This window comes from Escherichia sp. E4702 (assembly GCF_963883545.1).
Lineage (GTDB): Bacteria > Pseudomonadota > Gammaproteobacteria > Enterobacterales > Enterobacteriaceae > Escherichia.
Map to the genome: position 1 here is coordinate 229,218 of NZ_CAWORF010000017.1, position 57,128 is coordinate 286,345.

The following is a 57,128-nucleotide window of genomic DNA, read 5'->3' on the forward strand; positions in this document are numbered from 1 at the left end:
AGCGGTCCAGAACGTACTGGAGTGGAGTTGCGGCGTCTCAGATTATCTCGCGCAAATGCTGGCGTTGCTTCGTGAACGTTATCCTGACGGCAATATCGCCTGCACCCGAAAAGCTATCCCTGGAACCCGGTTGCTGGCAACACAAGCTGTCATTGCCGCTGGCGGGCTGATTCACCGTGCCGGATGTGCGGAAACCATATTATTGTTCGCCAACCACCGTCATTTTCTTGCTGACAATCAGGACTGGTCGGGCGCAATCGCTCAGTTACGTCGCCACGCCCCCGAGAAGAAAATTGTTGTTGAAGCCGACACGCCGAAAGAGGCTATCGCCGCGTTACACGCGCAACCAGACGTACTTCAGCTCGACAAATTTAGTCCGCAGCAGGCAACTGAAATTGCGCAAATAGCGCCGTCGCTGGCTCCCCACTGTACGCTGGCTCTGACCGGCGGAATTAATCTGACGACACTCAAAAATTACCTCGACTGCGGCATTCGCCTTTTTATTACTTCCGCGCCTTATTACGCGACACCGGCTGACATCAAAGTCAGTCTGCAACCCGCAGCCTCTATTTAATTCTTTGTTAAACGGAATTTATTCTATGAGACTCAAAAAACGTTATCTCTGCACAGCATTATCACTTGCCTTTACCCAGCAGGCCGTAGCCGCTCAGGAGAGCGACACGCTGACCGTATGGTCCAGCCCCGTATCATCGACGACGACCACCGTTCTCGATCAACCCACCATGAAGGCCCTGGATAAACAGAATGTCGCTAAGGCATTAAGCGTCGTCCCTGGCGTAGTGCTGCAAAAGTCAGGCAGCCGCAACGAAGAACAGGTCAAAGTTCGTGGTTTTGATAGCCGTCAGGTACCGGTCTATTTCGACGGTGTGCCGATTTATGTTCCCTATGACGGCAACCTCGATCTGGCACGGATTCTGACCAACAATCTGGGCGCGGTCGAAGTTTCCAAAGGGTATTCGTCGCTGCTTCAGGGGCCTAATCAGATGGGCGGAGCCATTAATATCACCACCCAGAAGCCAACGAAACCTCTGGAAGCAAATCTGGGATATCGCCAGGGATGGAGCCGTAGCCAGGACAATGCCTACGATATGCATGCTTCATTTGCCGCCAGCAGCGATCTGGGGTATTTGCAAGTCAGCGGTAGCCAGCTAAAGCAGGATTTTCTCGTCCTGCCGCATGGTGTGAATAACGATATTGCAGGCAAACACGGCAAGATGATTAACTCATCGGCTGATGATAAACGCGGCATTGTGAAGCTCGGTTTTACACCACGCGAAAACGATGAATACACACTGACTTACATTAAGCAGGATGGTGAAAAAGATAACCCGCCATACAGCGGAAACAGTGGTCAGAAATCACGCTACTGGCAGTGGCCAGAGTATGACAAAGAAAGTTTTTACTATCAGGGAACGACCCAGCTAAACGAGCGTTTTACTTTGAAAAGTCGGCTGTATCGCGACACCTTTGAAAATACGCTGATGATGTACAACTCGCTGGCTGATTTGAAAAATAAAAAAGGCAGCTACAGCCATTATTCCGATTACAGCGACGGTGCCGGGTTACAACTGGCAGCCGATGTGCGTGAAAACGATCTGCTGTCGTTTGCCGTTAACTGGAAAGATGACGTACACCGGGAAAAAGGTGCGCCGCACGCCGCTTACGATCGCTATGAAGATCGCACCTGGTCGCTCGCCAGTGAATATCAATGGGCTGCCGCCGATAATGTCGATGTCGTGGCGGGAATCAGCTATGACTGGCGCGATAGCGTAGAAGCGAAAAAACATGAGAACGATGGCAGCATCACCCATTATGACGACAACAATCAGTCAGCTTTTAACTGGCAGGTGATGGGGAAATACCACTTTGCCAATGAAGACACGCTGGCACTTTCGTACTATGACCGCACTCGCTTTCCGACGCTGAAAGAACGCTATACCACATCCAAACCAGCGTATAACCAGATAGCGATTGTTAACCCACAGCTCAAACCGGAACGCGCGCGCGGGGTAGATTTAACCTGGAATGGTGCCTTCACGCGCGACTGGGGATTTGAGGTCAGCGTTTACTATAACCGGGTGAGTGATGCCATCCTCTCGCACAATATCGATGCCGATACCATTCAAAACCAGAACAGCGGCACGGTGGATTACAGCGGTCTGGATGCCGGTATTAAGGGGAAAATCAGCAATATACTGGATGTAGGATTGAGCTACGCCCTGATCCACGCTGACGCTAAACGCAAAGACATCGGCAAGATAACCGATCTGCCAACGCAGACCATGACCGCATGGATGACTCTCAAACCGTGGGAGCCGTTAAGCGTAACACTGTCGGAAGAGGCGCGTTCCTCCAGCTACAGCAACAGTGACGGTTCACAAAAAGCCGCCGGTTTTGCGGTGACCCACATTCGAGCTGATTACGCCTTAGGTCATGGTTTCAGCGTCAATGCGTCGGTCAATAACCTGTTTGATACCCAATATGCCTACAGTGAAGGGTTTATTGAAGAAGGTCGCAATTTCTGGGCAGGTGTCGAGTATACGTTCTGATGTGAAAGCGGATAGCGGCATCTGTATCGCTATCCGCCTTATGAAAATCTTATTCTCTTCGCAGGAGGCGGAATACGCCCAGAACGAGAATAGCTCCCACCACCGCCACCAGGAAGCTGTGCAAATTAAAACCGCTGATGGAGCCGCCAATGCCAAACATGGTCGCCAGCCAGCCGCCGACAACCGCACCGACTATCCCGAGAATACAGGTCAGGAAAAATCCACCACCATCACGCCCCGGCATGATTAGCTTGGCGATAATGCCGGCTATCAGGCCAAAAATAATCCAGGCAATAATTCCCATGTGCAGGCCCTCGTTTCTATGAACAGGACGCAAGAAATGCTTACGTCAACGCTCTAAGTATAGGCAAGGGTAAGTTTGATGTCGGGCGTCTGGTGGTTGATTTGCAGTCAACATGTAAAAAAAATTCGCATTTGTATAAAGTTTTGTTAATCGCCACCGATAAACCAAAGACAGTTTGTCGGTCAGGAGTTTTTCCGCGTGAGTCACTACCATGAGCAGTTCCTGAAACAAAATCCTTTAGCAGTACTGGGCGTTTTACGCGATTTGCATAAAGCCGCAATTCCCTTGCGTATCAATTGGACTGACGGTCAACTGATCAGCAAAATACTGGCAATAAGCCCGGATAAACTGGTGCTGGATTACGGCAGTCAAGCAGAAGACAACAATGCAGTGCTTAAGGCGCAGCACATTACCATAACCGCCGAAACTCAGGGTGCGAAAGTCGAGTTTACTGTTGAACAATTACAGCAAAGTGAATACCTGCAGCTTCCGGCCTTTATTACCGCACCACCTCCCGCGCTATGGTTTGTGCAGCGACGCCGATATTTCCGCATCTCCGCCCCGCTCCATCCGCCTTATTTTTGCCAGACCAAACTGGCGGATAACAGCACGTTACGTTTTCGCCTGTATGATTTGTCGTTAGGCGGCATGGGCGCATTACTGGAAACGGCAAAGCCTGCCGGATTGCAAGAAGGCATGCGCTTCGCACAGATTGAAGTCAACATGGGACAATGGGGCATTTTTCACTTTGATGCCCAGTTACTGACGATCAGCGAGCGTAAATTGATTGATGGTAAAAATGAAACCGTCTCCACTCCCCGTCTGAGCTTTCGTTTTCTTAACGTCAGCCCGACGGTGGAGCGGCAATTACAGCGAATTATTTTCTCACTAGAGCGAGAAGCCCGTGAGAAAGCGGACAAAGTACGCGACTGAGTTACATTGCGTCCAGAGCCTGCTCGAGTTTGTAGATATAGCGTGGAGCCTGCGGCGCGGGGTGATTTCTCGCGACGTGATCGAGGAACTCGTCAGCGTCCAGATCGTTGATTTTGCTGATCGCCTTTTTCCGATCTGAGGAGAAAGTCCGTAACAGTGCGCCTGCCCCGTTAGCGTATGACACCACCAGCGCATATTGCAGTACTTTCGGATCTTCAATACCTGCCAGCGGGCCGGTTTCCAGAATATTCAGGTAAGCTGCCCCCATTGAGATATTACGCTCTGGATTTTTCAGCTCACTGGTCGTTGGTTCGCCGCTCCAGCCCATGCGACGGTAAACATCGCGTCCGGACGTGGAGGCTTTTAACTGCATCAGACCAATCGCATTCGACTTACTCACCGCGTTCGGGTTACCGCCCGACTCGATAGCGATAATCGCCGTGATCAATTGTGGATCGACACCCCAGGCAGCACCGGCTTTCTGACTTATTGGCATCCACTTCATTGCACGTTGTACCGGAACTTTCGCGTTCCACGGAGGGTTCGTATAGTCATGTTTTGATGAACAACCCGCTAATAACACAATCAAAAAGGCAAACCATCTCAATTTCACTTCATCTATCCTTATAGCCTGGAATCGCCGTTGAGGTGACAACGGCACACCTAAGCGGCATGATATACAATTCGTTTCTGTTGTCAGCAAGGAATTGCCATGTCTCAGTTTCACTTAATCGCCCCGTCGGGTTACTCCATTAATCAGCACGCCGCGCAGCGTAGTATTCAACGCCTGATGGATGCGGGTCATCAGGTCAATAACGTAGAGGTCATTGCCCGTCGCTGTGAGCGGTTTGCAGGTACGGAAACGGAGCGCCTGGCGGATATTAATTCTCTTGCAGGGCTGACATCACCCAACACTATCGTACTGGCGGTTCGCGGCGGTTACGGCGCCAGCCGCTTACTGGCGGATATTGACTGGCAGGCGCTGGTTGCTCGCCAACAACATGATCCGTTGCTGATCTGCGGGCATAGCGATTTCACAGCCATCCAGTGTGGGCTGCTGACCCAGGGTAATGTCATCACCTTTAGCGGCCCGATGCTGGTGGCGAATTTTGGCGCGGAAGAACTGAACGCCTTTACCGAGCACCATTTCTGGCTGGCATTACGCAATGAAACATTCACCATTGAATGGCAAGGGGAAGGCCCGACGTGTCGGACCGAAGGCACGTTGTGGGGAGGCAATCTCGCGATGCTGATTTCGCTGATTGGCACGCCGTGGATGCCGCAAATTGAGAACGGTATTCTGGTGCTGGAAGATATTAACGAGCACCCTTTCCGCGTCGAACGTATGCTGTTACAGCTCTATCATGCCGGAATTTTACCGCGTCAAAAGGCGATTATCCTCGGTAGCTTCAGTGGTAGCACGCCCAATGATTATGACGCGGGTTACAACCTGGAGTCGGTGTACGCGTTCTTGCGTTCCCGCCTGTCTATTCCACTCATAACTGGCCTCGATTTTGGTCATGAACAACGCACAGTTACGCTGCCGTTGGGCGCACATGCCACGCTTAATCACACCCAGGAAGGCACACAGTTGACGATTAGTGGTCATCCTGTTCTTAAAGTGTAAAAAAATCACGTTTCAGGGCTAAGTAAAACGCTGTTTCTGCCGCTAATATGGTAGGGTTTATATAAGAGACAGCGTAATCAGGAGTAACCGACCGTTGGATGCCACAACAATAATTAGCCTTTTCATCTTAGGATCCATCCTTGTCACCAGCAGTATTTTACTTAGTTCATTTTCTTCCCGTCTTGGCATTCCCATTCTGGTTATTTTTCTGGCGATCGGCATGCTGGCGGGGGTTGATGGCGTCGGCGGCATCCCGTTTGATAATTATCCTTTTGCTTACATGGTAAGTAACCTCGCGCTGGCGATTATTTTGCTCGACGGTGGGATGCGTACCCAGGCCAGTTCATTTCGCGTGGCGTTAGGTCCGGCGCTGTCACTGGCGACGGTGGGCGTGCTGATTACTTCTGGTTTAACCGGCATGATGGCGGCGTGGCTGTTTAATCTCAATTTGATTGAAGGCTTATTAATCGGCGCCATTGTCGGTTCCACGGATGCCGCTGCGGTATTTTCTCTGCTTGGCGGCAAGGGGCTTAACGAACGTGTTGGCTCTACGCTGGAAATAGAATCCGGCAGTAATGATCCGATGGCCGTGTTTCTGACCATTACCCTGATTGCGATGATCCAGCATCATGAGAGCAATATTAGCTGGATGTTCATTGTCGATATTCTGCAACAATTTGGTCTGGGCATTGTAATAGGTCTTGGCGGCGGTTATTTACTGCTGCAAATGATCAACCGCATCGCCCTGCCCGCCGGATTATATCCATTGCTGGCATTAAGTGGCGGTATTCTGATTTTCTCATTAACTACTGCACTGGAAGGTAGCGGTATTCTGGCGGTGTATCTGTGCGGTTTTCTGCTGGGTAATCGCCCTATTCGCAACCGCTACGGCATTCTGCAGAATTTCGACGGCCTCGCCTGGCTGGCGCAAATTGCCATGTTCCTGGTGCTTGGGCTGTTGGTTAACCCAAGCGACTTACTGCCTATTGCCATTCCGGCGCTCATTTTGTCCGCATGGATGATTTTCTTCGCTCGTCCCCTTTCGGTATTTGCCGGATTGCTGCCGTTCCGTGGCTTCAATTTGCGCGAGCGCGTATTTATCAGTTGGGTCGGGCTGCGCGGCGCGGTGCCGATTATCCTAGCGGTATTCCCGATGATGGCGGGCCTGGAGAATGCACGGCTGTTCTTTAATGTCGCCTTCTTCGTGGTTCTGGTTTCGCTGTTGTTACAGGGAACATCGCTCTCGTGGGCGGCGAAAAAAGCCAAAGTGGTGGTTCCGCCCGTCGGACGCCCGGTATCACGCGTTGGCCTTGATATTCATCCGGAAAACCCGTGGGAACAGTTTGTTTATCAGTTGAGTGCCGATAAATGGTGCGTGGGCGCGGCGCTGCGCGATCTGCATATGCCAAAAGAGACGCGTATTGCGGCACTGTTTCGTGATAACCAGTTGCTTCATCCCACTGGCAGCACCCGACTGCGTGAAGGCGACGTCTTGTGCGTGATTGGTCGGGAACGCGATCTCCCGGCGCTCGGTAAACTGTTCAGCCAGTCACCGCCAGTCGCGCTGGATCAACGTTTCTTTGGTGACTTCATTCTTGAAGCCAGTGCCAAATATGCCGATGTGGCGCTGATATATGGTCTGGAAGACGGTCGGGAGTATCGCGATAAACAGCAAACGCTGGGGGAAATTGTCCAGCAATTGTTAGGCGCGGCTCCGGTTGTCGGTGATCAGGTGGAGTTTGCCGGGATGATCTGGACGGTGGCCGAGAAAGAAGATAATGAAGTACTGAAGATTGGCGTTCGGGTCGCGGAGGAAGAAGCCGAATCTTAAGTTTGATCCGTCTTGTATCGCCGGATGAGACGCTGGTCTCATCCGGCTACAACAAGTTACACCGTCACAACAGGCACACGTAACGCCAGCGCGCACATCAATTCATAGCCAACAGTTCCGGCAGCGGCGGCGACATCATCAATTTTGATCTCTTTGCCCCACAGCTCAACCGGGGTACCAATACCCGCCTGCGGGCAAGGCGTTAAATCGACCGCCAGCATATCCATCGAGACAGTCCCTACCGTCATGGTGCGTACGCCGTCGACTAAAACAGGGGTACCGGTTGGCGCATGCCGCGGATAACCGTCGGCGTATCCGGCGGCGACAATGCCGATTCGCTGTTCATCACGCGCGGTATAGCGACCGCCATAGCCCACGCGCTCTCCCGCTTTCAGCGTCTGGACACCAATAATCTCGCTACTTAACGTCATTACTGGACGTAATCCGGTATTGGCGATATCGCGCCACTGACCGGACGGTGATGCACCATACAAAACAATTCCCGGACGCACCCAGTCAAAATGCGCTTCCGGATGCCACAGCGTCGCCGCCGAGTTAGACAACGAGCGTCGACACTCCAGCCCTTCCGCCGCCTGGTCAACACGCGCCATCGCCTCGGTAATCCCATCAGGATGTTCGGCCTCGGCAAAATGCGACATCAGGGTCATTTCGCCAACATTCGCCATCGCCCGCAGTTGCTGCCAGACGGTGGACACGCGATCGGGCAGGAAGCCCAGCCGATTCATTCCACTGTTCACTTTAAGATAAATATCCAGGGGTGCTTTTAGTCGCGCGTTTTGCAACGCTTTGAGCTGCCAGTTACTGTGAACGCAGGTAGTCAGGCGATACTGGTCATAAATCTCCAGATCCTGGGCGTGGAAAAAACCTTCCAACATGAGGATCGGCCCTTTCCAGCCGCGCTCACGTAGGGTAATGGCCTCTTCCAGATTAAGTAAGGCAAAGCCATCAGTCGCCCCGAGCGCACTCCAGATACGCTCAATACCGTGCCCATACGCGTTCGCTTTTACCACCGACCAGACGCGCGCGTGCGGTGCGGCCTGGCGGACGATGTTCAGATTCTGTTTTAATGCCTGTAGATCGAGGCTGGCCTGTATCGGTCTGGTCATCTCGATTCCTTAGCTGTGCGCGCCATGTAAATGGCCCGGGCGTGATGGCGTAAATCCACGGCTGTAGCGCGCTACGCTTAAATCCTCATACGGGATAGCGGGCGTGCGCCCCGAGAGCAGATCGCTTAACAACTGGCCGGAACCGCAAGCCATCGTCCAGCCGAGCGTACCGTGACCGGTATTCAGCCACAGATTTTTAAAGCGTGAACGACCAACAATCGGCGTGCCGTCTGGCGTCATCGGGCGCAGCCCCGTCCAGAAAGTCGCCTGCTCGACATGACCGCCGCGCGGATAGAGATCGCGAACGACCATTTCCAGCGTTTCACGACGCGGCTGTAACAGTTCAGTGTTAAAGCCAACAATTTCCGCCATCCCGCCAACGCGGATACGGTTATCGAAACGGGTAATGGCGATTTTGTAGGTTTCATCAAGAATGGTGGATACCGGCGCGCCATCTTCCTGCGCAATTGGAATGGTCAGGGAATACCCCTTCAGCGGATACACCGGAATATCAACAATGCCTTTGAGCATCGCCGTCGAGTAAGAACCAAACGCCATCACATACGCATCGGCCTTAATCACTTCATCACCACACTTCACGCCGTAGATTTGCTCGCCGTCGCAAAGTAGTTGGTCAACGGGTGTATTAAAGCGGAATTTAACCCCAGCCTGCTCCGCCATCCGCGCCAGATTCTGGGTAAAGAGCTGGCAGTCTCCGGTTTCATCATTGGGCAGTTGCAGACCGCCGGTCAGTTTATGCGCCACTTCTGCCAGCGCGGGCTCCACTTCCGCCAGGCGGCTGGATTCCAGTAATTTGTACGGCACACCAGCATCTTCCAGCACGGCGATATCGCGAGTGGCGTTTTCATATTGTTGTTCGGTACGGAACAGTTGCAGCGTCCCACCCTGCCGACCTTCATACTGGATATTTGTCTCTGCGCGTAATGCTTTCAGGCAATCACGGCTGTATTCCGCCAGGCGCACCATCCGCCCTTTATTTTCCATATAGTGGCTGGTGTCGCAGTTACGTAACATTTGCCACATCCATTTCAACTGGAACTGCGTACCGTCGAGACGAACGGCCAGCGGCGCATGGCGCTGAAACATCCATTTAATCGCTTTTAAAGGCACGCCTGGTGCTGCCCACGGCGCGGCATAGCCAGGGGAGATTTGCCCGGCATTCGCTGCGCTGGTTTCAAGAGCCGCCCCCGGTTCCCGATCAATGACGGTGACCTCATGTCCTGCCTGATTCAGATACCAGGCGCTGGCAACGCCTACCACACCACTTCCCAGTATGACAACTCGCATAGCCACTCCGATAACGGTAGATACAGTAAAAGAATAATAATCTAATTACATCTTGATAACTCAGTTGAAAATATTATTCAACATACAGCTTTTTTATGGTGAGCCAGCTCACATCTCCCTGACACAGCGGGAATATACTGTCTTTGGCATCTCCTGCTGAACGTGCTTTTTATCCAGCAGAAAATTCCGTTGAGAAGCTAATTATTGGCACTCCGATAATAAGAAATCGCAAAGAAAAAAATTCTCCGGCGACGCGGTTTTTAACAGGTGTTCTATGCTTGAAATGAGGTGCTCCACACAGAGAGCGCCGACAACAATGAGGTGCGCGTATGGCGACGATCGATTCTATGAATAAGGACACCACACGTTTGAGCGATGGACCCGACTGGACGTTCGACCTGCTGGATGTTTACCTTGCAGAGATAGACCGGGTGGCGAAACTCTATCGGCTGGATACCTACCCGCACCAGATTGAAGTGATAACCTCGGAACAGATGATGGATGCCTACTCCAGCGTCGGCATGCCGATTAACTATCCGCACTGGTCATTCGGTAAAAAGTTTATCGAAACCGAACGTCTGTATAAGCACGGTCAACAAGGGCTGGCCTATGAAATTGTCATTAACTCTAACCCGTGTATCGCTTACCTGATGGAAGAGAACACCATTACCATGCAGGCGCTGGTGATGGCACACGCCTGTTATGGTCACAACTCTTTCTTCAAAAACAATTACCTGTTTCGCAGCTGGACCGACGCCAGTTCGATTGTCGATTATCTGATTTTTGCCCGTAAATATATTACCGAGTGCGAAGAGCGTTATGGCGTTGATGAAGTAGAAAAGCTGCTGGACTCCTGTCATGCCCTAATGAACTACGGCGTGGACCGTTACAAACGTCCGCAAAAAATCTCGCTGCAAGAGGAGAAAGCCCGGCAGAAAAGTCGCGAAGAGTATCTGCAAAGCCAGGTCAATATGCTCTGGAGAACGCTGCCTAAACGCGAGGAAGAGAAAACCGTTGCCGAAGCGCGTCGCTATCCATCCGAACCACAAGAAAACCTGCTCTATTTTATGGAGAAAAATGCGCCGCTGCTGGAATCATGGCAGCGTGAAATTCTGCGTATTGTGCGTAAGGTGAGCCAGTATTTTTATCCGCAAAAACAGACTCAGGTGATGAACGAAGGCTGGGCGACCTTCTGGCACTACACCATCCTTAACCATCTGTACGATGAAGGAAAAGTGACCGAACGCTTTATGCTGGAGTTTTTGCACAGCCACACCAATGTGGTTTTCCAGCCGCCCTATAACAGCCCGTGGTACAGCGGAATAAATCCGTATGCGCTTGGTTTCGCCATGTTCCAGGATATTAAACGGATTTGTCAGTCGCCGACGGAAGAAGACAAATACTGGTTCCCGGATATCGCCGGTTCTGACTGGCTGGAAACATTGCATTTTGCGATGCGTGATTTCAAAGATGAGAGTTTTATCAGCCAGTTCCTGTCACCGAAAGTGATGCGTGATTTTCGCTTCTTCACCGTTCTGGACGACGATCGCCATAATTATCTGGAAATTTCTGCCATTCATAATGAGGAAGGTTATCGGGAGATCCGTAACCGATTATCGTCGCAATATAACTTAAGTAATCTGGAGCCGAATATTCAGATCTGGAACGTGGATTTACGCGGCGACCGTTCACTGACGCTGCGCTACATTCCGCATAACCGCGCTCCGCTGGACCGGGGGCGTAAAGAGGTGCTGAAGCATGTGCATCGCCTGTGGGGATTTGATGTGATGCTCGAACAGCAAAACGAAGACGGCAGCGTCGAGTTGCTGGAACGTTGCCCGCCGAGAATGGGAAATCTGTAAAAACAACAAAAAACCCCTCGTTTGAGGGGTTTGCTTTTTAAACGGAAGGGATTATCGCCCCTGAATGGCTAAATCACCCGGCAGATTTTTCTGCATCCGGTGCCATATCTCGCCACTCTCATGCCCATAGCGGCGCACTGTTTCGTAAACCTGATCATGCGCGCCTTCAGTGCACAATGCCGATAGCTTGTGATAGAAGCCCAGTGCCAGACTGCGCGCCTCCGGATTAGCGAAATAGTGACGACCAATTCGCGTATACAGCCCTTTCATCCCGTTGAGGATCAGACCGTAAATTGGGTTACCGGAAGCAAACGCCAGACCGCGGAAAATGTTGTAATCCAGGTCAGCAAAGGCGTCGGCGTGATCGGCCACTTCATTGGCGGTTGCCAGCACTTCTTGCGCTTTATCAGGATGCTGACGAAATGCGGTGCGAATAAAAATTGTCGAAATATTGGTACGCACTGACAGCAAATTATCAATAAGCTGCGGCACACTTTCGTGATCCAGTCGCGCCAGCGTCTCAAGAATATTCAACCCGGAGGTTTCCCAGAAATTATTCACCTTCGTCGGTTTGCCGTGTTGAATAGTCAGCCAGCCGTCTCGCGCCAGGCGCTGCAACACTTCGCGTAACGTAGTACGCGTTACGCCAATTAATTCTGAAAGTTCACGTTCTGCGGGCAAAATAGTCCCGGGAGGGAAGCGGTTATTCCAGATACTTTCAATAATGTACTCTTCCGCGAAACCCGCCGGGCTTTGCGCCTTAATGACCATAGTGAGATTTCCATAACACAGCAAAACAAAGTTGCACTCATCATACCAGAGGGCTAATCACGCTGATAGCAGACAAAAAGAAGAAAAAAGGGATCAAGGCTTCATTTTCTGCATCTCTTTCTCCTTGATCATCAATACTTGCCTCACTCCTGCACGACCGTTAAGCTTTGCGCTTAAACATAAAAACATCATTGATTATTACTAAGGTAAGGGAAACCATCATGGAAATCTCCTGGGGCCGCGCGTTATGGCGCAATTTTTTAGGCCAGTCACCCGACTGGTACAAACTTGCCCTCATCATTTTTTTAATTATTAATCCGCTAATTTTTCTCATCAGTCCTTTTGTTGCTGGCTGGCTGCTGGTAGCGGAATTTATTTTCACGCTGGCAATGGCCCTGAAATGCTACCCGCTGCTCCCCGGCGGTCTATTGGCTATCGAAGCCGTCTTCATCGGCATGACCAGCGCGAAACATGTCCGTGAAGAAGTGGCGGCAAACCTTGAAGTCTTGCTGTTACTGATGTTTATGGTGGCGGGCATCTATTTTATGAAACAGCTGTTGCTGTTCATTTTTACTCGCTTGCTGTTAAGCATTCGCTCCAAAATGCTGCTATCGCTCTCTTTTTGCATTGCGGCAGCGTTTCTCTCCGCGTTCCTCGATGCTTTAACCGTCGTGGCGGTGGTGATCAGTGTTGCAGTAGGCTTTTATGGCATTTATCACCGCGTAGCCTCTTCCCGTACCGAAGATACCGACCTGCAAGACGATAGTCATATCGACCAGCATTACAAAGTTGTTCTGGAGCAGTTCCGTGCTTTTCTACGTAGCCTGATGATGCACGCGGGCGTCGGTACCGCATTAGGTGGCGTAATGACCATGGTGGGTGAGCCGCAAAACCTGATTATCGCCAAAGCCGCTGGCTGGCATTTTGGCGATTTCTTCCTGCGCATGTCACCAGTGACCGTTCCGGTTCTGGTTTGCGGTCTGTTAACCTGCCTGTTGGTGGAGAAGCTGCGTTGGTTTGGCTACGGTGAAACGCTGCCGGAGAAAGTCCGCGAAGTGCTGCAACAGTTTGACGATCAAAGCCGCCACCAGCGTACCCGTCAGGATAAAATTCGTCTGATTGTCCAGGCGATTATCGGCGTCTGGCTGGTGACTGCGCTGGCGTTGCATCTGGCGGAAGTTGGCTTGATTGGTTTGTCGGTCATTATTCTGGCGACATCATTGACCGGTGTCACCGATGAACATGCCATCGGCAAAGCCTTCACCGAATCTCTGCCATTCACCGCACTGTTGACCGTCTTTTTCTCGGTAGTTGCAGTCATTATCGACCAGCAGCTGTTCTCCCCGATTATCCAGTTTGTGCTGCAGGCATCGGAACATGCACAGCTTTCGCTGTTCTATATTTTCAACGGTCTGCTGTCATCCATTTCGGATAACGTCTTCGTGGGGACGATTTATATCAACGAAGCGAAAGCGGCAATGGAGAGTGGCGCGATTACGTTGAAGCAATACGAACTTCTGGCAGTTGCCATTAATACCGGGACCAACCTGCCCTCCGTCGCCACGCCGAACGGCCAGGCTGCATTCTTGTTCCTGCTGACTTCCGCGCTCGCGCCATTGATTCGCCTCTCTTATGGCCGCATGGTGTGGATGGCCCTGCCTTATACCCTCGTACTGACTCTCGTCGGACTGCTCTGCGTCGAGTTTACGCTTGCCCCTGTAACCGAATGGTTTATGCAAATGGGCTGGATAGCAGCGCTTTGATAACAACTAACCGGGCATATTGATGCCCGGTTTGCCTTTTCGCCCGATAATTGTTCGATTACGATCGATTTTTGATTCCCCCTGGTGGCGCAGCGAATGAATTGGTTTAAACTGCGCATTCTATGCATATTGCAGGGATATTATTATGTTGCGATTTTTGAACCAATGTTCACAGGGTCGGGGGGCGTGGCTGTTGATGGCGTTTACCGCTCTGGCACTGGAACTGACGGCGCTGTGGTTCCAGCATGTGATGTTACTTAAACCTTGCGTGCTCTGTATTTATGAACGCTGTGCGTTATTCGGCGTTCTGGGTGCCGCGCTGATTGGCGCTATTGCTCCGAAAACTCCGCTGCGTTATGTGGCGATGATTATTTGGTTATACAGTGCGTTCCGCGGTGTGCAGTTAACTTACGAACACACTATGCTTCAACTCTATCCGTCACCGTTTGCGACCTGTGATTTTATGGTTCGCTTCCCGGACTGGCTGCCGCTGGATAAATGGGTGCCACAAGTGTTTGTCGCCTCTGGCGATTGTGCCGAGCGTCAGTGGGATTTTTTAGGTCTGGAAATGCCACAGTGGTTGCTCGGTATTTTTATCGCTTACCTGATTGTCGCGGTGCTGGTGGTGATTTCCCAGCCGTTTAAAGCGAAAAAACGTGATCTGTTTGGTCGCTAATCTATTCGGCGCTCCTGCGGGAGCGTCTTTTTCCTGCCGCTATGTTTATTTGACCCGCAGTAAATCAGAACTTCGTGTTGTATAACGTGGTGAAAGCATGGCTCGCTTCATCTGCCATTGTTGCTGGATCCCCTGCCCTGCAAAATAGAGTGTTCCCCTGCCATCCTTAGCATTCAGCATATCCATTACCGCCATCAATTGTTCACTACCGGGACGCGGTGCGTTGTTATCGAACAAATTGAGTTGTGCCACTCCCTGACTAAAGAAATCACCCAGCATCACGCCCGCTTTTTGGTAGCGATGGCCCGCTTGCCAGATGGCGTCCAGAGATCGCGTAGCCGCGTTAATAATGTCTCTGCTGTCCTGGGTAGGCGTCAACAGTTTTACCGACGCGCTATTGCCGTAATAGGATTCATTGAGCGCAAATGGCGACGTTTTAATAAACGTGGAGATAAACCGACAATATTGATGCTCACTGCGGAGTTTTTCTGCCGCCCGGGCAGCGTAACTACAAATGGCCTGCCGCATCGATTCATAATCCGTGATACGTTCGCCAAACGAGCGGGAACAGATAATTTCCTGCTTCGTCGGTGCAAACTCTTCCAGCTGCAAACAGGGTTCGCCGCGCAGTTCACGCACCGTTCTTTCGAGTACGACATTAAAGTGTTTACGAATAAACCGGATATCTGTATCCGCCAAATCCAGAACGGTTTTGATCCCCATCGCGTCCAGTTTTTTGCTGATCCGCCGTCCAATTCCCCAGACCTCATCTACGGGTAAAGCGGCCATTAATTTACGCTGGCGTTCCAGATTGGATAAATCCACCACCCCACCGGTCTGCCGCTGCCATTTTTTTGCCGCATGATTGGCAAGTTTTGCCAGCGTTTTGGTCTGAGCGATACCCACCCCCACGGTGAGATGCGTGCGTTGCAATACCGTTGCGCGAATTTCTCTGCCAAAGTCAGTGAGATCGCGGCAGTTACGTACCCCCGTCAAATCGCAGAACGCTTCATCAATACTGTAAATCTCCACGCGAGGAGATAGCTCTTCCAGCGTCGACATCACCCGATTGCTCATGTCTGCGTAAAGCTCATAATTGCTGCTAAAGCAGACAACGCCACAGCGACGAAACAGATCTTTTTGTTTGAACCAGGGATCGCCCATTTTAACGCCCAGCGCCTTTGCCTCAGCGTTTCGGGCAATAACGCAACCGTCATTATTCGATAGCACAACCACCGGTTTACCCCATAAGTCAGGGCGAAACACCGCTTCACAACTGGCATAAAACGAGTTCACATCGCAAAGGGCAAACATCAGCGCATCGCCTTTATTACATGGACAACTACGCCAAAGACATCCAGCGTATCCTCGCTGCCGAGGGTAATCGGCGAGTACGCGCTATTCATGGGAATAAGCTGTACCGTCGGGCGCAACTGCAATTTTTTCACCGTAAACTCGCCATCGACAGCAGCGATGACGATATCACCGTGGCTGGCGGTAATAGCGCTATCGACAATCAATAAATCACCGTCACTAATCCCACCGTCAATCATGGAGTCTCCGCTCGCTTTGACGAAGTAAGTCGCGCTGGGATGCTGAATAAGCAATTGATTCAGATCGATACGCTGTTCAACGTAATCCGCTGCCGGTGAAGGAAAGCCACACTGAACAAGATCGCTAAATAGCGGAAAAGTCACAATTTCGCGGAGATCCGCAGGCTTGATAAACAACATAATAATCTGCCTGAAGTTATACTGTTTTTATATACAGTAGTCTGTTCTTGCCAGCAGATCAATACTGATTCAGACTATCAATATCTGTCGCTGCGTAGGCTGATCCTTAAGGATTGCCGCCCCACTGTTAACCGTCTGAACGCGGTATGGATATGTCGGTAAGCATTACCTAAAAATACGGTTAATTTTATAGTTTAAACCTTTTTTAGTTATTAGTAAGATACCTGTGCTTCCAAAAAAGCTGGGAAATTCAACGACTCTTGGAAATTTTTGGACCTTGTCCCGCGGCTACAATCCGACAGCCGCGTTTCTTTTTACTATCTAACCCACCGTAAACCTACGGACCTTGCTCTACGGCTCATCCTGTACCCGTGTGATCCTGGCCACGTAATGAATGGATAGCAGTGACTTATCCGGTTACGACATCAACCAGTTCTTTGGTTTCATCACTTTGGACTCTGCCCACCACAATAAATCTGAGAAGATGGGCAACGAGAGCAATAACACAGACCATAAATAAGCCTCAAAAAAAAATAATAAAAGAAGCCATTTGTTTTATTAACAACGGGGATTTAATGATCAATAGAATTACAGGTGTTTTAGTTAATGGGATATCTTCGATATTAAAATGATATAAAGAGTAGTTATTGTTTTCCTGACACATTGTTCCCGGTGGCGGCCTTCAAGATGGTCATTGATAATGATCAAGTCAATAATACCTTCCGATATTTATATTTTTATCGTGAAGCGTTTTTAATATAGCGCTAAAGTTTATCGTTCAACTAAAGACACGTTACCGTGGATTAACAGTATGAACGGAGTTTTTTCAGCACGGCGTGATATTAATCACGCCAGAGTTGGATAATGAAAAGCAATATGACAGACAAAAAGTTAATGCAGGACTTTTCCATGAGTGGAGGGCGTTGCGTAACGTTGGATATTTATGCTCAGGAAGATGGGTGTGTTTATTATGTTGAAAATCATGGGGAAGATCAGGATCTTGCTGTGGTTTATCCTGCTCAGGCAGTAGCATTCTACGGCGAATCCATCGCCTGATGGCGCTTCTTTGTCCACTGTCATTTGCATGATTGTAGAGTAAACATAGACTGGAATTGAACAGTCTCACGTAATCAGAATCACCCATATAGCGGATGATTCTCAGTTTCAACCGCCAGTGCATAGCGCTAAATAAAACTAACAACATAAAAGGACTTTATGAATTTTTTTTTGCATATTCTACAAGCATATTCACGAGTATTTTTATATCAACTACCTGTAGATCGGATATATAACGACGTCGTTTGATGTCCGAATTTACCGCCTTTCGCTTTATACCCATCAGAACACCTGAGTAGAATAAGCATGCATGTTCAGGCGGTCTAATGAATGTGTCCATTGGTTACGGCATTTGAATTATTGTCATACCGTAGATTATCTTTTTTCGTGTGCTACGATTTACTTAGAAACAGCGATGACGCTCTCACTTTTTAGCTCGAAAATTTTTTGCAGGATTCAGGATTAATACTTCAGCCCATCAGTACAAAATATTTCATACTTCCAATATACCGCCAGCCCTAACTTCATCGCGGCACTCTGGCGACACGTCTGGAAAATCGGGGGCATTTCTTTCCGGGTAGCAAATCGCTAATACACTGTGCGCCAGACCTTGTTATTGATGACCAGAAAACCGCAAGGACCATTTTCGCTGCGGCTTGACTGATGCGGATTATTGCGCCCAGTCAGGTTTATTTAAGATATGGTCCTGCCAGTCAATCACTTCCGACTCTTTCACCGCGATATGGCGCACTGAAATGCGTTCGCCATGCATGGCTGCTTTTGAACCGGTAAGTAACGGATGCCACGCAGGTAAATCTTTACCCTCCGCCAACAAGCGATAAGCACAAGTCATCGGTAGCCATTCGAACGTGGGCAGATTTTCACGGGTTAATTTAATGCAGTCGGGTTCAAACTCGAAGCGGCGTTCGTAGTTCCGACATTGACAGGTTTTAATATTGAGCTGACGGCAGGCGACGTTAGTGAAGTAGATTTCGTCGGTGTCTTCATCCATCAGTTTATGCAGGCAGCACTGACCACAACCATCACACAACGACTCCCATTCTGCATCGCTCATTTCGTCCAGGGTTTTACTTTGCCAGAAAGGTATATCGCTCATCAGGTGTTCCACCATTACGTTAAAACGCACCTTATAACCAGTCTGGCACGGCGATGCAAGCTTTGCCGCCCCTTTCAGGCGGCAAAAGTATTACAAAACGCGAGTTGTCAAAGAATGACCGTCGAAAGTAACCGTCAATTCATCGCCACTGTGCAGCGGACCAACACCATCAGGCGTGCCTGTCAGCACAACGTCACCGGCCTTAAGGGTAAAAAACTTGCTCATATAAGCAATCAGTGGAACGATTTTGTGGATCATGTCCGCAGTCGTACCTTGTTGGCGTTGTTCGCCGTTTACACTTAGACCCAGCGACGTATTTTGTGGATCACCGCTGAACTCTGCTGCAGGAATAAACCCGGAAAGTGGGCACGAGTTATCAAACCCTTTGGCCTTTTCCCACGGCTGTCCGGCTTTCTTCATTTTTCCCTGAACATCACGTAATGTCAGATCGAGCGCCACACCGTAACCTGCAATAGCTTTGCGCACATGCTCTTCCGTGGCCTGACGTAGCGTCGCGCCAATCAACACCGCCAGTTCAACTTCATGATGAACCGAGCCGAAATTAGAGGGGATAGCCAGGGGCTGGCGCAGATCACACAGTGCCGTTTCAGGTTTAATAAACAACACGGGCTCTTCGGGCACTTCACTCCCCATCTCTTTAATATGTTTGGCATAGTTACTGCCAACACAGACGACCTTACTCACCGGATAATCCAGCAGCGCACCTTGCCAGTTGTGATGTTGATACATAACGTTCCTCTCACTTCATCGTGGTTCTTAAAACCCGCTCCAACGAATATGATGCCACCGCCGGATATCGGTTATTTGTCAGTACTGTCTGTATTTTTCGCCATCACAGAAAGATGTTGTTTAAGCAAATCTTCAGGTGGTGGTGGTAACTGGAGATAATAACCTTGCTCGGCTAATGCCTGTTTAACTTTCTCAATATCGGCATTTACCAGTTTTTTCCGCCCATCCAATGGCAGAATCATCGCGAGTTGAGGTTGGCCAAACCCTTTCATCAGCTCCTCTGGAACACGCGAAAAATCGTCTTTTTTTTCGACATATAAATAGGTCTGGTCACGTTTGCTACTTCGATAGATCACACAAAACATAATTTTACTCTGAATAAATGTGGGGGTGACTTGCCTCAATATAATCCAGACTATAACATGCCTGATAGTCTTCGTAATATCATCGCTCGCTGATGATGATAATTAGCTAATTGAGTAAGGCCAGGATGTCAAACACGCCAATCGAGCTTAAAGGTAGCAACTTCACCTTATCAGTGGTTCATCTGCATGAGGCAGAGCCTAAGATTATTCATCAAGCGCTGGAAGACAAAATCGCTCAGGCCCCCGCATTTTTAAAGCATGCCCCCGTCGTACTCAATGTCAGTGGCCTCGAAGAACGGGTCAACTGGTCAGCAATGCACAAAGCTATCTCAGCAACTGGCTTGCGGATAATTGGCGTCAGCGGTTGTAAAAATGCGAAACTGAAAGCTGAAATAGAAAAGATGGGGCTACCAATCCTGACTGAAGGAAAGGAAAAAGCGCCACGTTCAGCTCCCGTTCCCCAGGCACCAGCGCAAAATACGATCCCGGACACAAAAACACGTTTAATAGATACGCCTGTACGTTCCGGTCAGCGCATTTATGCTCCACAATGTGATTTGATTGTTACAAGTAATGTAAGTGCAGGAGCAGAATTGATCGCGGATGGTAACATTCATGTCTATGGCATGATGCGCGGTCGTGCGCTGGCCGGGGCAAGTGGTGACCGGGAAGCGCAAATATTTTGTACTAACCTGATGGCCGAACTAGTATCTATTGCTGGTGAATACTGGCTGAGTGATAAAATCCCAGTAGAATTTTATGGCAAAGCGGCTCGGCTGCAATTAGTCGAAAACGCTTTGACCGTTCAATCGTTAAATTGATCCCTTTTTAACAAGGAATTTTTATGGCACGCATTATTGTTGTTACTTCGGGAAAAGGGGGCGTTGGAAAGACCACCTCCAGCGCGGCCATCGCCACTGGTTTGGCCCAGAAGGGAAAGAAAACTGTCGTGATCGATTTTGATATCGGCTTGCGTAACCTCGACCTGATTATGGGTTGTGAGCGTCGGGTCGTGTACGATTTCGTCAACGTCATTCAGGGCGATGCAACGCTAAATCAGGCGCTAATTAAGGATAAGCGTACTGATAACCTCTACATTCTCCCGGCATCGCAAACTCGCGATAAAGATGCCCTCACCCGCGAAGGGGTGGCCAAAGTTCTTGATGACCTAAAAGCGATGGACTTTGAGTTTATCGTTTGTGACTCACCGGCGGGTATTGAAACCGGTGCATTAATGGCTCTTTATTTCGCTGATGAAGCCATTATTACCACGAACCCGGAAGTCTCATCAGTTCGTGACTCTGACCGTATTTTAGGTATTCTGGCGTCGAAATCACGTCGCGCAGAAAACGGCGAAGAACCCATTAAAGAGCACCTGTTGTTAACGCGCTATAACCCTGGTCGCGTGCACAGAGGAGACATGCTGAGTATGGAAGACGTGCTGGAAATCCTGCGCATCAAACTCGTCGGTGTGATCCCAGAGGATCAATCCGTATTGCGCGCCTCTAACCAGGGTGAACCGGTCATTCTCGACATCAATGCCGATGCGGGTAAAGCCTACGCAGATACCGTAGAACGCCTGTTGGGTGAAGAACGCCCTTTCCGCTTCATTGAAGAAGAGAAGAAAGGCTTCCTCAAACGCTTGTTCGGAGGATAAGTTATGGCATTACTCGATTTCTTTCTCTCACGGAAGAAAAACACGGCCAACATTGCAAAAGAACGGCTGCAGATTATTGTTGCTGAACGTCGTCGCAGCGATGCAGAACCACACTATCTGCCGCAGTTGCGTAAAGATATTCTTGATGTCATTTGTAAATACGTACAAATTGATCCCGAGATGGTAACCGTACAACTCGAGCAAAAGGATGGCGATATTTCCATTCTTGAGCTTAACGTGACCTTACCAGAAGCAGAAGAGCTGAAATAAGCTGTATTAGCTCAAACCTGATCTGACAGTTACCGGTTGTTTATACTGGTATCTGTCAGATTGCATTTGGTCTAAATTTTGTTCTCCCCTTCTATTGTCAGCTCAAATCGCCGCTAATTCACACTATTGCCACCAGAGCGAAATTACTTATCTTGCCTTTTTTGATAAATGTTTTTTACATTTAAATCACACAACAATATTGATATTTCAGATCGTCTAACCTTTACAATACCATGTTAACACCTGATGACATTTCTTGAAAAAAATATTTCAAATCAATGAGTTAATCCTTATTTAAGATTATTCCCATTCAAGCATAAAACACAATTACTATTATACCATTCGCGCTCATTTTGAATTATCTGAATAATAGCGAGCGTTCTTTAGTTAAGTGAACATTAATTAAAGACGAAATTATTGTGTGTGCAACTTACTTAATACCGGACATCTAAGTTGAAGAAAAAAATACTCGCCTTCGGGCTTATCTCAGCATTGTTCTGCTCCGCACCAGCAATGGCGGATATGAATCGCACCACGAAAGGTGCGCTGTTAGGTGCAGGCGTAGGTTTACTGACTGGCAATGGCGTTAATGGCGTGCTGAAAGGCGCTGCTGTGGGCGCTGGTGTTGGTGCAGTCACTGAAAAAGGTCGTGACGGCAAAAATGCCCGCAAAGGTGCGAAAGTGGGTGCTGCCGTTGGTGCAGTCACTGGCGTGTTGACCGGCAATGGTCTGGAAGGCGCGATTAAAGGTGCTGTAATTGGCGGCACAGGTGGTGCCATTCTGGGTAAAATGAAATAAGGAATGATGATGAAAAAATTTGCATTACTGGCTGGTCTGTTTGTTTTCGCACCAATGAGCTGGGCGCAGGACTACAATATTAAGAACGGTTTGCCGGCAGAAACCTATATTACTTGTGCTGAAGCTAACGAAATGGCAAAAACTGACAGCGCACAGGTTGCAGAAATTGTGGCTGTAATGGGTAACGCCAGCGTTACGAGCCGTGATTTAAAAATCGAGCAATCTCCGGAACTCAGTGCCAAAGTGGTAGAAAAACTGAACCAGGTTTGTGCTAAAGATCCGCAAATGCTGTTAATTACCGCCATTGATGACACCATGCGTGCCATTGGCAAAAAATAATCATTAATGCAGTACCGCGCCGATTGATTCGGCGCGTTTTTTTAGCAGGCGAAGGAATCAGAACTTATATTTAAATCCCACCATCACTGCGGTGTCATTGTAGCCATTATCACCGAGTTGAACGCCAACATTTCCCCAGACGCTGGCCGCTGAATTCAGATTGCCATTTACGCCAGGTTTAATTTCCCCCTGATTACGCGCACTGCCAGCAACTCATTTAGCCGTTTTCTGACAGTGATAACAGAAGGATTAAGGCTGATCCCTATGGCTAACGAGTTTTCCTCTTAACCGATTAACCACATTGATCGCCAACCAAACCAACGCATTTAGCAAATTTATAGTAACAAGCACTTCTCCCAACCAGGTGCTGGGTTTGGCAAAAAGGATAACCAGGAAAGTGATTAGCATAAATGCAATGGAGAAAATGATATATAAAGTAAAATAATCCAGATTATTACTCTTGTTCATGCTACTGATGGTAATCCTGTCAAAAATTTCAGACAATTATAGCAAACAAAATAATGAACAATAGTAACAAGACGAAACGAGCTAATTAGCTGTCTATAATTACGTCACCTCACGCTCAAGCGATCATTTTTCACTCAACCACCACTTTCACCTTCGGTTTTGAGAGAATAATTTTGACCAGCTCAATATATGTCACCGGTTTATAGAAATAGTATCCCTGTTGGAACGTGATGTTGTTTTGGTTCAGGTAATCGAGCTGCTCCTTCGTCTCAACACCTTCAGCGACAATACTGATAGAAAGTTTGCGCGCCAGATCCAGCACGCAGTCCAGGATCCGGGTGGAATCTGGATCTGCGTTGACCCGCCCGACGAAGCTGTGATCAATCTTGATATAATCAATATGTAGATCATGGAGATAAGAAAGCCCCGAGTATCCAGTACCAAAATCATCCAGTGCGATGACAAAACCATTTTCATGCAAAATGTTTAGTCGCTGGACCAGACTTTCATCAACATGCAAAGGCTCACGCTCAGTGACTTCAAGCACGAGATTCAAATCACGGCGCGTGAAGCTGCCCTTGTATTTCAGGCATTCTTCAACAAATGTCGGCGAAATAATATGCGAGGCGCTGAAATTTATCCCAACGTGAAAACCTTCTGGCAGTTTACTTTCGATCGCATTCATTTGTTTGGCGACCTGGCTCATCAAACTTTGGGTGAGCGGAACTATCAACCCTGATTTTTCAGCAAGAGGAATGAAAGCCGCAGGAGAGATATATCCTCCCCGAGGGTGTTTCCAGCGGGCAAGGACTTCCACACCGCGTAACGTCCCTTCCCGCCCATTTACCACTGGTTGATAAAAAGGCACAATTTCACCGTTATGTATTGCCCGCCGCAGGATCTCTTCCGGTGTCGCGCTTTTGTTGAAATATTTATCAAGCAGGAAGGCAACGGCGCAGGAAATTAACAAAATGAATATCAAAATCCCCAGACCTTTATCGATAAGTCTGCTAAAGCTAAATAGAGACGGCTGGTTATAAATAATACTGAAATGATATTTTGTGGAACTGACTCGCCCAGAAAAATGATTTTTACCATTGAGAGCTGTCACATCTCCCGACGGGCCAATAATGCTACCGCCAACGAGTAAAGTATATTTCGCCCCCTTCAACGGCACATTGAGCGCGCCACGAATATGTTGATCGCTAATAGTCACCAAAACTCGGGTATCAGCGAACTGAATCTGATAAAGCAAAATGGGCATTTTATTAACAGTATCGATTGCCGGAGCTAGCAGTAAATTGCTTTCAGGAATCACGGGTATACGTGATAGCAGTACGCGGTTCCCCGGCAGTGAAGTACACCAGACCGCATCTTGTTTGAGAATGATGATCGTACGCAGATGTGGCTTGAGCGCTGCCTCTGTACCTAGTTGATATTGTTCATCCAGATCACACCCTTTTCTGGCTATTTCCTGTGCCGTTTGAGTCGCCTGTGACGCTTCCTCAAGTATATAATTGATATTGTTTGCGGCATATCTCGCCCCTGCCAGGCTCTCCGCTTTTGCGGAATACCAGAGCTGGATGTTCAAAATAGAGACGCCGGTAATAAACAGGCAAACCGCAGCGAGGATAGGGATAAGTGTATTGCGCATCTGCGTGTCCCTGACAACAGGTTAATAGAGGGGGTTGACATTCATTCGCTCAATCTGGCGTCTACAGAGAGCATGGTCGAGAGAATCAGAAATATCCACGCATCAGATGAAATTTTGCCCAACATGCCGCAAGTCTTTCAATGACTGATGAAAAACTAATGTTCGCGCTGATCAATGGGTCTTTAAGCAGAGAAGAGGCATGGGGTAATAATTCGGGAACAAAAATACAGGTTGAGCACGTTTCTGTTTAGCTTTAACTTTCGCCTTTATGCATATGTTAATCAATAGGTTGAATGTATTTCTGTACCAGCAATTCCAGCTTTTTCAACGTTTGTATCGCCGTTGAGTCAAGTCCATAACATTTCAATTCTTCTGCCGAGTGAAATCTAACGTTGACCTGACCTCCGGGTAACTGGCGAAGGAGTACCCTGAAAGGTAAATCCAGAGCGAGGTCTGGATGTTCCAACATCAAAGGCGTTCCCTTTTCAGGATTACCAAATACCAGAACAGTCGTTGGCGGCATTACAAGCCCTGCATTACGGGCAGCTTTTGCGTGGTCAAACTCGCCAAATAAAACCAGACCATTATCTGATACCGCCTTAAGAAGACGTGTTCTGGTATGTTCGAAGTCAAATGCACTATTGAATTGAATCATAACGTTTTTACCATTAACACAATAATCAATGTGAACGATGAGACAACCGTAATATAAATACAAAATATTATAACCTGAGCTTGCTCATATTTTTGAACATCAGAGAAATAACATTTTCTGATGAGTCCCTTTAATCAACCAGAATTAAAACAATCGCAATATCCACTATGTTTATAAAATCACCCTATGCTAACAAGATAATGTAGACTCTGATTCCATAAAGCACGCCCTTCCGAAACTATGTAGTTACAAATTGTAAAGATTAATTTACTTTGTTTATATTTTGACTGTCTGGTTATATCTCAGTGGATATGTAAAATTAATAACAGCTGGTGATCATTCAGTAGTTGACTATAGAAAATTCGCCAGCCGGTCACAGACACGCATCTTTACAGGGCGTGTCTGCATTTTTTGTTATGATGTATTGTGATGTATATAGTAGTACTGGTGAATTATGAGCAATCTGAATCCATGCCTGGCGTGTGGTGCCTGTTGTGCATTTTTCCGCGTCTCTTTTTACTGGGCCGAAGCAGATGATGCAGGCGGCACTATCCCGGCTCATCTTACTGAGCAAATATCCCCTTACCACCGATGTATGAGCGGTACTAACCAGAAGGATCCACGTTGTGTCGCCCTGGCAGGAACGCCTGGAAAAAACGCATGTTGCACCATATATAAGAATCGCTCATCGACATGTCGAGAATTCGCCATGTCTGGCGAGGATGGGAAGATTAATGAGGCATGTAATCGCGCCCGCGCAAAATATGGGCTGCCTCCAATTTAAAAAGCACTTTTCATTTTTAATGGGCGCTATAAAACTGCGTATCCATGATTATATTCTGAAGTAACATGCCCATTGCCCGAGTATCAAGAATACAATGCCATATCTTCCTGGTACCGGGCAACATTTTGGTGAAAACTGCCATTTTAAAAATTCAGTTCTTGATGATCATTCTTGATATTTTACGTAACAATTAACAGGCATTACATTCTGATATTTCGACTGTAAACCATTACGTTTTTCGCGCAATTACCACCCATCGGATGATCCTTTGCCGTTAATCATGAGATAGTTACAATCAGTAATTTCGATTAGTCTTATTTTTTAGATGAGAGTCTTTTTTATATGTTTTTTAACATTCTTTAAGAATAAGAAATCTGCCATAAAGACAGATTTCTTTTATTTATAATTAGAGATTTGCAACGTTATGATATACTTTTTGAACATCGTCGTCATCTTCGAGGGCATCAATAAGTCCTTCAAAGATTTCTAAATCTTCTGGTGAAAGCTCAACTTCTGATTGAGCAATCATTTCTAATTCTGTTGTTGAGAACTCAGTAATTCCAGCTGCTTTTAGAGCTGCAATTCCTTTGTGAAGGTCTGTAGGCTCAGTATAAATAACGATGTTTCCTTCTTCTTCGGTCACATCACGGACATCCACTTCAGCTTCAAGCAAAATTTCAAAAATACGGTCAGGGTCAGTTCCTTTAAATACAATCACGCCAGTATTGTCAAACATATAGCTGACAGAACCTGCCGCGCCAATGTTACCGCCTTTTTTATTGAAAATTGTACGAACGTTAGCAATCGTACGGTTAACGTTTGAAGTCAACGTTTCAGCGATAATCATTGAACCATTGGGTCCAAAGCCTTCATAACGTCCTTGTACGAACGTTTCGTCTCCGCCACCTTTGGCTTTATCAATAGCTTTATCAATAACGTGTTTTGGAACTTGCGCCTGCTTCGCGCGTTCAATAACAAACTTTAAAGAAGTGTTTAATTCCGGATCTGGTTCCCCCTGTTTAGCCGCAGCATAGATTTCCACACCGAATTTTGCATATACTTTAGACGTTGCCCCGTCTTTAGCCGTTTTTTTAGCTACGATATTGGCCCATTTACGTCCCACTGGAATAATCTCCTCGAAATTTATTTACATCAATAACAGGTTGATAACCTGCGATTTTCGTCATATTATATCATAACATGGAAAATTTCGTCTATGAGAATTAGAAATAAGATAAATGTATAGCGGCACTTTAATTTTTCATTATTTTAAAATGTTACCAGATTATTTTTCGGATTTAGTTTTAGTTTTTTGTTCTTAATAATTGAAACGCTATAACAATACCTAAGGCAAAAATAATGTGTTGATATATAAATTATTTTTTCTTATGTTAATGTTAATTCATTCCAACCTGAGCTCAAGCACTCTTTCTTAACAACGAAAGGCCATAAAATGAATATCGAAGCATTTGCTTTTGGCACCACCAACTGGGGTGAAGTCGAAAAAACAGAACATCCCGGGGAAACAGGCATGGCCTACTGGCGCACACAATTTTTTGGTCACAAGCCGAACCAAATCCGTGTGCGAATGGTTGAATATACCCCAGGTTACCTGGCGGATCATTGGTGCAGTAAAGGTCATATCCTTTTATGCATGGAGGGAGAACTCGAAACACTGCTCGCAGATGGCCGTAAATTCACTTTAACTGCGGGGATGAGTTATCAGGTTGGTGATAACGCAGAGCCACATCAGTCCAGAACGGAGACAGGAGCAAAACTCTTTATTGTGGACTAAAGGATTCGTCGTTGTCGCGATTGCGACGTCCGATTCTGGCACAGAATTGGAACCAGGCAGTAGAACAACCATCTGACCATCCCCCAACAACCTGGGGGTTTTGATAACTTATTTTGATAACCGTTAGCATCCTGACAAAAATAACGGGAGCGTTACGCTCCCGTTAATGGATTTAATAAATTACCGAATTACATGTTCTTGATGATCGCGTCACCAAACTCTGAACATTTCAGCAGCTTAGCGCCTTCCATCAGACGTTCGAAGTCATAGGTTACGGTCTTCGCGTTGATTGCGCCTTCCATACCTTTAACAATCAGGTCTGCGGCTTCAGTCCAGCCCATATGGCGCAGCATCATCTCAGCGGAAAGGATGATAGAGCCTGGGTTAACTTTGTCCTGACCGGCATATTTCGGCGCAGTACCGTGGGTAGCTTCAAACAGGGCGCATTCGTCACCGATGTTTGCGCCAGGGGCGATACCGATACCGCCAACCTGAGCTGCCAGGGCGTCAGAAATGTAGTCACCGTTCAGGTTCATACAGGCGATTACGTCGTATTCAGCCGGACGCAGCAGGATCTGTTGCAGGAATGCGTCAGCAATCACGTCTTTAATGACGATCTCTTTGCCTGTATTCGGGTTTTTAACTTTCAGCCACGGGCCGCCGTCGATCAGTTCACCGCCAAACTCTTCACGCGCCAGCTGGTAGCCCCAGTCTTTAAACGCGCCTTCGGTGAACTTCATGATGTTGCCTTTGTGCACCAGGGTCACAGAGTCACGATCGTTAGCAATTGCGTATTCGATCGCTGCACGAACCAGACGTTTGGTGCCTTCTTCAGAACACGGCTTAATACCGATACCGCAATGTTCCGGGAAGCGAATTTTCTTCACGCCCATCTCTTCACGCAGGAATTTAATCACTTTCTCAGCGTCGGCAGAGTCTGCTTTCCATTCGATACCTGCATAAATGTCTTCCGAGTTTTCACGGAAGATAACCATATCGGTCAGTTCAGGGTGTTTAACCGGGCTTGGGGTGCCCTGATAGTAACGTACCGGACGCAGGCAGATGTAGAGATCCAGTTCCTGGCGCAGGGCAACGTTCAGAGAGCGAATACCGCCCCCAACCGGAGTGGTCAGCGGGCCTTTAATAGCAACGCGATATTCACGAATCAGATCAAGGGTTTCAGCAGGCAGCCAGACATCCTGACCATAAACCTGTGTGGATTTTTCACCGGTGTAAATTTCCATCCAGGAGATTTTACGCTCGCCTTTATAGGCTTTCTCGACTGCAGCGTCGACCACTTTCAGCATGGCTGGGGTTACATCTACACCGATTCCATCACCTTCAATGTAAGGGATAATCGGATTTTCAGGAACGTTGAGTTTGCCGTTTTGCAGGGTGATCTTCTTGCCTTGTGCCGGAACAACTACTTTACTTTCCATTCACCTCTCCTTCGAGCGCTACTGGTTTGCTCGTCTGCCACCACGTTGCATATGCGTTTGCGTCCTGCGATACGGATGCTTTAGAGCAATTTTTTGTTAATGATTTGTAATTGGCTTGTCAATACTACCCTATTGTTTGCCGTCATGAAAGATGCGCGTTATTAGGCTATAATGCGGCAATTCATAATCTCTGAAAATACCATGCAAAAAACTTCTTTTAGAAATCACCAGGTTAAGCGATTCAGCTCGCAACGCACTAACAAACGCAAGCCAGAAAACCAGCCCACGCGTGTGATCCTGTTCAATAAACCCTACGATGTTCTTCCGCAGTTCACCGATGAAGCCGGGCGCAAAACATTAAAAGAATTCATCCCGGTTCAGGGCGTTTATGCGGCAGGTCGTCTTGACCGCGATAGCGAAGGGTTACTGGTGCTGACCAATAACGGTGCACTACAGGCACGTTTAACTCAGCCGGGCAAACGCACCGGGAAAATCTATTATGTGCAGGTGGAAGGCATTCCCACACAAGACGCACTTGAAGCCTTGCGCAATGGCGTAACCTTAAATGATGGCCCTACCCTGCCCGCAGGCGCGGAGCTGGTTGAAGAACCAGAGTGGTTATGGCCACGTAATCCGCCAATTCGTGAACGTAAAAGTATTCCCACCAGCTGGCTGAAGATTACTTTATATGAAGGACGTAATCGCCAGGTGCGCCGCATGACCGCCCATGTCGGTTTCCCTACGCTGCGACTGATTCGTTATGCCATGGGCAATTACACACTGGATAATCTCGCTAACGGCGAATGGCGAGAAGCAACAGAATAAGGATGCACAATGTTTAAACCGCACGTTACCGTTGCTTGCGTGGTGCACGCAGAAGGCAAATTTTTAGTCGTTGAAGAGACGATTAATGGTAAAGCGTTATGGAACCAACCGGCGGGACATCTGGAAGCGGATGAGACGCTAGTGGAAGCGGCTGCGCGTGAGCTGTGGGAAGAAACCGGCATCAGCGCGCGACCGCAACACTTCATCCGCATGCATCAGTGGATTGCGCCAGATAAAACGCCGTTTTTGCGTTTCCTGTTTGCCATCGAGCTTGAGCAAATATGCCCGACCCAGCCTCATGACAGCGATATCGACTGCTGCCGTTGGGTCAGCGCCGAAGAAATTTTACAGGCGTCAAATCTTCGTTCGCCGCTGGTGGCGGAAAGTATTCGTTGTTATCAAAGCGGGCAATGCTATCCGCTGGAGATGATTGGCGATTTTAACTGGCCTTTTACAAAGGGTGTCATCTAAAAGGCTGCGTGATAGAATACGCCGCCTTGAAGTTCAATGTCGTGAGTAATCCAATGTCTGAAACCGCAAAAAAAGTGATCGTCGGCATGTCCGGCGGTGTCGATTCCTCCGTTTCTGCCTGGCTGTTGCAACAACAGGGATATCAGGTCGAAGGCCTGTTTATGAAGAACTGGGAAGAAGACGACGGTGAGGAATATTGCACAGCGGCAGCGGATCTGGCTGATGCCCAGGCGGTCTGCGATAAGCTCGGCATTGAACTGCACACCGTCAACTTTGCTGCCGAGTACTGGGACAACGTCTTCGAACTGTTCCTTGCTGAATATAAAGCCGGTCGCACGCCGAATCCGGATATTCTGTGCAACAAAGAGATCAAATTTAAAGCCTTCCTCGAATTTGCCGCCGAAGATTTAGGTGCCGATTATATCGCTACCGGTCATTACGTGCGTCGGGCAGATGTCGATGGCAAGAGCCGCCTGCTGCGTGGTCTGGACAGCAATAAAGACCAGAGCTACTTCCTTTATACGCTCGGCCATGAGCAGATTGCGCAAAGCCTGTTCCCGGTCGGCGAACTGGAAAAACCGCAGGTGCGTAAGATTGCTGAAGATCTTGGTCTGGTCACCGCGAAGAAAAAAGACTCTACCGGCATTTGCTTCATTGGCGAACGTAAATTCCGCGAGTTCCTGGGCCGTTATCTCCCGGCGCAACCGGGCAAAATCATTACCGTCGATGGCGATGAAATTGGTGAGCACCAGGGGCTGATGTATCACACCCTCGGTCAGCGTAAAGGTCTGGGTATCGGTGGCACCAAAGAAGGCACCGAAGAACCGTGGTATGTGGTCGATAAAGACGTCGAAAACAACATTCTGATTGTTGCGCAGGGCCATGAACACCCGCGTCTGATGTCTGTCGGTCTGATTGCCCAGCAGCTGCACTGGGTCGATCGCGAACCGTTCACCGGTACTATGCGTTGCACGGTGAAAACCCGCTATCGCCAGACCGACATTCCGTGCACCGTCAAGGCGCTGGACGATGATCGCATTGAAGTGATTTTCGATGAGCCCGTTGCCGCCGTGACGCCGGGCCAGTCTGCCGTCTTCTATAACGGTGAAGTGTGCCTCGGTGGCGGTATCATTGAGCAGCGTCTGCCGCTGCCGGTCTGATTATTGTCTTTAATTACAACAAGGAAGCAGTGAACGTGGCAAAGAATTACTATGACATCACCCTCGCCCTGGCCGGTATTTGTCAGTCGGCACGCCTGGTGCAACAACTCGCTCACCAGGGGCATTGTGATGCCGATGCGCTACACGTCTCACTCAACAGTATTATTGATATGAACCCCAGCTCGACGCTGGCGGTTTTTGGCGGTAGCGAAGCCAACCTGCGCGTCGGGCTGGAAACCCTGCTCGGCGTGCTCAATGCCAGCAGTCGTCAGGGCTTAAACGCTGAGCTAACCCGCTACACGCTAAGCCTGATGGTGCTTGAGCGCAAACTTTCCTCAGCGAAAGGTGCGCTCGACACTCTGGGCAACCGGATCAACGGCCTGCAACGCCAGCTCGAACACTTCGATTTACAGTCCGAAACGCTGATGAGCGCGATGGCCGCCATCTATGTTGATGTGATAAGCCCGCTTGGCCCGCGCATTCAGGTCACCGGCTCCCCTGCCGTACTGCAAAGCCCACAGGTGCAGGCGAAAGTTCGCGCAACCCTGCTGGCAGGCATTCGCGCCGCCGTGCTCTGGCACCAGGTCGGCGGTGGACGTCTGCAACTGATGTTTTCTCGTAATCGCCTGACCACTCAGGCAAAACAAATTCTTGCTCATTTAACCCCGGAGTTGTGATCTATGGAATTATCCTCACTGACCGCCGTTTCCCCTGTCGATGGACGCTACGGCGATAAAGTCAGCGCGCTGCGCGGGATTTTCAGCGAATACGGTTTGCTGAAATTCCGTGTACAAGTTGAAGTACGTTGGCTGCAAAAACTGGCCGCGCACGCAGCGATCAAGGAAGTTCCTGCTTTTGCTGCCGACGCAATCGGTTACCTTGATGCAATCGTCGCTAATTTCAGTGAAGAAGATGCATCGCGAATCAAAACCATCGAGCGTACCACTAACCACGACGTTAAAGCGGTTGAGTATTTCCTGAAAGAAAAAGTGGCGGAGATCTCGGAACTGCACGCGGTTTCTGAATTCATTCACTTTGCCTGTACTTCGGAAGATATCAATAACCTCTCCCACGCGTTGATGCTGAAAACTGCGCGTGATGAAGTGATCCTGCCATACTGGCGTCAACTGATTGACGGCATTAAAGATCTCGCCGTTCAGTATCGCGATATCCCGCTGCTGTCCCGTACCCACGGTCAGCCAGCCACGCCGTCAACCATCGGTAAAGAGATGGCTAACGTCGCCTACCGTATGGAGCGCCAGTACCGCCAGCTTAACCAGGTGGAGATCCTCGGCAAAATCAACGGCGCGGTCGGTAACTATAACGCCCACATCGCCGCTTACCCGGAAGTTGACTGGCATCAGTTCAGCGAAGAGTTCGTCACCTCGCTGGGTATTCAGTGGAACCCGTACACAACCCAGATCGAACCGCACGACTACATCGCCGAGCTGTTTGATTGCGTTGCGCGCTTTAACACCATTCTGATCGACTTCGACCGTGACATCTGGGGTTATATCGCCCTTAACCACTTCAAACAAAAAACCATTGCTGGTGAGATTGGTTCTTCCACCATGCCGCATAAAGTTAACCCGATCGACTTCGAAAACTCCGAAGGGAATCTGGGCCTTTCCAACGCGGTATTGCAGCATCTGGCAAGCAAACTGCCGGTTTCCCGCTGGCAGCGTGACCTGACCGACTCCACCGTGCTGCGTAACCTCGGCGTGGGTATCGGTTATGCGCTGATTGCGTATCAATCCACCCTGAAAGGCGTGAGCAAACTGGAAGTGAACCGTGATCATCTGCTGGATGAACTGGATCACAACTGGGAAGTGCTGGCTGAGCCAATCCAGACTGTTATGCGTCGCTATGGCATCGAAAAACCGTACGAGAAGCTGAAAGAGCTGACTCGCGGTAAGCGCGTTGACGCCGAAGGCATGAAGCAATTTATCGACGGTCTGGCGCTGCCAGAAGAAGAAAAAGCACGCCTGAAAGCGATGACGCCGGCTAACTATATTGGTCGTGCCATCACTATGGTTGATGAGCTGAAATAAGCCTCGTATCAGTGCCGGATGGTGATGCCGTCCGGCCTGTTTATTAAGATAATCCGCTTTTCTATTTACACCTCCCTTCCCCACTGGTTTATTTAATGTTTACCCCCACAACCACATAATCGCGTTACACTATTTTTATAATTAAGACAGGGAGAAATAAAAATGCGCGTACTGGTTGTCGAAGACAATGCGTTGTTACGTCACCATCTTAAAGTTCAGATTCAGGACGCTGGTCATCAGGTCGATGACGCAGAAGATGCCAAAGAAGCCGATTATTATCTCAACGAACATTTACCGGATATTGCGATTGTCGATCTCGGTTTGCCTGACGAAGATGGTTTGTCGCTGATCCGTCGCTGGCGTAGTAATGATGTTTCACTGCCAATTCTGGTTTTAACCGCCCGTGAAAGCTGGCAGGACAAAGTTGAAGTATTAAGCGCCGGTGCTGACGATTACGTGACTAAACCCTTTCATATTGAAGAAGTGATGGCACGAATGCAGGCATTAATGCGGCGTAATAGCGGCCTGGCTTCACAGGTTATTTCGCTGCCGCCGTTTCAGGTTGATCTCTCCCGTCGCGAATTATCTATTAGTGACGAAGTCATCAAACTGACCGCATTTGAATACACCATTATGGAAACCTTGATCCGTAACAACGGCAAAGTGGTCAGTAAAGATTCATTGATGCTACAACTCTACCCAGATGCCGAACTGCGGGAAAGTCATACCATTGATGTTCTGATGGGCAGGCTGCGCAAAAAAATTCAGGCGCAATACCCGCACGAGGTGATTACCACCGTTCGCGGCCAGGGTTATCTTTTCGAATTGCGCTGATGAAAAAATTACTGTGTGTTTTTTTCCCGCTCTCGCTGCGGGTACGTTTTCTGTTGGCGACGGCCGCGGTAGTACTGGTGCTTTCACTTTCCTACGGTATGGTTGCCCTGATCGGTTATAGCGTTAGTTTCGATAAAACGACGTTTCGTCTGTTACGCGGCGAGAGCAATTTATTCTATACACTGGCGAAATGGGAAAACAATAAGCTACATGTTGAACTGCCGGAAAATATCGACAAGCAAAGTCCCACGATGTCTCTGATTTATGACGAGAACGGCAAATTATTGTGGGCGCAGCGTGACGTTCCCTGGCTGATGAAAATGATCCAGCCTGACTGGCTGAAATCCAATGGTTTTCACGAAATAGAGGCTGACGTGAACGATACCAGCCTGCTACTGAGTAACGATCTCTCTATTCAGCAGCAGTTGCAGGAAGTTCGGGAAGACGACGACGATGCAGAAATGACCCACTCGGTAGCCGTTAATGTCTATCCGGCGACGGCGCGAATGCCAAAACTCACCATTGTGGTGGTCGATACCATTCCCGTAGAGCTTAAAAGTTCCTATACGGTATGGAGCTGGTTTCTCTATGTACTCCTGGCCAACCTGCTGTTAGTGATCCCGTTACTGTGGGTCGCCGCCTGGTGGAGCTTACGCCCTATTGAAGCCCTGGCGCGCGAAGTCCGCGAACTGGAAGAACACCACCGTGAACTGCTCAACCCTACAACAACGAGAGAACTGACCAGCCTGGTGGGTAACCTGAACCGACTTTTAAAAAGCGAGCGTGAGCGTTACGACAAATACCGCACTACGCTCACTGACCTGACTCACAGCCTGAAAACGCCTCTGGCGGTGCTACAAAGTACGCTACGTTCTTTGCGAAGTGAAAAGATGAACGTCAGTGAGGCGGAACCGGTGATGCTGGAACAAATTAGCCGTATCTCGCAACAAATTGGTTACTACCTACACCGAGCCAGTATGCGTGGCGGGACATTACTTAGCCGCGAACTACATCCAGTGGCCCCGTTGTTGGACAATCTCACATCGGCACTGAATAAAGTTTATCAGCGTAAAGGCGTCAATATTTCCCTCGATATCTCGCCAGAAATTAGCTTTGTCGGTGAGCAGAACGATTTTGTTGAAGTAATGGGCAATGTACTGGATAACGCCTGTAAGTATTGCCTCGAGTTTGTCGAAATCTCCGCAAGGCAAACTGACAAACATCTCTACATCGTGGTCGAAGATGATGGACCGGGGATCCCGCAAAGCAAGCGTGAGGTGATTTTCGACCGTGGTCAGCGTGTTGATACCTTACGCCCCGGGCAAGGCGTGGGGCTGGCGGTCGCTCGTGAAATTACTGAACAGTACGACGGAAGAATCATCGCCGGAGAGAGCATGCTCGGCGGTGCGCGAATGGAGGTGATTTTTGGTCGCCAGCATTCCTTGCCAAAAGATGAATAAATATGTCCTTTGTTCACGCATTACAGTATGCATCCGTTATAATCGGTTGCAGATACCCGCCTATGGACGCTTAACATGGAATACCAACTCACCCTTAATTGGCCCGATTTTCTTGAACGCCACTGGCAGAAACGTCCCGTGGTGTTAAAACGCGGCTTTAATAATTTTATTGATCCTATTTCTCCCGACGAGCTGGCGGGCCTGGCGATGGAAAGTGAAGTCGACAGTCGGCTGGTCAGTCATCAGGATGGCAAATGGCAGGTCAGTCACGGGCCATTCGAAAGCTACGACCATCTGGGCGAAACCAACTGGTCATTGCTGGTCCAGGCGGTTGATCACTGGCATGAACCGGCCGCCGCGCTGATGCGTCCGTTCCGTGAATTACCGGACTGGCGCATTGACGACCTGATGATCTCGTTTTCCGTGCCTGGCGGCGGCGTCGGTCCGCATCTCGATCAGTACGATGTGTTTATTATTCAGGGTACAGGTCGCCGTCGCTGGCGGGTAGGTGAAAAACTGCACATGAGGCAGCACTGCCCTCACCCGGATCTGTTACAGGTTGATCCGTTTGAAGCGATTATTGATGAAGAGCTGGAGCCAGGCGATATTCTTTATATTCCGCCAGGGTTCCCGCACGAAGGCTACGCACTGGAAAATGCGATGAACTATTCCGTTGGTTTTCGTGCGCCGAATACGCGGGAACTGATCAGCGGATTTGCCGATTACGTGCTGCAACGTGAGCTGGGCGGTAATTACTACAGCGACCCGGATGTCCCGCCTCGCGATCATCCGGCAGACGTTCTGCCGCAGGAGATGGATAAACTGCGTGAGATGATGCTTGAGTTGATCAACCAGCCAGAACACTTTAAACAGTGGTTTGGCGAGTTTATTTCGCAGTCACGTCATGAACTGGATATCGCTCCGCCAGAGCCACCGTATCAACCGGATGAAATCTATGACGCGCTGAAACAAGGTGATGTACTGGTGCGTCTGGGTGGTCTGCGCGTCTTGCGCATTGGCGACGATGTTTATGCCAATGGTGAGAAAATTGATTCCCCGCACCGTCCGGCGCTGGAGGCACTCGCCAGCAATATTGCACTGACCGCCGAGAATTTTGGCGACGCACTGGAAGATCCGTCATTCCTCGCGATGCTCGCGGCGCTGGTCAATAGCGGGTATTGGTTCTTCGAAGGGTAAATTTGAATTGAAGCCGGATGCGGCATCATATGCCGCATCCAATTTCGCTTACTTCCGTTTCGCCGTTAACTCGGCAATTCGCACAATCACTTGCACTGCTTTTTCCATTCCTTCCAGAGTGACAAACTCATGTTTGCCATGATAGTTATAACCGCCGGTAAACAGATTCGGGCACGGTAATCCCATAAACGACAACTGCGCACCGTCAGTACCACCACGGATCGGTTTCAGGTCTGGTTCAATATCGCAATCGCGCATCGCCTGCTGGGCAATATCAAGAATATGCGGATGCTCAACGACTTTCTCGCGCATGTTGTAGTAACTGTCTTCAATCACCAGTTCAATGTAGCAATCCGGGTGTAACCCTTTGCCCACTTTCTTGGCAATTTCCATCATTTTACGTTTACGCGCTTCAAACTGTTTACGGTCGAAATCACGGATGATGTAGTGCATATCGGCGCGTTCAACAGTGCCTTTCATGCTTGTCAGGTGATAGAAGCCTGCATAACCTTCCGTAGCTTCCGGGCTTTCATCTGCCGGTACTTCCGCATGAATGCGTGCCGCCAGCGACAGCGCATTCACCATCACACCTTTTGCCGTACCCGGGTGAACATTGTTGCCGACGATTTTGATATTCACCGAAGCAGCGTTGAAGTTTTCAAACTCCAGTTCACCTACGCCACCACCATCTACGGTGTAAGCCCAGCGGGCATCAAAGGCTTCAACATCAAAATGTTTCGCCCCTTTACCCACTTCTTCATCAGGCGTAAAGGCAACACGAATATCGCCATGCGGAATATTTTTCTGCTGCAATACCGCCAGCGCGGTCATGATTTCTGCAATACCCGCTTTGTCGTCAGCACCCAACAATGTTTTACCGTCAGTGGTGATCAGCGTCTGTCCCAGCAGTTGATGCAGTACCGGGAACATGACCGGTGACAGGACTTCGTCGCCGACGCCCAACGCAATGTCGCCGCCACGATAGTTTTCAACAATCTGCGGGTTCACATTTTTACCGCTGCAATCCGGTGAGGTATCCACATGAGAAATAAAGCCAATCGCCGGAATATCGCCAGGAACGTTAGCCGGTAGCGTCGCCATCAACGTTCCTTTCTCACTTAAGGTCACATTGATAAGACCCATTTCTTCCAGCTGATCTTTCAGCAGATGCAATAATTTCCACTGGCCTTCCGTGCTGGGAACTTGTCTCACCCCCGCTTTTGATTGGGTATCGAGAGACACGTAGTTCAAAAAACGCTCAAGTAGTTTATCCATGTAGTCACCCTCACTTTTCGTGACAACATTATTAAGAAGCAGGAAAAGACAAATATTGCGTCAGGTCACTTTTACCCCTGCAATCGGGAATATTTATCAACATTACCTTAATGAATATAAAGCTAAGCCAGTAATTCACAACAAGGATTGGCGATCCAAGTAGTTTGCCGTAGAATTACGGCCCTCTTTAAGAGTCACCAAGGTGGTTAACCACAAACCCCGCTTCGGTAAGCCATCCGTTGCGTTTACATGGGACAGAGTAAAAAATTGAATAAACAACCGAGTTCGCTTTCACCGCTGGTGCAATTGGCGGGAATTCGCAAATGCTTTGATGGTAAAGAGGTCATTCCCCAGCTGGATCTGACTATCAACAATGGCGAGTTCCTCACGCTGCTTGGCCCTTCTGGCTGCGGTAAAACAACCGTTCTTCGCCTGATTGCGGGTCTGGAAACTGTTGATTCTGGACGCATCATGCTGGATAACGAGGACATCACCCACGTTCCGGCGGAAAACCGCTATGTGAACACCGTTTTCCAAAGCTACGCGCTATTCCCCCACATGACCGTATTCGAAAATGTGGCCTTTGGTTTGCGTATGCAAAAAACCCCTGCTGCTGAAATTACGCCTCGCGTGATGGAAGCTTTGCGGATGGTGCAACTGGAAAGCTTCGCTCAACGCAAACCGCATCAACTCTCAGGCGGTCAACAGCAACGCGTCGCCATTGCCCGCGCGGTGGTTAACAAGCCTCGCCTGCTGCTGCTTGATGAGTCGCTCTCGGCGCTGGATTACAAACTGCGCAAGCAAATGCAGAACGAGCTGAAAGCGTTACAGCGTAAGCTTGGTATTACCTTCGTCTTTGTCACTCACGATCAGGAAGAAGCGCTCACCATGTCAGACAGGATTGTGGTGATGCGCGAGGGTCGTATTGAGCAGGATGGTACACCGCGCGAAATTTACGAAGAGCCGAAGAATTTATTTGTTGCCGGATTCATTGGCGAGATCAATATGTTCAACGCCACGGTGATCGAGCGACTCGACGAGCAGCGCGTACGGGCTAACGTTGAAGGTCGCGAGTGTAATATCTACGTTAACTTCGCCGTAGAACCGGGGCAAAAACTGCATGTTCTGCTGCGCCCGGAAGACTTACGTGTTGAAGAGATTAACGACGACAACCACGCTGAAGGGCTGATTGGTTACGTTCGCGAGCGTAACTACAAAGGCATGACGCTGGAGTCGGTTGTTGAACTGGAAAATGGCAAGATGGTGATGGTGAGCGAATTCTTCAATGAAGACGATCCTGACTTTGACCACTCTCTCGACCAAAAAATGGCCATTAATTGGGTAGAAAGCTGGGAGGTCGTACTGGCTGATGAAGAACACAAGTAAGTTCCAGAATGTAGTGATTGTCACTATTGTCGGTTGGCTTGTGTTGTTTGTCTTTCTGCCCAACCTGATGATCATTGGCACCAGCTTTTTGACCCGCGACGACGCCAGTTTTGTCAAAATGGTCTTTACGCTGGATAACTACACGCGTCTGCTCGATCCGCTCTATTTTGAAGTGCTATTGCACTCGCTGAATATGGCGCTGATCGCCACCCTCGCCTGCCTGGTGCTGGGCTACCCGTTTGCCTGGTTTCTGGCGAAGCTGCCACACAAGGTGCGTCCGCTGCTGCTGTTTCTGCTGATTGTTCCCTTCTGGACCAACTCACTGATTCGCATCTACGGGCTGAAAATTTTCCTCAGCACCAAAGGCTATCTCAACGAGTTTTTGCTCTGGCTGGGCGTTATCGACACACCAATTCGTATCATGTTCACGCCCAGTGCGGTGATTATCGGTCTGGTTTACATTCTGCTGCCGTTTATGGTGATGCCGCTGTACTCCAGTATCGAAAAACTGGATAAGCCGTTGCTGGAGGCGGCGCGCGATCTCGGTGCCAGCAAGTTGCAGACTTTTATCCGCATCATTATTCCACTGACGATGCCGGGGATTATTGCCGGATGTCTGCTGGTGATGCTGCCAGCGATGGGCCTGTTCTATGTGTCCGACCTGATGGGCGGTGCGAAAAACCTGCTGATCGGTAACGTCATCAAGGTCCAGTTCCTTAATATTCGTGACTGGCCGTTTGGTGCAGCCACCAGCATTACGCTGACTATCGTAATGGGCCTGATGTTGCTGGTTTACTGGCGCGCTTCTCGTTTGCTGAATAAGAAGGTGGAACTCGAATGATCGGTCGACTGCTTCGCGGCGGTTTTATGACCGCTATCTACGCGTACCTGTATATCCCAATCATTATTTTGATTGTGAACTCCTTCAACAGCTCGCGCTTTGGCATCAACTGGCAGGGTTTTACCACCAAATGGTATAGCCTGCTGATGAACAACGACAGCCTGTTACAGGCAGCGCAGCATTCACTGACGATGGCGGTGTTTTCGGCGACGTTTGCCACGCTTATCGGTTCACTGACGGCTGTTGCGCTGTACCGCTATCGCTTTCGTGGTAAGCCGTTCGTTAGCGGAATGCTGTTTGTGGTGATGATGTCGCCAGATATCGTGATGGCGATTTCTCTGCTGGTGCTGTTTATGCTGCTGGGTATTCAGCTTGGCTTCTGGTCGCTGCTGTTCTCGCATATCACCTTCTGCCTGCCGTTTGTGGTGGTGACGGTGTATTCGCGCCTGAAAGGTTTTGACGTGCGAATGCTGGAAGCGGCGAAAGATCTCGGTGCCAGTGAATTTACCATTCTGCGAAAAATCATCCTGCCACTGGCAATGCCAGCGGTGGCGGCGGGCTGGGTGTTAAGCTTTACCCTGTCGATGGACGATGTGGTGGTTTCTTCGTTCGTCACCGGGCCGAGTTATGAAATTCTGCCGTTAAAAATTTATTCGATGGTCAAAGTCGGCGTATCGCCGGAAGTTAACGCGCTGGCAACCATATTACTGGTGCTGTCGCTGGTGATGGTTATTGCCAGCCAGCTTATTGCTCGTGATAAAACGAAAGGTAACACAGGGGACGTTAAATGAAAAAATGGTCACGCCACCTGCTCGCGGCGGGTGCTCTGGCACTGGGCATGAGTGCCGCTCACGCTGATGACAACAACACACTGTATTTCTACAACTGGACCGAGTACGTGCCGCCTGGACTGCTCGAACAGTTCACCAAAGAAACCGGTATTAAGGTTATCTATTCGACTTACGAGTCGAACGAAACCATGTACGCCAAGCTGAAAACGTACAAAGACGGTGCCTATGACCTGGTGGTTCCTTCAACCTATTACGTTGATAAAATGCGTAAAGAAGGGATGATCCAGAAGATCGACAAGTCGAAGTTAACAAACTTCAGCAATCTCGATCCAGAAATGCTCAACAAGCCGTTTGATCCGAATAACGACTACTCCATTCCGTATATCTGGGGTGCGACGGCGATTGGCGTTAACGGTGATGCGGTGGATCCGAAATCTGTCACCAGCTGGGCCGATCTGTGGAAGCCTGAGTACAAAGGCAGCCTGCTGCTGACCGACGATGCCCGTGAAGTATTCCAGATGGCGCTGCGTAAGCTGGGCTACTCCGGTAATACCACCGATCCGAAAGAGATTGAAGCTGCGTATAACGAGCTGAAAAAACTGATGCCAAACGTCGCGGCGTTTAACTCCGATAACCCGGCAAACCCGTACATGGAAGGCGAAGTTAACCTCGGCATGATCTGGAACGGCTCTGCTTTCGTTGCTCGCCAGGCGGGTACGCCAATTGACGTGGTATGGCCGAAAGAAGGCGGCATTTTCTGGATGGACAGCCTGGCGATCCCGGCAAATGCCAAAAACAAAGAAGGCGCGCTGAAATTGATCAACTTCCTGCTGCGCCCGGATGTGGCAAAACAGGTTGCCGAAACTATCGGTTATCCAACACCAAACCTCGCCGCGCGCAAACTGTTAAGCCCGGAAATAGCGAACGACAAGACGCTCTACCCGGATGCTGAAACCATTAAAAATGGCGAATGGCAGAGTGACGTTGGCCCAGCCAGCAGCATTTATGAAGAGTATTATCAGAAGCTGAAAGCAGGACGTTAATTCAGCAAACGGGCGGTGGTATTACCGCCCGTTTTTTATTTAGCAAGGATGTGACTAATGAGTCAGGACAGTAAATTGTTATCCCGCGCTTTTCTCGGTATCGGTCTGATATTGCTCGTTATTTCTGCAATCATCTTTTATTACCATTTTACTTTTACCAAAAGCGCGGTTCATACAGAAGGAATCATTGTTGATGCCGTTTGGTACAACAATCACTCAAACGACGTCGGTGATAATGGTTCCTGGTATCCAGTGGTTGCCTTTCGCCCTACGCCAGATTACACGCTAATTTTCAATTCGAGTATCGGTAGTGATTTTTATGAAGATAGCGAAGGTGACAGAGTCAATGTCTATTATCCGCCAGGGCATCCAGAAGAAGCCGAAATAAACAATCCCTGGGTTAATTTTTTTGAATGGGGCTTTGTTGGCATAGCAGGCATTATTTTCGGTGGTATCGGTCTGCTAATCATGGCTCCCTCCGCCAAAAAGTTACGCAGGAAACGGAAGTCCCGCCCATGAAAAAAATCATAATACTGCTCAGTTTACTGATACTTCTGCCTCTGACGGTAACCAGTAAACCCTTAATTCCAATAATGAAGACACTTTTTACGGATGTTACAGGTACTGTACCGGATGCTGAAGAGATCGCGCGGAAAGCGGAGCTTTTTCGTCAACAAACCGGGATTGCGCCGTTTATCGTCGTGGTAGATGGTATAAATGAAGCCAGTCTCAGACAAAATGGTAAAGCGATGCTGGCGCATGCATCATCTTCATTGAGTGATGTAAAAGGAAGTGTTCTGTTGCTTTTTACTACCCGGGAGCCACGGTTAATTGTGATAACCAACGGCCAGGTTGAAAGCCGTCTGGACGATAAACATCTCGGCCTCCTGGTAGAAAATCACACGCTGGCTTATTTACATGCGGACCTCTGGTATCAGGGAATCAATAATGCCCTGGATATTTTGCAAGCACAGATATTAAAACAACCGACGCCGTCATTGACATATTATCCGCATCCCAGACAACAGCAGGAGAATGATCCTCCCGGCAGTACCACGACATTAGGCCTTTTTGCCTGGGCGGTTGCATTCATCGTCTTTACTGCATTTTTTAACTACACGACTCGTTTTATTTATGCATTAAAGTTTGCAGTGGCGATGACTATTGCCAATATGGGTTATCAGGCTTTATGCCTGTATATCGATAATAGCTTTGCGATTGCCAGAATATCGCCGCTCTGGGCGGGACTGATTGGAGTCTGTACGTTTATTGCCGCGTTGTTATTGACGAGTAAACGGTAAAAGAGGCAGTAAAGTGTGCGTGTATTATGCCGGATGCGGCGCGAACGCCTTATCCGGCCCACAAAACCCGCAAATTCAATTAATTGCGCCCCCTTGTAGGCCTGATAAGCGTAGCGCATCAGGCAATGCTTCCTGCTTTATAAGCCCTTCAGCAACTTTTCAACAAATTCTGGTACCACCTGGCTTGCCGGGCCGTAATATTTCTCGGCAAATTCATTACCGACCTGACTCGGTTCGAGATTGAGTTCAACCGTATGCGCGCCATGCAGCTTCGCTTCGTGAACAAACCCAGCCGCCGGATAAACATGCCCGGAAGTACCAATGGCAATGAAAATGTCGGCCATCGACAACGCCATATAAATTTCATCCATGCCGAGTGGCATTTCGCCAAACCAAACTACGTGCGGTCGCAAGGGTGCCGGGAACTGGCAACAATGACATTTGTCTTCTGGCGTGACGTCTCCAGTCCAGTCGAGAACCTGCCCGCTTTGCGAACAACGTACTTTCAGCAATTCCCCATGCATATGAATCACATTGGTATTACCTGCGCGTTCATGCAGATTATCGATATTCTGCGTCACCAGCAAAAAGCGATCGCCGAGGGCGTCTTGCAGTTTAGCCAGCGCAAGATGCGCAGCGTTAGGCTGAATTTCTGGCTGCTGTAGTTGACGGCGACGGGCGTTATAAAACGCTTGCACCAGTTCAGGATCGCGATCAAAACCTTCCGGTGTAGCCACATCTTCAACCCGATGTTCTTCCCACAGGCCATCTGCTGCGCGAAAGGTACGAATACCTGATTCCGCAGAAATTCCTGCCCCTGTCAGTACGAGTACTCTTGGTTTTTCCATTGCTTCCGGCACCACTTTATCTCTGAAAAAAATACGCTGACGCAAACGCTCGTGCAGGCGGCGTTTATTTTTACGAAAACGACTTAACCGATGACCCCGACGCGACAACATAGCAACCTCTGTTGATTAATCGGTTAGATGTAGGAAGGCCGCACCACGCATTCCTCCTGCATCCCCATGACGCGCACGTTCAATGCGCGGAACACGAGCTACAGGTAAGAGATGACGAGGCAGCCTGTCCGCCAGTTGCGTTGTGATTGCCGGGAAATTCGATAAGCCACCGCCAATGACCAGCAAATCAGGGTCAACAATGGTCAGGATATTTCCCAGACAAACCGCTAATAAATCCAGATAACGCTCAACGTGCGCCCTTGCCTGCTCATCGCCTTGCTCATAAAGCGCAATAATTTCGGGAGCCTGCAACGGTTGATGGTAATAGTGTTGATACAGCCACGCAAAGCCGCGACCAGACAGATAATTTTCAATGCAACCGTGCTGACCACAGCCGCAGCGACGTAACGGGAAATCCAGCCCCATCATGGTTAACGCATCGACGGGAAGGCGCATATGCCCAAATTCACCCGTAATATAGCTTTTACCCGTTACCGGTTTACCATTGAATACTAGGCCACCGCCAACGCCAGTCCCCAGGATCAGTCCCATCACCAACGGATATTGGGTAAATTCATCGTCCCAGGCTTCAGAAAGGGCAAAGCAGTTGGCGTCGTTATTAAGGCGCACATCGCGTTCAAGGCGGGCGCTCAGATCGGCACGCAGCGGTTTACCACTGGCGGCGGGGACATTGGCGGCATACAGCGTGCCATCTTCTGTTTCCGGCATTCCCGGAATACCGATGCCGACAGAACCTTTACAGCCAAAACGCTGATCGGCTTCAGCCACCAGTTCGCACACTGCATCTAAAAATGCGTCATAGCTGTCACGCGGTGTCGGCACCCGCTTTTCCCACTGCAACTGCCGACCGCTATCAAACACGCCTAGCGCAATTTTCGTTCCACCAATATCAAACCCGTAATACATTGCCGCTCCTTGTTTTAATGTACTGCCTTTACTGGCCGCTAAGGACTCGCGCAGGGTCAATATTACTGGCGCGTCGCGCCGGATACCAACTTGCCAAAAGACTCAGCAACAATGCTGTGACCAGTACGTAGAAGACGTCCTGCCAGTGCAATTCCGATGGCAGGAAGTCAATAAAATAGATATCGCTGGAGAGGAACTGATGACCAATCAGCTTTTCAATCCACTCAATAATCGGGGTAAGTTGCAGTGAAACCACTACGCCGATAATCACACCACAGAGGCTGCCGAACAGACCTGCCAGCAATCCATACCAGACAAAGATGGCGCGAATTAAACCGTCTTTCGCCCCCAGCGTTCTTAATACTGCGATATCGCCACTCTTATCTTTCACCGCCATCACTAACGTGGAGACGATGTTGAAACAGGCCACGCCAATCACCAGTACCATCGCCAGATACATAATGGCGCGGATCATCTGGATATCGCGATACATATAGCCGTAAGTACCAATCCAGCTTTTAATATAAACGTAGCTGTTGGTTACTTCACCCGCGTCACGTACCAGTTTGTTAGCGTTGAAAACATCCGTCATTTTAAGGGCAATGCCTGACACACTGGAACCCATATCAAGATATTGTTGGGCATCCGCCAGCGGGATCATGGCAAAACTGTGATCGAGTTGGCCACTCAACTGCAAAATACCCGCAACGTGCAAACGCACACGTTTCGGCTGCATCAGCTTATGCTCGGGATTCGAGTTTGGGATCATGATCGACACCCAATCCCCCTGCTTCACTTTCAGCGCATCCGCCACGCCTTTGCCGATGATAATCTGCTGTTCGCCCGCTTTAAAATTGTTCCAGGCATCGCCCTGGACAAATGATGGCAGCGCGCTCAGACGCTGTTCCTGTTGCGGATCAACGCCTTTAACCTGCAGAGCGCGCAGATTCGCGCCACTCTCCACCAGCCCGGTGAAATTGATATACGGCGCAGCGGCGGCAATACCCGGCACTTTCTGCACTTTATCCAGTGCTTCCTGCCAGTTAGTCCACGGCTGATCTACCGCCTCAATTTCACCATGCGGCACCACCGCCAGAATACGGTTGTTCAGTTCGCGTTCAAAGCCGTTCATCGCGCTTAAGCCGACGATCAATACCGCCACGCCAAGGGCAATGCCAATGGTAGAAATGACGGAGATCAGCGACACCATGCCGCCACGCCGCCGTCCGCGACTAAAACGCAGGCCAATTAATAACGATAAAGGCATCGCCATTACTCCGCCCCCATCAGGCTTAGTTCCGCCGTCAGACGACCATCACGCATCTCCAGTTGGCGGCTCATACGTTTCGCCAGTTGCAGGTCGTGAGTGACCACCAGGAAAGCGGTGCCCTGCAAGCGATTCAACTCCCCAAGCAACTGGAAGATGCTGTCTGCGTTACGCGCGTCAAGGTTACCGGTAGGTTCATCCGCCAGTACCAGGCGCGGGTTATTCACCAGCGCACGGGCAATCGCCACACGCTGGCGTTCACCGCCAGAAAGTTCAGATGGACGGTGATTCGCACGATGCTCCAGCCCCACCGCTTTTAACATTTCCAACGCTCGACTGTTGATTTCAGCGGGCTTTTTCTTGCCAATCAGCAGCGGCATAGCCACGTTTTCCAGGGCAGTAAAATCCGGCAGCAGGTGGTGAAACTGATAAATAAAGCCCAGCTTCTGGTTGCGCAGTTCTGCTTTCGCCGCCGAAGACAGTTTGCTCATCGGCTGACCGTTAAAGATCACATCGCCGGAGGTTGGCGTATCCAGCCCGCCTAACAGGTGCAGCAAGGTACTTTTACCGGAACCAGAGCTACCGACAATTGCCATCATTTCACCTTCGCCCACGCTGAAACTGACATTGTGCAGCACATCGGTTTGCACACTGCCTTCCTGATAGCGTTTGCACAGGTTGTCGCATTGCAACAGGATCTTATTCATAACGTAAAGCCTCAGCGGGTTGAGTGGCGGCAGCGCGCCAGGAAGGGTAAAGCGTAGACAACAGCGCGATAGCCATCGCCACCAGCGCAATAACAATGACCTGTAAAGGTTCGATAGCCACCGGCAGCGCCGCGCCATCAAGCAGGACGCCGATTATCGGCATCAGATTATTCAACTGGCTGGCAAGCAGTGCGCCAAGCGCTGCTCCGAGGATTGCACCGATAATCCCGGCGCTGGCCCCTTGCACCATAAAGACCATCATGATTTGTCGCGGAGTTAAGCCTTGCGTTTGCAGGATCGCTACTTCGCCCTGCTTCTCCATCACCATCAGCCCTAGCGAGGTAATAATGTTAAACGCCGCAACGGCGACAATCAGGCTCAGCAGCAAGCCCATCATATTTTTTTCCATGCGTACGGCCTGGAACAGCTCGCCTTTACGGTCACGCCAGTCCTGCCATTTGCTGCCTTCAGGCAGTTTTTGCTGGCTTAAAGAATCCACTTTCAGTGGTTCATCCAGCCACAAACGCCAGCCGGTAATATTGCCTGCCGGATAACGCATCAGACGCGAGGCATCCTCAATATTCACCAGCATTTCATAGCCATCGACTTCACTGTTGGCGGCAAAAGTGCCAATCACATTGAACAGGCGCTGGCTTGGAATACGCCCCATTGGCGTGAACTGGCTGGCAGATGGCACCATCACGCGGATTTGATCACCGCGATTGACGCCCAACTGTGAGGCCAGCTGTTCACCGAGGATGACATTATATTTCCCCGGCTCGAGGTCAGTTTGTTTCACATTGACCAGATACGGCGTTAGTGGATCTTTTTGCGCCGGGTCGATACCCAGCATCACCCCGACCGCCACGCTGCGCGCGCTTTGCAGTACCACATCACCGGTAGTGATAGGTGCGACGTGATTAACGCCGTCCAGTTTGACTGCCGTTTCCGGGAGTTGCTGCGGGTTAAGAGAGCCATGCTCAGAAGAGAGAATTGCCTGTGGCATCAGGCCAAGGATGTTGTTTTGCAGCTCGCGCTCAAAGCCGTTCATCACTGACAATACTGTGACCAGCGCCATCACCCCGAGGGTAATGCCGATGGTAGAAAGCCAGGAGACGAAACGACCGAAGCGATCCGCTGCACGCCCACGCATGTAACGCAGGCCAATAAATAGAGCGACAGGTTGGTACATGAAATCCGTCTGGTTGCTGTTAGCAAAGACACGAGTATATAAGCGAAAGCGGGATGGGTAAACGTCTGAACTGTAAGTGATCGTCAGGGCTAATCTGAAAAGTACCAGCAAATCAATCGGCTAAAGGGCCTCATTTTATCATCGGCCTTATGGCCTGATCTTTATCTGAAAAATAACCAAATACAGACAGATACGCATTACACCACGCGACTGGCCCCGCAGGATCAACAGCATGTTAAATAAAAAGAGCGTGTTGTCCTGATGAAACAAAAAGAGCTATGGATTAACCAGATCAAAGGGTTATGTATTTGTCTGGTGGTGATTTATCACTCGGTCATTACCTTTTATCCGCATCTGACCACTTTCCAGCATCCGTTATCGGAAGTCCTGAGCAAATGCTGGATCTATTTCAATCTTTACCTTGCGCCCTTTCGTATGCCCGTTTTTTTCTTTATTTCCGGCTATTTGATTCGCCGCTATATCGACAGCGTACCCTGGGGAAATTGTCTCGATAAACGCATCTGGAACATCTTCTGGGTGCTGGCGCTTTGGGGCGTGGTGCAGTGGCTGGCGTTAAGTGCACTGAACCCGTGGCTGGCGCCTGAGCGCGATTTAAGCAATGCCTCCAATGCTGCTTATGCCGATTCCACTGGCGAGTTCCTGCACGGGATGCTCACCGCCAGCACCAGCTTGTGGTATCTGTATGCGTTAATTGCCTATTTCGTGATATGTAAAATTTTTAACCGCCTGGCACTGCCACTATTCGTTCTGTTTGTGCTGATGAGTGTGGCGGTTAATTTCGTTCCCACGCCATGGTGGGGAATGAACAGTGTGATCCGCAATTTGCCTTATTACAGCCTTGGTGCATGGTTTGGCGCAACATTAATGACCTGTGTTAAAGAGGTGCCGTTGCGCCGCCATCTGCTGATGGCTTCTTTGCTGGCTGTTCTGGCGGTTGCTGCCTGGTTGTTTAATATCTCGCTGCTGTTGTCGCTGCTATCGATTGTGGTGATCATGAAACTGTTTTATCAGTACGAGCAGCGTTTCGGTATGCGCTCCACCAGCCTGCTGAATGTGATTGGTTCGAACACCATTGCCATCTACACCACGCATCGCATTCTGGTAGAGATATTCAGCTTAAGTCTGATTCCGCAAATGAACGCGGCCCGCTGGTCGCCGCAACTCGAACTGACGCTCCTGCTGGTTTATCCCTTTGTCAGTTTGTTGATTTGTACTGTTGCTGGATTACTGGTGCGAAAATTTTCACAACACGCATTCAGCGACCTGTTGTTCTCCCCGCCTTCTCTGCCTGCCACCAGTTACTCTCGTTAAGCCATCGCCCCAGCCGGGGCGATTCAATTTGCTAAACCATGTCGATTACGGATAATGAACAGCATTGCTTATCAGAGATATGCCCCCATATGTTGGGGCATATCCTAACGAGACTCTGACAACCGTTATGCCTGAACAATATCGTTATACGCTGCCCGTCAAAGCGGGTGAGCAGCGTCTGCTGGGCGAGTTAACTGGCGCTGCCTGCGCGACGCTGGTGGCGGAAATTGCCGAACGTCACGCCGGTCCGGTGGTACTCATTGCACCAGATATGCAAAATGCTCTGCGTTTGCATGATGAAATCAGCCAGTTCACCGATCAGATGGTGATGAATCTGGCGGACTGGGAAACCCTCCCTTACGACAGTTTTTCGCCTCATCAGGACATTATCTCCTCGCGCCTTTCCACCCTTTACCAGCTACCGACGATGCAGCGTGGCGTACTGATTGTTCCGGTGAATACGCTTATGCAGCGCGTTTGCCCGCACAGTTTTCTCCACGGTCATGCACTGGTAATGAAAAAAGGTCAGCGCCTGTCACGAGATGCATTGCGAACCCAACTGGACAGCGCCGGTTATCGCCATGTTGACCAGGTAATGGAGCACGGTGAATACGCCACGCGCGGCGCGTTGTTGGATCTCTTCCCGATGGGCAGCGAACTGCCTTATCGTCTTGATTTTTTTGATGATGAAATCGACAGCCTGCGTGTATTTGACGTCGATAGCCAGCGCACGCTGGAAGAAGTTGAAGCCATCAACCTGCTGCCCGCACACGAATTCCCGACCGATAAAGCGGCAATTGAACTGTTCCGCAGCCAGTGGCGCGATACCTTCGAAGTGAAGCGCGATCCAGAACATATTTACCAGCAAGTGAGTAAAGGCACATTGCCTGCCGGGATCGAGTACTGGCAGCCACTGTTCTTCAGCGAACCGCTGCCGCCACTGTTCAGTTATTTCCCTGCCAATACGCTGCTGGTGAATACTGGCGATCTGGAAAACAGTGCCGAACGTTTCCAGGCTGACACGCTGGCGCGTTTTGAAAGCCGTGGCGTCGACCCAATGCGCCCACTGTTGCCACCACAATCGCTCTGGCTGCGGGTGGACGAGCTCTTCTCAGAGCTGAAAAACTGGCCCCGGGTGCAGCTAAAAGCTGAACATTTACCGACAAAAGCAGCGAATGCCAATTTAGGCTTCGAGAAGCTGCCAGACCTGGCCGTTCAGGCGCAACAAAAAGCGCCGCTGGATGCGCTGCGTAAGTTCCTCGAGTCTTTCGACGGTCCGGTGGTGTTCTCGGTAGAAAGTGAAGGTCGCCGTGAAGCGCTGGGTGAACTGCTCGCGCGAATTAAAATTGCTCCGCAACGCATTATGCGTCTTGATGAAGCCAGCAACCGTGGGCGTTATCTGATGATTGGCGCTGCCGAACATGGTTTTGTCGATACGGTGCGTAACCTGGCGCTGATTTGCGAAAGCGATCTGCTCGGTGAACGTGTTGCCCGCCGTCGTCAGGATTCTCGCCGCACCATCAACCCCGATACACTGATCCGTAACCTCGCGGAGCTGCACATTGGTCAGCCGGTGGTCCATCTGGAGCACGGCGTCGGGCGCTATGCAGGAATGACCACGCTGGAAGCAGGTGGCATTACTGGCGAGTATTTGATGCTCACCTATGCCAACGACGCCAAACTGTATGTTCCGGTGTCGTCACTGCATCTGATTAGCCGTTACGCAGGTGGAGCGGAAGAAAACGCCCCGCTGCATAAACTTGGCGGCGATGCGTGGTCACGCGCGCGGCAGAAAGCGGCGGAAAAAGTGCGTGATGTGGCGGCAGAATTGCTGGATATCTACGCGCAACGCGCCGCCAAAGAGGGCTTCGCGTTTAAACACGATCGTGAGCAGTATCAGTTGTTCTGCGACAGCTTCCCGTTTGAAACCACGCCGGATCAGGCGCAGGCCATTAATGCGGTGCTTAGCGACATGTGTCAGCCGCTGGCAATGGATCGTCTGGTGTGCGGCGATGTTGGCTTTGGGAAAACAGAAGTGGCGATGCGCGCCGCTTTCCTGGCAGTAGATAACCACAAGCAGGTAGCGGTGCTGGTGCCTACCACCCTTCTCGCGCAACAGCATTACGACAACTTCCGCGACCGTTTCGCCAACTGGCCGGTACGTATCGAAATGATCTCCCGTTTCCGCAGCGCCAAAGAGCAGACGCAAATCCTTGCGGAAGTGGCGGAAGGGAAAATCGATATTCTGATCGGTACGCACAAACTGCTGCAAAATGACGTCAAGTTTAAAGATTTAGGCCTGCTGATTGTCGATGAAGAACACCGCTTCGGGGTGCGTCATAAAGAGCGCATTAAAGCGATGCGGGCGAACGTGGATATTCTGACGCTTACCGCTACGCCGATCCCACGTACGCTGAATATGGCGATGAGCGGAATGCGTGACCTGTCGATTATCGCCACGCCGCCCGCCCGTCGTCTGGCGGTCAAAACGTTTGTCCGCGAGTATGACAGTCTGGTGGTCCGGGAGGCGATCCTGCGTGAAGTTCTGCGCGGCGGTCAGGTTTATTATCTCTACAACGATGTGGAAAACATCCAGAAAGCCGCCGAACGGCTGGCGGAACTGGTGCCAGAAGCGCGGATTGCTATCGGTCACGGGCAGATGCGCGAGCGCGAGCTGGAACGGGTGATGAATGATTTCCATCATCAACGTTTCAACGTGCTGGTTTGTACCACCATTATCGAAACCGGAATCGACATCCCGACTGCCAACACCATTATCATTGAACGCGCGGATCACTTCGGTCTGGCGCAGCTGCACCAGTTGCGCGGTCGCGTCGGACGTTCGCATCATCAGGCATATGCATGGCTGCTGACGCCGCATCCGAAAGCGATGACTACCGATGCGCAAAAACGTCTTGAAGCGATTGCCTCGCTGGAAGATCTCGGTGCTGGTTTTGCACTGGCAACGCACGACCTGGAGATCCGCGGCGCAGGTGAACTGCTTGGCGAAGAACAGAGCGGCTCGATGGAAACCATCGGTTTCTCGCTGTATATGGAGTTGCTGGAAAACGCCGTCGATGCACTGAAAGCCGGACGCGAGCCGTCGCTGGAAGATCTCACCAGCCAGCAAACAGAAGTCGAGCTGCGGATGCCGTCGCTATTGCCAGATGATTTCATCCCTGACGTAAACACGCGTCTGTCGTTCTACAAACGTATTGCCAGCGCCAAAACGGAAAACGAACTGGAAGAGATCAAAGTCGAGCTTATCGATCGCTTCGGCCTGCTGCCTGATCCGGCGCGTACCCTGCTGGATATTGCCCGTCTGCGCCAGCAAGCGCAGAAACTGGGGATCAGGAAGCTGGAAGGTAATGAGAAAGGCGGCGTGATCGAATTTGCCGAGAAAAATCACGTTAATCCAGCCTGGTTGATTGGTTTACTGCAAAAACAGCCGCAGCATTATCGCCTTGATGGCCCGACGCGCCTGAAGTTTATTCAGGATTTGAGCGAGCGGAAAACGCGTATCGAATGGGTTCGCCAGTTTATGCGTGAACTGGAAGAGAACGCGATCGCTTAATGGTGAGATCGGGGGCGTTTCTGCGCCCCCATCTGCAACATTTACAAATTCTTTGCACTTCCCTGCACTATCCGACACTGTCACCATCCATAATTCAGGCTTATCTTTTTATTACAATAACCTTATATTTATTATGGATTTTTGGTGATGATCAAAACGCGTTTTTCTCGCTGGCTAACGTTTTTTACGTTCGCCGCAGCCGTGGCGCTGACGCTACCGGCAAAAGCCAACACCTGGCCGCTGCCGCCAGCGGGCAGTCGCCTGGTTGGCGAAAACAAATTTCATGTAGTGGAAAATGACGGTGGGTCGCTGGAAGCGATCGCCAAAAAATATAACGTCGGCTTTCTCGCTCTGTTACAGGCTAACCCCGGCGTTGATCCTTACGTGCCACGCGCGGGTAGCGTGTTAACGATCCCATTGCAAACCCTACTTCCAGACGCGCCGCGCGAAGGCATTGTGATCAACATTGCGGAGCTGCGTCTCTATTACTACCCACCGGGTAAAAATTCAGTGACCGTGTATCCCATCGGCATTGGTCAGTTGGGTGGTGACACGCTGACACCGACAATGGTGACCACCGTTTCTGACAAGCGTGCAAACCCAACCTGGACGCCAACGGCAAACATTCGCGCGCGGTATAAAGCACAGGGAATTGAGTTGCCTGCGGTAGTTCCGGCTGGACCAGATAACCCTATGGGCCATCATGCGATTCGTCTGGCGGCCTATGGCGGCGTTTATTTGCTTCACGGTACGAACGCCGATTTCGGCATTGGCATGCGGGTAAGTTCTGGCTGTATTCGTCTGCGTGATGACGATATCAAAACACTCTTTAGCCAGGTCACCCCAGGCACCAAAGTGAATATCATCAACACACCGATTAAAGTCTCTGCCGAACCAAACGGTGCGCGTCTGGTTGAAGTGCATCAGCCGCTATCAGAGAAGATTGATGATGATCCGCAGCTATTGCCGATAACGCTGAATAGTGCAATGCAATCATTTAAAGATGCAGCACAAACTGACGCTGAAGTGATGCAGCATGTGATGGATGTCCGTTCCGGGATGCCGGTAGATGTGCGCCGCCATCAACTGAGCCCACAATCGCTGTAACTCCCGGATAAAAAAATCCCCGCGGCACAGTATGTCGCGGGGAAAAAAGCAGCAATAGCGGGCATTAATGAGGGTTAATGCTTATTTATAAATGACTGCCGTTCCGTGGAGGGTATTCGGACCGGTTACTGAAGTAATACGGAAAGATTTTGCGCCCATCTCATCCGCTTTTTGTGCCAGCTGTTCTTCCAGCGATCCCAGATTTGTCCCCGCGTTAGCACTAATAGTACCCACTTTTTGTTGGCCTTCTGGTGTTGCCTGAACTTCGACAGCCGCAAAGCTGGCAAATGACATGGAACTTAAAATCGCCGCAGCGATGAGGGTTTTTACGTTTTTCATAATAGTGGCCTTATGCAGGTGAATGGCGTCGCAAGCAATTACTTAACGATCGATAACTAAATGATAGATGTGATCTGGATCACATACAAGAGGTTTTTTATAACAATCATTAATTAAATTAAAAAACTTTAAATTTCAGTTAAATAGAGAGTTTTTATTTTTCTATTTTCTGGACTGGTGAAGGGAGGTGATTATTTTTATAATAACCATTCATTCACAGCCACCAGGTACAATGGCATCATGGCAACAGACTCAACACATTGTGTAAAAAAAAGCCGTGGCCGCCCAAAAGTGTTCGACAGGGAAGCCGCGCTTGATAAGGCCATGAAATTGTTCTGGCAGCACGGTTATGAAGCGACTTCCCTTGCGGACCTCGTTGAAGCGACCGGAGCCAAAGCGCCAACGCTCTACGCGGAATTTACCAACAAAGAGGGGTTATTTCGCGCCGTACTCGACCGTTATATCGATCGCTTTGCCGCTAAGCATGAAGCGCAGTTGTTTTGTGAAGAAAAAAGCGTGGAGTCTGCACTGGCGGACTATTTCGCTGCCGTCGCCAGCTGCTTTACCAGCAAAGACACCCCCGCGGGTTGCTTTATGATTAACAACTGCACCACGCTTTCAGCGGATTCGGGCGATATTGCTCATACGGTGAAATCACGTCACGCAATGCAAGAACGCACCTTGCAGCAGTTTTTAAGTCAACGCCAGGCACGCGGGGAAATTCCCGCCCACTGTGACGTAACGCATCTTGCGGAATTTCTTAATTGTATTATTCAGGGGATGTCGATAAGCGCCCGTGAAGGCGCATCGCTGGAAAAACTGATGCTGGTTGCCCGGACAACGCTGCGTTTATGGCCTGAACTGGTGAAGTAAGACGCAAAAAAAAGCCCCTCAGCCTGAGCGAATGAGGGGCTAAATTGCAGAGTACAGCCTTGTTATACTTTGTTATTCAGAACCAGTTGCCCATTGTTATCTAATGGGATTTGCGTACCCGGATCGCTGTTCATCCGAATTTTGCCCTGCTGATCGCCAATCTTATAGGTCACATCATAACCGAGCATTTTTTCTGACTTGTCATACACCGTTTTACAACGCTGCTGCGTGGTAGTGTAAGTATCGCTTTCCTGGAGAGAGCCCTGGATCTGGTTACCGGCATATCCACCGCCCAGCGCCCCCACAACAGTGGCGACATCTTTACCGCGACCACCGCCAAACTGATGCCCTATCACCCCGCCAGCGACGGCCCCGAGGACCGAACCAGCAATGCGGTTTTCATCCTGCACCGGTCGGCGATGGGTCACCGTGACATTGCGACACTCCTGACGCGGTGTTTTAACCGTTTCCTTGATTGGGGTTGCTGAGACAACCTGAGCGTATTGCGGGCCACGTTCAAACACGTTCAGACTGGCCACTGCCGCTACGCCAAGCGCGGCCGCT

56 protein-coding genes and 4 pseudogenes (2 of these 60 cut by a window edge) are annotated in these 57,128 nt (G+C 49.7%); 35 read left to right on the top strand and 25 right to left on the bottom strand.

Going from position 1 to position 57,128, the window contains the following annotated elements; translation table 11 throughout:
* A protein-coding gene (gene modD / locus AACU94_RS10445; RefSeq protein ID WP_130222837.1) for a ModD protein crosses the window boundary here: on the top strand, window positions 1-574 show its 3' portion. Its footprint begins 281 nt before the window's first position; the window shows 574 of its 855 coding nt (coding positions 282-855); its start codon lies beyond the left edge, outside the window; it ends in the stop codon at window positions 572-574.
* Window positions 575-599: 25 nt separating this feature from the next.
* Window positions 600-2,570, top strand: coding sequence for a TonB-dependent receptor plug domain-containing protein (locus AACU94_RS10450; RefSeq protein WP_135489399.1), 1,971 nt, complete (start codon window positions 600-602; stop codon window positions 2,568-2,570).
* A gap of 49 nt (window positions 2,571-2,619) precedes the next feature.
* On the opposite strand, the gene AACU94_RS10455 is transcribed toward AACU94_RS10450, so the two are convergent.
* On the bottom strand, window positions 2,620-2,874 hold the full coding sequence (locus AACU94_RS10455; RefSeq protein ID WP_000511315.1) for a GlsB/YeaQ/YmgE family stress response membrane protein: 255 nt from the start codon (window positions 2,872-2,874) through the stop codon (window positions 2,620-2,622).
* Between the two features lie 198 nt (window positions 2,875-3,072).
* Here AACU94_RS10455 and ycgR point away from each other — a divergent pair, with 198 nt between their 5' ends.
* On the top strand, window positions 3,073-3,807 hold the full coding sequence (ycgR, locus tag AACU94_RS10460; protein ID WP_135489400.1) for a flagellar brake protein YcgR: 735 nt from the start codon (window positions 3,073-3,075) through the stop codon (window positions 3,805-3,807).
* A 1-nt stretch (window position 3,808) separates the two neighbouring features.
* On the opposite strand, the gene emtA is transcribed toward ycgR, so the two are convergent.
* Entirely contained in the window at window positions 3,809-4,420 is a 612-nt protein-coding gene (gene emtA / locus AACU94_RS10465; RefSeq protein WP_130205637.1) for a membrane-bound lytic murein transglycosylase EmtA, read from the bottom strand.
* Window positions 4,421-4,519: 99 nt separating this feature from the next.
* Between emtA and ldcA the strand changes: the two genes are divergently transcribed.
* On the top strand, window positions 4,520-5,434 hold the full coding sequence (gene ldcA / locus AACU94_RS10470) for a muramoyltetrapeptide carboxypeptidase (RefSeq protein ID WP_135489401.1): 915 nt from the start codon (window positions 4,520-4,522) through the stop codon (window positions 5,432-5,434).
* A 94-nt stretch (window positions 5,435-5,528) separates the two neighbouring features.
* Window positions 5,529-7,199: pseudogene (locus AACU94_RS10475) on the top strand (potassium/proton antiporter); the annotation flags it as partial.
* On the opposite strand, the gene AACU94_RS24725 reads toward AACU94_RS10475, so the two are convergent.
* The 3 genes from AACU94_RS24725 to dadA are packed head-to-tail and all read right to left on the bottom strand — an operon-like array spanning window position 7,137 to window position 9,700.
* A complete protein-coding gene (locus tag AACU94_RS24725; protein WP_445298349.1) occupies window positions 7,137-7,307 on the bottom strand; it encodes a hypothetical protein in 171 nt (56 codons plus the stop codon). The pseudogene AACU94_RS10475 and the gene AACU94_RS24725 sit on opposite strands and share 63 nt — an antisense overlap.
* 14 nt (window positions 7,308-7,321) lie before the next feature.
* Entirely contained in the window at window positions 7,322-8,392 is a 1,071-nt protein-coding gene (gene dadX / locus AACU94_RS10480) for a catabolic alanine racemase DadX (RefSeq protein WP_135489402.1), read from the bottom strand.
* Window positions 8,393-8,401: 9 nt separating this feature from the next.
* Window positions 8,402-9,700: a D-amino acid dehydrogenase gene (gene dadA / locus AACU94_RS10485; RefSeq protein WP_130205629.1), complete on the bottom strand. Its 1,299-nt coding sequence runs from the start codon at window positions 9,698-9,700 to the stop codon at window positions 8,402-8,404.
* A gap of 329 nt (window positions 9,701-10,029) precedes the next feature.
* Here dadA and AACU94_RS10490 point away from each other — a divergent pair, with 329 nt between their 5' ends.
* Window positions 10,030-11,562 carry a SpoVR family protein gene (locus tag AACU94_RS10490; protein ID WP_130205627.1) on the top strand — a complete coding sequence of 511 codons (1,533 nt, stop codon included), beginning with the start codon at window positions 10,030-10,032 and terminating at the stop codon, window positions 11,560-11,562.
* A gap of 51 nt (window positions 11,563-11,613) precedes the next feature.
* Here AACU94_RS10490 and fadR read toward each other — a convergent pair whose 3' ends face one another.
* On the bottom strand, window positions 11,614-12,333 hold the full coding sequence (gene fadR / locus AACU94_RS10495; RefSeq protein ID WP_130215962.1) for a fatty acid metabolism transcriptional regulator FadR: 720 nt from the start codon (window positions 12,331-12,333) through the stop codon (window positions 11,614-11,616).
* Between the two features lie 221 nt (window positions 12,334-12,554).
* On the opposite strand from fadR, the gene nhaB reads away from it, so the two are divergent.
* Together nhaB and dsbB are read left to right on the top strand one after the other, a co-directional pair.
* Window positions 12,555-14,096: a Na(+)/H(+) antiporter NhaB gene (gene nhaB, locus AACU94_RS10500; RefSeq protein WP_135489403.1), complete on the top strand. Its 1,542-nt coding sequence runs from the start codon at window positions 12,555-12,557 to the stop codon at window positions 14,094-14,096.
* 145 nt (window positions 14,097-14,241) lie between these two features.
* Entirely contained in the window at window positions 14,242-14,772 is a 531-nt protein-coding gene (dsbB, locus tag AACU94_RS10505; RefSeq protein WP_130258884.1) for a disulfide bond formation protein DsbB, read from the top strand.
* A 45-nt stretch (window positions 14,773-14,817) separates the two neighbouring features.
* Here dsbB and umuC read toward each other — a convergent pair whose 3' ends face one another.
* On the bottom strand, window positions 14,818-16,086 hold the full coding sequence (umuC, locus tag AACU94_RS10510; RefSeq protein WP_135489404.1) for a DNA polymerase V catalytic protein: 1,269 nt from the start codon (window positions 16,084-16,086) through the stop codon (window positions 14,818-14,820).
* On the bottom strand, window positions 16,086-16,505 hold the full coding sequence (locus tag AACU94_RS10515) for a translesion error-prone DNA polymerase V autoproteolytic subunit (protein ID WP_130205617.1): 420 nt from the start codon (window positions 16,503-16,505) through the stop codon (window positions 16,086-16,088). The genes umuC and AACU94_RS10515 overlap by 1 nt, the downstream gene beginning before the upstream one ends.
* A gap of 864 nt (window positions 16,506-17,369) precedes the next feature.
* Here AACU94_RS10515 and AACU94_RS10520 point away from each other — a divergent pair.
* Window positions 17,370-17,561: a hypothetical protein gene (locus AACU94_RS10520; protein ID WP_135384655.1), complete on the top strand. Its 192-nt coding sequence runs from the start codon at window positions 17,370-17,372 to the stop codon at window positions 17,559-17,561.
* A 670-nt stretch (window positions 17,562-18,231) separates the two neighbouring features.
* Here AACU94_RS10520 and AACU94_RS10525 read toward each other — a convergent pair.
* The 3 genes from AACU94_RS10525 to AACU94_RS10535 all read right to left on the bottom strand — a co-directional run bounded on the left by AACU94_RS10525 (window position 18,232) and on the right by AACU94_RS10535 (window position 19,793).
* Complete coding sequence (locus AACU94_RS10525; protein ID WP_205712811.1) at window positions 18,232-18,678, bottom strand: YcgN family cysteine cluster protein; 447 nt, start codon at window positions 18,676-18,678, stop codon at window positions 18,232-18,234.
* 90 nt (window positions 18,679-18,768) lie between these two features.
* Window positions 18,769-19,428 (bottom strand): fumarylacetoacetate hydrolase family protein, encoded by a 660-nt coding sequence (locus tag AACU94_RS10530; RefSeq protein ID WP_135489405.1) that lies wholly within the window; start codon window positions 19,426-19,428, stop codon window positions 18,769-18,771.
* Window positions 19,429-19,499: 71 nt separating this feature from the next.
* Window positions 19,500-19,793: a YcgL domain-containing protein gene (locus AACU94_RS10535; RefSeq protein ID WP_130205736.1), complete on the bottom strand. Its 294-nt coding sequence runs from the start codon at window positions 19,791-19,793 to the stop codon at window positions 19,500-19,502.
* A gap of 125 nt (window positions 19,794-19,918) precedes the next feature.
* Here AACU94_RS10535 and minC point away from each other — a divergent pair, with 125 nt between their 5' ends.
* From minC to AACU94_RS10560, 6 genes and pseudogenes are all read left to right on the top strand, one after another.
* Window positions 19,919-20,614, top strand: coding sequence for a septum site-determining protein MinC (minC, locus tag AACU94_RS10540; RefSeq protein WP_130215951.1), 696 nt, complete (start codon window positions 19,919-19,921; stop codon window positions 20,612-20,614).
* Between the two features lie 23 nt (window positions 20,615-20,637).
* A complete protein-coding gene (gene minD, locus AACU94_RS10545; RefSeq protein ID WP_064528664.1) occupies window positions 20,638-21,450 on the top strand; it encodes a septum site-determining protein MinD in 813 nt (270 codons plus the stop codon).
* Between the two features lie 3 nt (window positions 21,451-21,453).
* A complete protein-coding gene (minE, locus tag AACU94_RS10550; RefSeq protein WP_001185664.1) occupies window positions 21,454-21,720 on the top strand; it encodes a cell division topological specificity factor MinE in 267 nt (88 codons plus the stop codon).
* 320 nt (window positions 21,721-22,040) lie between these two features.
* Window positions 22,041-22,112, top strand: a pseudogene (locus AACU94_RS24730) (hypothetical protein); the annotation flags it as partial.
* Between the two features lie 61 nt (window positions 22,113-22,173).
* Window positions 22,174-22,518: a YMGG-like glycine zipper-containing protein gene (locus AACU94_RS10555; protein WP_064528662.1), complete on the top strand. Its 345-nt coding sequence runs from the start codon at window positions 22,174-22,176 to the stop codon at window positions 22,516-22,518.
* A 3-nt stretch (window positions 22,519-22,521) separates the two neighbouring features.
* Window positions 22,522-22,857: a YmgD family protein gene (locus AACU94_RS10560; RefSeq protein WP_074399524.1), complete on the top strand. Its 336-nt coding sequence runs from the start codon at window positions 22,522-22,524 to the stop codon at window positions 22,855-22,857.
* A 57-nt stretch (window positions 22,858-22,914) separates the two neighbouring features.
* Here the strand turns inward: AACU94_RS10560 and AACU94_RS10565 are convergent.
* The 4 genes and pseudogenes from AACU94_RS10565 to AACU94_RS10580 form a co-directional block, all read right to left on the bottom strand.
* Window positions 22,915-23,058, bottom strand: a pseudogene (locus AACU94_RS10565) (autotransporter outer membrane beta-barrel domain-containing protein); the annotation flags it as partial.
* 48 nt (window positions 23,059-23,106) lie between these two features.
* Window positions 23,107-23,325, bottom strand: coding sequence for a cell division-associated protein YmgF (ymgF, locus tag AACU94_RS10570; RefSeq protein WP_130215949.1), 219 nt, complete (start codon window positions 23,323-23,325; stop codon window positions 23,107-23,109).
* Window positions 23,326-23,455: 130 nt separating this feature from the next.
* Window positions 23,456-24,979: a cyclic diguanylate phosphodiesterase gene (locus AACU94_RS10575; protein ID WP_135489406.1), complete on the bottom strand. Its 1,524-nt coding sequence runs from the start codon at window positions 24,977-24,979 to the stop codon at window positions 23,456-23,458.
* Window positions 24,980-25,256: 277 nt separating this feature from the next.
* A pseudogene (locus AACU94_RS10580) lies at window positions 25,257-25,649 on the bottom strand (DUF302 domain-containing protein); the annotation flags it as partial.
* A 439-nt stretch (window positions 25,650-26,088) separates the two neighbouring features.
* Here AACU94_RS10580 and AACU94_RS10585 point away from each other — a divergent pair.
* On the top strand, window positions 26,089-26,418 hold the full coding sequence (locus AACU94_RS10585) for a YkgJ family cysteine cluster protein (protein ID WP_130205601.1): 330 nt from the start codon (window positions 26,089-26,091) through the stop codon (window positions 26,416-26,418).
* Window positions 26,419-26,824: 406 nt separating this feature from the next.
* Here AACU94_RS10585 and AACU94_RS10590 read toward each other — a convergent pair whose 3' ends face one another.
* Window positions 26,825-27,541: a YebC/PmpR family DNA-binding transcriptional regulator gene (locus AACU94_RS10590; RefSeq protein WP_130205599.1), complete on the bottom strand. Its 717-nt coding sequence runs from the start codon at window positions 27,539-27,541 to the stop codon at window positions 26,825-26,827.
* Between the two features lie 330 nt (window positions 27,542-27,871).
* Between AACU94_RS10590 and AACU94_RS10595 the strand changes: the two genes are divergently transcribed.
* A complete protein-coding gene (locus AACU94_RS10595) occupies window positions 27,872-28,213 on the top strand; it encodes a DHCW motif cupin fold protein (RefSeq protein WP_131162235.1) in 342 nt (113 codons plus the stop codon).
* Window positions 28,214-28,401: 188 nt separating this feature from the next.
* Here the strand turns inward: AACU94_RS10595 and icd are convergent, their stop codons facing one another.
* Entirely contained in the window at window positions 28,402-29,652 is a 1,251-nt protein-coding gene (gene icd, locus AACU94_RS10600; RefSeq protein ID WP_000444487.1) for an NADP-dependent isocitrate dehydrogenase, read from the bottom strand.
* A gap of 171 nt (window positions 29,653-29,823) precedes the next feature.
* Here icd and rluE point away from each other — a divergent pair, with 171 nt between their 5' ends.
* The 8 genes from rluE (at window position 29,824) to roxA (ending at window position 37,650) form a co-directional block, all read left to right on the top strand.
* Window positions 29,824-30,477, top strand: a complete 654-nt coding sequence (gene rluE / locus AACU94_RS10605; protein WP_130215943.1) for a 23S rRNA pseudouridine(2457) synthase RluE — start codon at window positions 29,824-29,826, stop codon at window positions 30,475-30,477.
* A 9-nt stretch (window positions 30,478-30,486) separates the two neighbouring features.
* On the top strand, window positions 30,487-30,948 hold the full coding sequence (gene nudJ / locus AACU94_RS10610; RefSeq protein ID WP_135489407.1) for a phosphatase NudJ: 462 nt from the start codon (window positions 30,487-30,489) through the stop codon (window positions 30,946-30,948).
* A 53-nt stretch (window positions 30,949-31,001) separates the two neighbouring features.
* Window positions 31,002-32,108 (top strand): tRNA 2-thiouridine(34) synthase MnmA, encoded by a 1,107-nt coding sequence (gene mnmA / locus AACU94_RS10615; protein ID WP_130222859.1) that lies wholly within the window; start codon window positions 31,002-31,004, stop codon window positions 32,106-32,108.
* Window positions 32,109-32,143: 35 nt separating this feature from the next.
* Window positions 32,144-32,785: a high frequency lysogenization protein HflD gene (gene hflD / locus AACU94_RS10620; protein WP_001297479.1), complete on the top strand. Its 642-nt coding sequence runs from the start codon at window positions 32,144-32,146 to the stop codon at window positions 32,783-32,785.
* 3 nt (window positions 32,786-32,788) lie between these two features.
* Window positions 32,789-34,159 (top strand): adenylosuccinate lyase, encoded by a 1,371-nt coding sequence (purB, locus tag AACU94_RS10625; protein ID WP_135489408.1) that lies wholly within the window; start codon window positions 32,789-32,791, stop codon window positions 34,157-34,159.
* Between the two features lie 162 nt (window positions 34,160-34,321).
* Entirely contained in the window at window positions 34,322-34,993 is a 672-nt protein-coding gene (phoP, locus tag AACU94_RS10630) for a two-component system response regulator PhoP (RefSeq protein WP_130205589.1), read from the top strand.
* The gene (gene phoQ / locus AACU94_RS10635) at window positions 34,993-36,453 is read left to right on the top strand and encodes a two-component system sensor histidine kinase PhoQ (protein ID WP_135489409.1); all 1,461 of its coding nucleotides are present in this window, start codon (window positions 34,993-34,995) and stop codon (window positions 36,451-36,453) included. Before phoP ends, phoQ begins: the two co-directional genes overlap by 1 nt.
* Window positions 36,454-36,528: 75 nt before the next feature.
* On the top strand, window positions 36,529-37,650 hold the full coding sequence (roxA, locus tag AACU94_RS10640; protein ID WP_130205585.1) for a [50S ribosomal protein L16]-arginine 3-hydroxylase: 1,122 nt from the start codon (window positions 36,529-36,531) through the stop codon (window positions 37,648-37,650).
* Window positions 37,651-37,698: 48 nt separating this feature from the next.
* Here roxA and pepT read toward each other — a convergent pair whose 3' ends face one another.
* Window positions 37,699-38,925, bottom strand: a complete 1,227-nt coding sequence (gene pepT / locus AACU94_RS10645; protein WP_135489410.1) for a peptidase T — start codon at window positions 38,923-38,925, stop codon at window positions 37,699-37,701.
* 249 nt (window positions 38,926-39,174) lie between these two features.
* On the opposite strand from pepT, the gene potA reads away from it, so the two are divergent.
* From potA to AACU94_RS10675, 6 genes are read left to right on the top strand one after another with little or no spacing between them, the layout of a single operon-like run.
* Window positions 39,175-40,311, top strand: coding sequence for a spermidine/putrescine ABC transporter ATP-binding protein PotA (gene potA / locus AACU94_RS10650; protein ID WP_130205581.1), 1,137 nt, complete (start codon window positions 39,175-39,177; stop codon window positions 40,309-40,311).
* On the top strand, window positions 40,295-41,152 hold the full coding sequence (gene potB, locus AACU94_RS10655) for a spermidine/putrescine ABC transporter permease PotB (RefSeq protein ID WP_000799401.1): 858 nt from the start codon (window positions 40,295-40,297) through the stop codon (window positions 41,150-41,152). Before potA ends, potB begins: the two co-directional genes overlap by 17 nt.
* Window positions 41,149-41,943, top strand: a complete 795-nt coding sequence (gene potC, locus AACU94_RS10660; RefSeq protein WP_000580316.1) for a spermidine/putrescine ABC transporter permease PotC — start codon at window positions 41,149-41,151, stop codon at window positions 41,941-41,943. The genes potB and potC overlap by 4 nt, the downstream gene beginning before the upstream one ends.
* Window positions 41,940-42,986, top strand: a complete 1,047-nt coding sequence (gene potD / locus AACU94_RS10665) for a spermidine/putrescine ABC transporter substrate-binding protein PotD (RefSeq protein WP_130215933.1) — start codon at window positions 41,940-41,942, stop codon at window positions 42,984-42,986. Before potC ends, potD begins: the two co-directional genes overlap by 4 nt.
* A 57-nt stretch (window positions 42,987-43,043) precedes the next feature.
* Window positions 43,044-43,505: a DUF3592 domain-containing protein gene (locus AACU94_RS10670; protein ID WP_135489411.1), complete on the top strand. Its 462-nt coding sequence runs from the start codon at window positions 43,044-43,046 to the stop codon at window positions 43,503-43,505.
* Window positions 43,502-44,287, top strand: a complete 786-nt coding sequence (locus tag AACU94_RS10675) for a TPM domain-containing protein (protein ID WP_135489412.1) — start codon at window positions 43,502-43,504, stop codon at window positions 44,285-44,287. The genes AACU94_RS10670 and AACU94_RS10675 overlap by 4 nt, the downstream gene beginning before the upstream one ends.
* Before the next feature lie 137 nt (window positions 44,288-44,424).
* Here AACU94_RS10675 and cobB read toward each other — a convergent pair whose 3' ends face one another.
* From cobB to lolC, 5 genes are read right to left on the bottom strand one after another with little or no spacing between them, the layout of a single operon-like run.
* A complete protein-coding gene (gene cobB / locus AACU94_RS10680; protein ID WP_096938882.1) occupies window positions 44,425-45,246 on the bottom strand; it encodes a Sir2 family NAD+-dependent deacetylase in 822 nt (273 codons plus the stop codon).
* Between the two features lie 15 nt (window positions 45,247-45,261).
* Entirely contained in the window at window positions 45,262-46,173 is a 912-nt protein-coding gene (gene nagK, locus AACU94_RS10685) for an N-acetylglucosamine kinase (protein WP_130205577.1), read from the bottom strand.
* A 28-nt stretch (window positions 46,174-46,201) separates the two neighbouring features.
* Window positions 46,202-47,446: a lipoprotein-releasing ABC transporter permease subunit LolE gene (lolE, locus tag AACU94_RS10690; protein WP_135489413.1), complete on the bottom strand. Its 1,245-nt coding sequence runs from the start codon at window positions 47,444-47,446 to the stop codon at window positions 46,202-46,204.
* Window positions 47,446-48,147, bottom strand: coding sequence for a lipoprotein-releasing ABC transporter ATP-binding protein LolD (lolD, locus tag AACU94_RS10695; RefSeq protein ID WP_001033695.1), 702 nt, complete (start codon window positions 48,145-48,147; stop codon window positions 47,446-47,448). The genes lolE and lolD overlap by 1 nt, the downstream gene beginning before the upstream one ends.
* Window positions 48,140-49,339 carry a lipoprotein-releasing ABC transporter permease subunit LolC gene (lolC, locus tag AACU94_RS10700; protein ID WP_077560955.1) on the bottom strand — a complete coding sequence of 400 codons (1,200 nt, stop codon included), beginning with the start codon at window positions 49,337-49,339 and terminating at the stop codon, window positions 48,140-48,142. The genes lolD and lolC overlap by 8 nt, the downstream gene beginning before the upstream one ends.
* A gap of 261 nt (window positions 49,340-49,600) precedes the next feature.
* On the opposite strand from lolC, the gene AACU94_RS10705 reads away from it, so the two are divergent.
* From AACU94_RS10705 to ldtC, 3 genes are all read left to right on the top strand, one after another.
* Window positions 49,601-50,671 (top strand): acyltransferase family protein, encoded by a 1,071-nt coding sequence (locus tag AACU94_RS10705; RefSeq protein ID WP_135489414.1) that lies wholly within the window; start codon window positions 49,601-49,603, stop codon window positions 50,669-50,671.
* Between the two features lie 127 nt (window positions 50,672-50,798).
* A complete protein-coding gene (mfd, locus tag AACU94_RS10710) occupies window positions 50,799-54,245 on the top strand; it encodes a transcription-repair coupling factor (RefSeq protein WP_135489415.1) in 3,447 nt (1,148 codons plus the stop codon).
* A gap of 144 nt (window positions 54,246-54,389) precedes the next feature.
* Window positions 54,390-55,352, top strand: a complete 963-nt coding sequence (ldtC, locus tag AACU94_RS10715) for a L,D-transpeptidase LdtC (RefSeq protein WP_165383267.1) — start codon at window positions 54,390-54,392, stop codon at window positions 55,350-55,352.
* A gap of 81 nt (window positions 55,353-55,433) precedes the next feature.
* On the opposite strand, the gene bhsA is transcribed toward ldtC, so the two are convergent.
* A complete protein-coding gene (bhsA, locus tag AACU94_RS10720) occupies window positions 55,434-55,691 on the bottom strand; it encodes a multiple stress resistance protein BhsA (protein WP_000800147.1) in 258 nt (85 codons plus the stop codon).
* Between the two features lie 240 nt (window positions 55,692-55,931).
* On the opposite strand from bhsA, the gene comR reads away from it, so the two are divergent.
* On the top strand, window positions 55,932-56,564 hold the full coding sequence (gene comR, locus AACU94_RS10725; protein ID WP_135404195.1) for a TetR family copper-responsive transcriptional repressor ComR: 633 nt from the start codon (window positions 55,932-55,934) through the stop codon (window positions 56,562-56,564).
* 62 nt (window positions 56,565-56,626) lie between these two features.
* Here comR and AACU94_RS10730 read toward each other — a convergent pair whose 3' ends face one another.
* Window positions 56,627-57,128, bottom strand: the 3' portion of a protein-coding gene (locus AACU94_RS10730) for a glycine zipper 2TM domain-containing protein (protein ID WP_064528599.1). Its footprint extends 38 nt past the window's final position; only the last 502 of its 540 coding nucleotides appear in the window; its start codon lies off the right edge, out of view; the stop codon is at window positions 56,627-56,629.

Bases quoted from the DNA above. Each gene is read 5' to 3' on its own strand.
- AACU94_RS10450 (WP_135489399.1), top strand. From the start codon at position 600: ATGAGACTCAAAAAACGTTATCTCTGCACAGCATTATCACTTGCCTTT.
- AACU94_RS10455 (WP_000511315.1), bottom strand. From the start codon at position 2,874: ATGGGAATTATTGCCTGGATTATTTTTGGCCTGATAGCCGGCATTATC.
- ldcA (WP_135489401.1), top strand. From the start codon at position 4,520: ATGTCTCAGTTTCACTTAATCGCCCCGTCGGGTTACTCCATTAATCAG.
- AACU94_RS24725 (WP_445298349.1), bottom strand. From the start codon at position 7,307: ATGAGACCAGCGTCTCATCCGGCGATACAAGACGGATCAAACTTAAGA.
- dadX (WP_135489402.1), bottom strand. From the start codon at position 8,392: ATGACCAGACCGATACAGGCCAGCCTCGATCTACAGGCATTAAAACAG.
- dadA (WP_130205629.1), bottom strand. From the start codon at position 9,700: ATGCGAGTTGTCATACTGGGAAGTGGTGTGGTAGGCGTTGCCAGCGCC.
- AACU94_RS10490 (WP_130205627.1), top strand. From the start codon at position 10,030: ATGGCGACGATCGATTCTATGAATAAGGACACCACACGTTTGAGCGAT.
- fadR (WP_130215962.1), bottom strand. From the start codon at position 12,333: ATGGTCATTAAGGCGCAAAGCCCGGCGGGTTTCGCGGAAGAGTACATT.
- nhaB (WP_135489403.1), top strand. From the start codon at position 12,555: ATGGAAATCTCCTGGGGCCGCGCGTTATGGCGCAATTTTTTAGGCCAG.
- dsbB (WP_130258884.1), top strand. From the start codon at position 14,242: ATGTTGCGATTTTTGAACCAATGTTCACAGGGTCGGGGGGCGTGGCTG.
- umuC (WP_135489404.1), bottom strand. From the start codon at position 16,086: ATGTTTGCCCTTTGCGATGTGAACTCGTTTTATGCCAGTTGTGAAGCG.
- AACU94_RS10515 (WP_130205617.1), bottom strand. From the start codon at position 16,505: ATGTTGTTTATCAAGCCTGCGGATCTCCGCGAAATTGTGACTTTTCCG.
- AACU94_RS10520 (WP_135384655.1), top strand. From the start codon at position 17,370: ATGAAAAGCAATATGACAGACAAAAAGTTAATGCAGGACTTTTCCATG.
- AACU94_RS10525 (WP_205712811.1), bottom strand. From the start codon at position 18,678: ATGAGCGATATACCTTTCTGGCAAAGTAAAACCCTGGACGAAATGAGC.
- AACU94_RS10530 (WP_135489405.1), bottom strand. From the start codon at position 19,428: ATGTATCAACATCACAACTGGCAAGGTGCGCTGCTGGATTATCCGGTG.
- AACU94_RS10535 (WP_130205736.1), bottom strand. From the start codon at position 19,793: ATGTTTTGTGTGATCTATCGAAGTAGCAAACGTGACCAGACCTATTTA.
- minC (WP_130215951.1), top strand. From the start codon at position 19,919: ATGTCAAACACGCCAATCGAGCTTAAAGGTAGCAACTTCACCTTATCA.
- minD (WP_064528664.1), top strand. From the start codon at position 20,638: ATGGCACGCATTATTGTTGTTACTTCGGGAAAAGGGGGCGTTGGAAAG.
- minE (WP_001185664.1), top strand. From the start codon at position 21,454: ATGGCATTACTCGATTTCTTTCTCTCACGGAAGAAAAACACGGCCAAC.
- AACU94_RS10560 (WP_074399524.1), top strand. From the start codon at position 22,522: ATGATGATGAAAAAATTTGCATTACTGGCTGGTCTGTTTGTTTTCGCA.
- ymgF (WP_130215949.1), bottom strand. From the start codon at position 23,325: ATGAACAAGAGTAATAATCTGGATTATTTTACTTTATATATCATTTTC.
- AACU94_RS10575 (WP_135489406.1), bottom strand. From the start codon at position 24,979: ATGCGCAATACACTTATCCCTATCCTCGCTGCGGTTTGCCTGTTTATT.
- AACU94_RS10585 (WP_130205601.1), top strand. From the start codon at position 26,089: ATGAGCAATCTGAATCCATGCCTGGCGTGTGGTGCCTGTTGTGCATTT.
- AACU94_RS10595 (WP_131162235.1), top strand. From the start codon at position 27,872: ATGAATATCGAAGCATTTGCTTTTGGCACCACCAACTGGGGTGAAGTC.
- icd (WP_000444487.1), bottom strand. From the start codon at position 29,652: ATGGAAAGTAAAGTAGTTGTTCCGGCACAAGGCAAGAAGATCACCCTG.
- rluE (WP_130215943.1), top strand. From the start codon at position 29,824: ATGCGGCAATTCATAATCTCTGAAAATACCATGCAAAAAACTTCTTTT.
- nudJ (WP_135489407.1), top strand. From the start codon at position 30,487: ATGTTTAAACCGCACGTTACCGTTGCTTGCGTGGTGCACGCAGAAGGC.
- mnmA (WP_130222859.1), top strand. From the start codon at position 31,002: ATGTCTGAAACCGCAAAAAAAGTGATCGTCGGCATGTCCGGCGGTGTC.
- purB (WP_135489408.1), top strand. From the start codon at position 32,789: ATGGAATTATCCTCACTGACCGCCGTTTCCCCTGTCGATGGACGCTAC.
- phoP (WP_130205589.1), top strand. From the start codon at position 34,322: ATGCGCGTACTGGTTGTCGAAGACAATGCGTTGTTACGTCACCATCTT.
- phoQ (WP_135489409.1), top strand. From the start codon at position 34,993: ATGAAAAAATTACTGTGTGTTTTTTTCCCGCTCTCGCTGCGGGTACGT.
- roxA (WP_130205585.1), top strand. From the start codon at position 36,529: ATGGAATACCAACTCACCCTTAATTGGCCCGATTTTCTTGAACGCCAC.
- pepT (WP_135489410.1), bottom strand. From the start codon at position 38,925: ATGGATAAACTACTTGAGCGTTTTTTGAACTACGTGTCTCTCGATACC.
- potA (WP_130205581.1), top strand. From the start codon at position 39,175: ATGGGACAGAGTAAAAAATTGAATAAACAACCGAGTTCGCTTTCACCG.
- potB (WP_000799401.1), top strand. From the start codon at position 40,295: ATGAAGAACACAAGTAAGTTCCAGAATGTAGTGATTGTCACTATTGTC.
- potC (WP_000580316.1), top strand. From the start codon at position 41,149: ATGATCGGTCGACTGCTTCGCGGCGGTTTTATGACCGCTATCTACGCG.
- potD (WP_130215933.1), top strand. From the start codon at position 41,940: ATGAAAAAATGGTCACGCCACCTGCTCGCGGCGGGTGCTCTGGCACTG.
- AACU94_RS10670 (WP_135489411.1), top strand. From the start codon at position 43,044: ATGAGTCAGGACAGTAAATTGTTATCCCGCGCTTTTCTCGGTATCGGT.
- AACU94_RS10675 (WP_135489412.1), top strand. From the start codon at position 43,502: ATGAAAAAAATCATAATACTGCTCAGTTTACTGATACTTCTGCCTCTG.
- cobB (WP_096938882.1), bottom strand. From the start codon at position 45,246: ATGTTGTCGCGTCGGGGTCATCGGTTAAGTCGTTTTCGTAAAAATAAA.
- nagK (WP_130205577.1), bottom strand. From the start codon at position 46,173: ATGTATTACGGGTTTGATATTGGTGGAACGAAAATTGCGCTAGGCGTG.
- lolE (WP_135489413.1), bottom strand. From the start codon at position 47,446: ATGGCGATGCCTTTATCGTTATTAATTGGCCTGCGTTTTAGTCGCGGA.
- lolD (WP_001033695.1), bottom strand. From the start codon at position 48,147: ATGAATAAGATCCTGTTGCAATGCGACAACCTGTGCAAACGCTATCAG.
- lolC (WP_077560955.1), bottom strand. From the start codon at position 49,339: ATGTACCAACCTGTCGCTCTATTTATTGGCCTGCGTTACATGCGTGGG.
- AACU94_RS10705 (WP_135489414.1), top strand. From the start codon at position 49,601: ATGAAACAAAAAGAGCTATGGATTAACCAGATCAAAGGGTTATGTATT.
- mfd (WP_135489415.1), top strand. From the start codon at position 50,799: ATGCCTGAACAATATCGTTATACGCTGCCCGTCAAAGCGGGTGAGCAG.
- bhsA (WP_000800147.1), bottom strand. From the start codon at position 55,691: ATGAAAAACGTAAAAACCCTCATCGCTGCGGCGATTTTAAGTTCCATG.
- comR (WP_135404195.1), top strand. From the start codon at position 55,932: ATGGCAACAGACTCAACACATTGTGTAAAAAAAAGCCGTGGCCGCCCA.